We start from the raw sequence: 57,671 nt of genomic DNA on the forward strand, positions 1-57,671 counted from the left end.
AGGCCGATCTGGTCGGCCTCGACAACCACCAGGCCATCGCCGACGGCGTGGCCCACCTGCAGCGCCAGGGGTATCGCGACCTGCTGCTGGTCAGCGAACCCCTGGACGGCACCAGCTCCCGCCACCAGCGGCTGACGGCCTTCGATGCGGCCCTGGCCGAACACCCCGACTGTCGTGGCGGGCATTGCGCCCAGGCCGACGATGCCCTGGCCCTGCAGAGGGCGCTGGCCGCCTTCCTCGCCAGCCCCGGTCCCGGTCCCAAGGCGCTGCTCAGCGCCAACGGCGTGGCGACCCTGGCGACGACCCTGGCGCTGCAGGCGCTGGGCGAACCCCTGTTCGAACGCCTCGGCCTGCTCGCTCTCGACGACCTCGACTGGTTTCCCCTGGTGGGTGGCGGCATCAGCGCCCTGGCCCAGCCGACCCATGCCCTGGGCATAGCCGCCTTCGAGCGGTTGCAGCGGCGTATCGACGGGGATCGCAGCGCCCCGGTGCAGCAGACCTTCGGTGCGGAGCTGCGCATCCGTCAGTCGACTCGCGCTCGAACCTAGAGGCACCTTTCGCCCTTTTGCTCATCTTTTGTTGAAACCGGTTTCAGGAGAACAACAATGCCACCGGAGATCGCCATCACCACCTCGGCCTTTGGCGCCGACGAGGTCCGTACCCAAGGTCAGGCCGCCTGGCTCGACCTGATCGCCGCCGCCGGCGCCACCCATGTGGAAATCCGCGCCGAACTCTTCACCGAGGCGCCCGATTTCGCCGCCCTGGGCGCCGCCATCCAGGCGGCTGGTCTGGGCTGTGTCTATTCGGTCCCCCTCGAACTCTGGCCCGACGCAGGCGCAGCCCTCTCGCCGCGTCTGCCCGAAGCCCTCGCGGAAGCCCGCCTGCTGGGCGCCGATACGCTCAAGGTATCCCTCGGGCACTACCGCCCGGCGGCCGATCTGGCGGCGCTCGCCAGCCTGCTGACCGGCGCTGGTCCGCAGCTGCTGGTGGAAAACGACCAGACCGCCCAGGGCGGCCGGGTCGAGCCACTGCGCGCCTTCACTCAGGCGGCTCGGGCAGCCCAGCTGCCGGTGGGGCTGACCTTCGACGTCGGCAACTGGCGCTGGCAGGACGAAGATCCCTTGCAGGCCGCCCGCCTGCTCGGTCCGGACGTTCGTTACCTGCATTGCAAGGCGGTGCGCCGACGCGCCGGTGGCCTGCACGCCGTGCCGCCGGAAGCCGCCGACCTGCTGGCCTGGCAGGGACTGATGGGGCACTTCCCCAGCGGCCTGCGCCGCGCCATCGAATTTCCGCTGATGGGAGCGGACCTGCTGGCCGAGAGTCGCCGCCAGGTGGCAGCCCTGCGCACCCTGGATGGGCAGGCCCGGGAGGAACGCCGGCATGGCTGACATCGACATCCTCGCCTTTGGCGAAACCATGACCATGTTCGTCGCCGAGACGCCGGGCGAGCTGGCCACGGTCGGCCAGTTCGGCAAGCGCATCGCCGGTGCCGACAACAACGTGGCCATCGGCTTGAGCCGCCTGGGTTTCAAGGTCGCCTGGCTGTCGCGGGTGGGCGATGACTCCTTCGGCCGCTTCGTGCGGGCCAGTCTCGAAGCCGAGGGGCTGGACTGCCGCCGCCTCACCGTCGATCCCCGGCACCCTACCGGTTTCCAGCTGAAGTCCCGTGCCGTCGATGGCAGCGATCCGGTGGTGGAATACTTCCGCCGCGGCTCGGCGGCCAGCCACCTCAACATCGAGGAAGACTTCGACCCCAGCCTGCTGCAGGCGCGTCATCTGCATGCCACCGGTATTCCGCCGGCGCTGTCGCCCAGCGCCCGCGCCTTCAGCCACCACCTGCTGCAGGCCATGCGCGACGCCGGCCGCAGCATCTCCTTCGACCCCAATCTGCGGCCGTCGCTGTGGGACAGCGAAGACCGGATGCGCCGCGAACTCAACGACCTCGCCGCCCTGGCCGACTGGGTGCTGCCCGGCCTGGCCGAGGGTCGACTGCTGACCGGTTACGACACCCCGGCGGACATCGCCGCCTTCTACCTGGATCGCGGCGCCAAGGCCGTGGCCATCAAGCTCGGCCCCGAGGGTGGCTACTGGCGCACGCCCGACGCCGAGGGCGAGGTCCCCGGCGTACCGGTGGCCGAGGTGGTCGACACCGTCGGCGCCGGCGATGGCTTCGCCACCGGGTTCGTCAGCGCCCTGCTCGACGGCCTCGACGTCGCCGCCGCCGTCGCCCGCGGCAACTGGATCGGCGCCCGCGCCGTGCAGGTGGTCGGTGACATGGAAGGACTGCCCTACCGCCACGAACTCCCCTGATCGACGCCAACCCCCTGACAAGAACAATCAAGCAGGTGACCCCATGAACGCTTCCCCTCTCGCTCCACGCCGCTGGTGGTATCTGATGCCGGTGGTCTTCATCACCTACAGCCTGGCCTATCTCGACCGGGCCAACTACGGCTTCGCCGCCGCCTCGGGCATGGCCGACGACCTGGGCATCACCCCGGCGATGTCCTCGCTGCTCGGTGCGCTGTTCTTTCTCGGCTACTTCTTCTTCCAGGTGCCCGGCGCCATCTATGCCGAGAAGCGCAGCGTCAAGCGGCTGATCTTCTGGAGCCTGATCGCCTGGGGTGGCCTGGCCACCCTCACCGGCTTGGTGCCCAACGTCACCCTGCTGATCGCCATCCGCTTTCTGCTCGGGGTGGTCGAGGCGGCGGTGATGCCGGCGATGCTGGTCTATCTCTGCCACTGGTTCACCAAGCGCGAGCGTTCGCGGGCCAACACCTTTCTGATCCTCGGCAATCCGGTGACCATCCTCTGGATGTCGGTGGTCTCGGGCTATCTGATCCACGCTCTGGACTGGCGCTGGATGTTCATCATCGAAGGCCTGCCGGCGGTGATCTGGGCCTTTATCTGGTGGCGCCTGGCCGCCGAGCGGCCCAAGGATGCCAAGTGGCTCGCCGCTGACGAAAAGGCCCGCCTGGAAGAAGCGCTGAAGGCCGAGCAGCAGGGTATGAAGCCGGTCAAGAACTACGCCGAAGCCTTCCGCTCGCCCAAGGTCATCCTGCTGTCGCTGCAGTATTTCTGCTGGAGCATCGGCGTCTATGGCTTCGTCATCTGGTTGCCGTCGATCCTGCGCCAGGGCGCCCACCTGGACATCGTTCAGGCCGGCTGGCTGTCCTCGCTGCCCTATCTGGCCGCGGTACTGGCCATGCTCGGCGTGTCCTGGGCCTCGGACCGCATGCAGAATCGCAAGCTGTTCGTCTGGCCGCCGCTGCTCATCGCCGCCCTGGCCTTCCTCGGTTCCTTCGCCCTCGGCACCCAGCACTTCTGGTGGTCCTATGCCCTGCTGGTGATCGCCGGTGCCTGCATGTACGCCCCCTACGGCCCCTTCTTCGCCATCGTTCCGGAAATCCTGCCCGGCAACGTCGCCGGCGGTGCAATGGCGCTGATCAACAGCATGGGCGCTTTGGGCTCCTTTGCCGGCTCCTACCTGGTGGGCTATCTCAACGGCGTGACCGGCGGCCCCGGGGCGTCCTTCGGCTTCATGGGCGGCGCCCTGCTGGTGGCCGTGGTCCTGACCCTGCTGCTGCGCCAGGAACCGGTCACCCGCGCCGCGGCGCTCAAGCCCGCCACCAGTCACTAGAGGAAGCGCTGTCCATGAAAAAGAAGGTGATCCACTACAAGGCCCTGTCGCCGGCGCTGACCGCGCGCCTGGACGAGGCCTTCGACCTGGAATACGTCGACGTCAAGGCGCCGGGCGGTGAGGCCCGCCTGCGCGAACGCCTGCCCGAAGCCCAGGGGCTGCTCGGCTCCAGCTTCAAGCTGACGCCCGAACTGCTGGACCTGGCCCCCCAGCTGGAGGCCATCGCCAGTGTCTCGGTCGGCTTCGACAGCTATGACCTGCCCTATCTGGAGCGGCGCGGCATCCTGCTCTGCAACACCCCGGATGTGCTCACCGAAAGCGTCGCCGATGCCGCATTCGCCCTGCTGCTCGCCACCGCGCGGCGCATCGTCGAACTGGCGGACTGGGTCCGCGCCGGCCAGTGGCAAGCCAGTCTGGGCGAGGCGCATTTCGGTTGCGACGTCCATGGCAAGACCCTGGGCCTGGTGGGCATGGGCCGCATCGGCCAGGCCATCGCCCGCCGCGCCCACCTGGGTTTCGGCATGCAGGTCAACTACACCGCCCACGCCGCCAAGCCCGAGGTGGACGAGCGCTTTGGCGCACGCTTCCTGCCGCTGCCCGAGTTGCTGGCGAGCTGCGACTTCCTCTGTGTCACCGTGCCCCTGAGCGACGAGACCCATCACCTGCTCGGTGCTGCCGAACTGGTCCGATTGCCGGCCCACGCCATCCTGATCAACGTCTCGCGCGGCCCGGTCATCGACGAAGCCGCCCTGATCGCCGCCCTGCAGGAAGGCCGGCTGCGTGGAGCGGGCCTGGACGTCTTCGATCGCGAACCCGTGGCGCCGGACTCGCCCCTGCTGCAGCTGCCCAACGTGGTGCCCACGCCGCACTTGGGCTCGGCGACCCACGAGACGCGCGAGGCCATGGCCTGTTGCGCGGTGGACAACCTGCTGGCCGCCCTGGGCGGTCAGCGGCCGGCGAATCTGGTCAATCCGCAGGCCTGGACGCGGCGCGAGTGAGTCTTGGCCGTGATTTGTGGTCAGACAAGTACCATAACAACGGAGAACGCCCCATGACCGCCTTCGACGATCCCCAAGCCTTCGTCAACCGCGTGCGCGAGCAGGCCGCCGATGCCGAACGTAGCGGCGACATCCCGCGTCTGCTGCAACTGGTCAATGAGCTGGCCACCGCCTTCGAGCGCCAGGCCCGCAGCACGGCGGCGGACAATGCGGGCGTGGTACGCGCGGTCGAGGAATTCGAGCGGCACGAGGGCACCTGATCCGGCCTGCCGGTCGTGACCCGTTCGATACCGTGAGCGATCAGCGCCCCGAGGTCTAGCGTCAGTGCCCATTGCCACCCATACCCTGCTCGGCCGGCTGCTCAAGCTGGTCCCGCGGGAGACCCCGGCTCCGTTGCGCTATCTGGGCGCTACCCTGCTGATCGCCATCGCGGCCGGGATTCGCCTGAGCCTGGGCATCGACAGCCTGCCCTATCTGCTGTTTATTCCCTTCATCATGGCCGCGGCCTTCTGGTTCGGCCTGGGTCCCGGCATCTTCGCCACCCTGTTGTCGGTGCTGTTGGCCGAGACCCTTTTCGTCAAGACGCCGGCCTATTTCGCGCTGTTCTCCGAGCGCTGGGTGTCCCATGCGCTGTTCGTGCTGGTCAACGTGATCATGGCAATGGTCTGCGCGGCCCAGCGCCGCAGCCTGGAGTCGCTCTATCGCTTCGCCGGCAATCTCGGCGCAGAGGTGACCCTGCGTACCCGGCAGCGCGACCTGATCTGGCAGGCCAGCCCCGACCTGCTCTGCACGGCCAGCCTGGAAGGCCAGTTGCTGGACCTCAATCCGGCCTGGACCAGCACCCTGGGCTGGAGCGCCGAGCAACTGCACCACGAGCCCTTCACGGCCTTTGTCCACGCCGAGGATCGCGCCCGCACCGAGGCGGCGCTGGAGCGCCTCAAGCTCGGTGAACCGGTGTTCGGCTTCGAGAATCGCTATCGCCATCGCGCGGGCGGCTATCGCTGGCTGTCGTGGAATGCGGTGCTGCAGGACGGCCTCATCTACGCCGCGGTGCGTGAAGTCACGGCCATCCGCGAGCAACAGGAGGCCCTGCGCCAGACCGAGGAACAGCTTCGCCAGAGCCAGAAGATGGAAGCCGTGGGCCAGCTGACCGGAGGCATCGCCCATGACTTCAACAACCTGCTGACCGGCGTGATCGGCAGCCTGGACATGCTCAGTCTGAGACTCGAACAGGGCCGCTTCACCGATCTCGAACGCTATGCCAGTGGCGCCAAGGGTGCTGCCGAGCGCGCTGCGGCCCTGACCCACCGCCTGCTCGCCTTTTCCCGCCGCCAGGCGCTGGATCCCGCGGCTACCCAGACCAATGCCCTGGTGCTGGGCATGGAAGAACTCATCCGCCGCTCGGTCGGTCCCCAGGTCGAGATCCATATCGAACTGGCGGAGGCGGTGAATCTCACCCTGTGCGATCCCCATCAGCTGGAGAACGCCCTGCTCAACCTGTGCATCAACGCCCGGGATGCCATGCCCGAGGGCGGAATGTTGCGCATCGTCACCGCCAATCGCCGGCTCAACGAGGCCCAGGCTGCGGCGCTGGAATTGCCGGCTGGCGACTATGTGACCCTGGCGGTGCTCGATACCGGCTCCGGGATGCCGCCCGCGGTACTGGCACGAGCCTTCGATCCCTTCTTCACCACCAAGCCGGTGGGCATGGGTACCGGGCTTGGCCTGTCGATGATCTATGGCTTCGCCAAGCAGTCCGGCGGGGTCGCCTATATCGCCTCGGCACCTGGCCAAGGCACCACCGTGACCCTCTATCTGCCGCGCCTGGTGGAGTCTTCAGCGCCGTCGGTGGAGACGCCGCCGGCTCCAGCGCTGCGCTATCCCGACGGCATGACGGTCCTGGTGGTGGACGACGAACCCCTGGTGCGCATGCTGGTGGACGAAGCCCTGCGCGAACATCGCATCCATACCCTGGAGGCGACCGATGCCGCCGCGGCGCTGCAGATACTGGAATCGGACATCCCGCTGGACCTGCTGATTGCCGATGTCGGCCTGCCGGGCGGGCTGAGTGGCTGCCAGCTCGCCGCCCTGGCCCGGGAACGCCGCCCGGGTCTGATGACCCTGCTGATCACCGGCTATGCCGAGGCCAACCTGCCCGGCGAGTCCTTGCCCGTTCCGGATGTCGAGGTGCTGGCCAAGCCCTTCACCCTGGAACGGCTGATGGCCCGCATCGATCTGCTGCTGGCCGCCCGTGGACAAGGGCCGCAGGCCTGATACCGCTGCCCTGAGCCGAGCGGGGCCGACAAACGCCGCCAGTTGGTGGACAATACGCGGCTATCCACAGGCAACCGGATCGAAACACCCGCATGAGCGATCTCTCCGCGCACACGCCCATGATGCAGCAGTACCTCAAGATCAAGCATCAGCATCCCGAACAGCTGCTGTTCTATCGCATGGGCGATTTCTACGAGCTGTTCTATGACGACGCCCGGCGTGCCGCCAAGTTGCTCGACATCACCCTGACCGCCCGCGGCGCCTCGGCCGGCAAGTCCATCCCCATGGCCGGTATCCCCTTCCACTCCGCCGAAGGCTACCTGGCCAAGCTGGTCAAGCTCGGCGAATCGGTGGTGATCTGCGAGCAGATCGGCGACCCCGCCACCAGCAAGGGCCCGGTGGAACGCCAGGTGGTGCGCATCATCACTCCCGGCACCGTCAGTGACGAAGCGCTGCTGGACGAGCGCCGCGACAACCTGCTGACCGCCGTGCTGGGCGACGAGCGCCTGTTCGGCCTGGCCGTGCTGGACATCGCCAGCGGCCGCTTCACCGTGCAGGAACTGGCCGGCTGGGAGACCCTGCTGGCCGAGCTGGATCGCCTCAATCCCGCCGAGCTGCTGATCCCCGACGACTGGCCTGCCGGCCTGCCCGCCGAGAAGCGCCGCGGCGTCCGTCGCCGCGCGCCCTGGGACTTCGACTGCGATTCGGCGCTCAAGAGTCTCTGCCAGCAATTCGGCACCGGTGATCTCAAGGGCTTCGGCTGCGACAAGCTGGGCCTGGCCCTCGGCGCCGCCGGTTGCCTGCTGGCCTATGCCAAGGAAACCCAGCGCACCGCCCTGCCGCACCTGCGCAGCCTCCGGCACGAGCGCCTGGACGACACCGTCATCCTCGACGGCGCCAGCCGTCGTAACCTGGAGCTGGACGTCAACCTGGCCGGGGGCCGCGACAACACCCTGCAGTCGGTGGTGGACCGCTGCCAGACCGCCATGGGCAGTCGTCTGCTGACCCGCTGGCTGAATCGCCCACTGCGCAATCGCGCCATCATCGAAGCCCGCCAGGACGCCATCACCTGCCTGCTGGAGGGCTATCGCTTCGAATCGCTGCAGCCGCAGCTCAAGGATATCGGCGACCTGGAGCGCATCCTCGCCCGCATCGGCCTGCGCAACGCCCGCCCGCGCGACCTCGCGCGCCTGAGAGACGCCCTGGCCGCGCTGCCGGCGCTGCAGGAGGGGCTGACGCAGATGATCGCCCCGCACCTGCTCGACCTGGCCAAGAGCATCCAGACCTATCCGGAACTGGCTGCGACCCTGGCCCGCGCCATCCTCGACAATCCGCCGGCGGTGATCCGCGACGGCGGCGTCATCAAGCGCGGCTACGACAGCGAGCTGGACGAGCTGCAGACCCTGAGCGAAAACGCCGGTCAGTTCCTCATGGATCTGGAGGCCCGCGAAAAGGCCCGCACCGGTCTGCAAGGCCTCAAGGTCGGCTACAACCGCGTCCACGGCTATTTCATCGAGATTCCCAGCCGCCAGGCCGAGTCGGCACCCGCCGACTACATCCGCCGCCAGACCCTCAAGGGCGCCGAGCGCTTCATCACCCCGGAGCTCAAGGCCTTCGAAGACAAGGCGCTGTCGGCCCAGAGCCGCGCCCTGGCGCGGGAAAAGGCCCTCTACGAGGCGCTGCTGGAAGAACTCATCGGTCACCTGGCGCCCTTGCAGGACAGCGCCGCGGCCCTGGCCGAACTGGACGTCCTGGCCAACTTCGCCGAGCGCGCCCTCAACCTGGACCTGAACAAGCCGCGCTTCGTCGCGGAGCCCTGCCTGAAGATCGGCCAGGGTCGTCACCCGGTGGTGGAGCAGGTGCTGGAAACGCCCTTCGTCGCCAACGACGTCACCCTCGACAACGACACCCGCATGCTGGTGATCACCGGTCCGAACATGGGCGGCAAGTCCACCTACATGCGCCAGACCGCGCTGATCGTGCTGCTGGCGCACGTCGGCAGCTTCGTTCCGGCGGCGAGTTGCGAGCTGTCCCTGGTGGATCGCATCTTCACCCGCATCGGCTCCAGCGACGACCTGGCCGGTGGCCGCTCCACCTTCATGGTGGAGATGAGCGAGACCGCCAACATCCTGCACAACGCCAGCGAGCACAGCCTGGTGCTGATGGACGAAGTCGGCCGCGGCACCAGTACCTTCGACGGCCTGTCCCTGGCCTGGGCCGCCGCCGAGCAACTGGCGCGCCTGCGCGCCTGGACGCTGTTCGCCACCCACTACTTCGAGCTGACCGTGCTGCCGGAGGGCCAGCCGAGCGTGGCCAACGTCCACCTCAACGCCACCGAGCACAACGACCGCATCGTCTTCCTGCACCATGTGCTGCCCGGTCCGGCCAGCCAGAGCTATGGCCTGGCCGTGGCCCAACTGGCCGGGGTACCGGAGGACGTCATCCTGCGCGCGCGGGAGCATCTGGCCCGCCTGGAAGCGGCCAGTTTCAACGGTGAGGTAGGGGCACCCCTGCCGGTGAGCGCGCCGGTCAAAGACCGTCCGCTACAGGCCGATCTGTTCGCCAGCGCCGCCCATCCTCTCATCGAGGAACTGGAACGCCTGCAGCCGGACGACCTCACACCCAGACGGGCCCTGGAGCTTATCTACGAATGGAAAAAGCGTATCTGAGTTAACGGATACGAGGGTTCCGGCAATGCTGCTAGAATCCGCCGCCTTAGCCTGAGGAGAACGAGCAGATGACCTTCGTCGTCACTGACAACTGCATCAAATGCAAATATACCGACTGCGTGGAAGTCTGCCCGGTGGACTGCTTCTACGAAGGCCCCAACTTCCTGGTGATTCACCCGGACGAGTGCATCGACTGCGCCCTGTGCGAACCCGAATGCCCGGCCCAGGCGATCTTCTCGGAAGACGAGGTACCGGCCGGCCAGGAAGCCTTCATCGAACTCAACAGTGAGCTGGCCAACATCTGGCCGAACATCACCGAGAAGAAGGAAGCCCTGCCCGACGCCGCCGAATGGGATGGCAAGACCGGTAAGCTCGCCCAGCTCGAGCGCTAGGCCGCGCCTGGAAAATCCAGGCCAAAAAAAAGGGGGCGGATCGCTCCGCCCCCTTCGTCCCTGTCCCTGTAATCCTGTCACCTTCCTGGTGAACCTCGTCCCGAGGTGATCCCGATCCGCTTCCTGCCGATCCGCGTCGTCCCAGACACAGCGCCGATAGTACGCTTCTGCCGAAAGCTGGCAATCTGCCACGGTCGGTCACTGCGAGCGCGCTCTGCACGCCGCTCGAAACAGAAAAGCGTTATCCAGCAAGCACTTGGCTATTATTCAGGCTGCGCAAGCGGTGCTTTCCGGCAGCGCCAAGCGATACATGCTTACGCGGACTGTAAGCCAGGGCTTACAACAACACGCAGAAAAAAGCCCGGATAAATCCGGGCTCCGTTTGGCTGAGATTCAGCTAGACGCGTTCAGAACAGCGATTCACTGGACAGGCCGTTGCGCTCGAAGATCTCGCGCAACCGCTTGAGCGCCTCGACCTGGATCTGCCTGACTCGCTCGCGGGTGAGCCCTATCTCCTGGCCGACTTCTTCCAGGGTGCAGGCTTCATGGCCACGTAGACCGAAGCGACGCACCACCACCTCGCGCTGCTTTTCCGGCAGCTCCAGCAGCCACTGGTCGATGCTCTGGTTGAGATCCGAATCCTGCAGCAGTTCGCACGGATCGGTCGGTCGGTCGTCGGTCAGGGTATCGAGCAGGGTCTTGTCGGAATCGGGGCCGAGGACCATGTCCACCGAGCTGATCCGCTCGTTGAGGCCCATCACCCGCTTGACGTCCGCTACCGGCTTCTCCAGCAGGGCGGCGATTTCCTCGGGCGAAGGCTCGTGGTCGAGCTTCTGGGTCAGTTCGCGCGCGGCGCGCAGATGCAGGTTGAGTTCCTTGACCACATGGATCGGCAGGCGAATGGTGCGGGTCTGATTCATGATCGCCCGCTCGATGGTCTGCCGGATCCACCAGGTGGCATAGGTGGAGAATCGGAAACCCCGCTCGGGATCGAACTTCTCCACAGCGCGAATCAGGCCCAGGTTGCCCTCCTCGATCAGATCGAGCAGCGACAGTCCGCGGTTGATATAGCGTCGGGCGATCTTCACCACCAGGCGCAGATTGCTTTCGATCATGCGCTTGCGACCGGCAGGATCGCCGCGCTGGGCGAGCCGGGCGAAATGCACTTCCTCTGCTGGTGACAGCAGCGGCGAAAAGCCGATTTCGTTGAGATAGAGCTGAGTGGCGTCGAGCGCTCGGCCGTAATCGGCCAGCTTCGCCCCACGCAGGACCTGGTTGCCGCGCCCGGAGAGCGCCTTGGTCATGGCTGAATCGGCGGATTCCTCACCGAAGGGATTGGAATCGAGAAGCAGGACATCATCGCCGAGGTCGTACTCGGTTTCTTGTTTGTTCTGGATCATCTTGAGTAACCCTTGCTCGTCTGCGCTTCGAGCCAGGGCGTATCGATACGTTGCCGATGCGCCATGACTCGCCCCCAAAAAGCTGCGGGATCGAGTCGGCGCCTAGCGAATCAGCGATTGGGCAAAAACTGCAAGGGATCCACCGGCTTGCCCTGACGGCGAATCTCGAAATGGAGTTTGACTCGGTCGGTCCCGGTCGAACCCATCTCGGCAATCGTCTGCCCTATCTTGACACGCTCACCTTCCCGAACCAGCAACCTACGATTGTGACCGTATGCACTGACGTAGGTTTCGCTGTGTTTGACGATAACCAGTTCACCATAACCCCGTAGACCATTTCCCGCATAGACCACAGTGCCGTCGGCAGCGGCCATCACGGGCTGGCCTTCCTGCCCGGCGATGTCTATTCCCTTGTTTAGGCTGCTGCTAGCCGAGAAGCGGCTGATCAACGTACCTTTCGTCGGCCAGGCCCAACCGGATGCGGATTGGGGGACATCACGGGTCGGCGTCTGCGCGGGCGTCACCGGCGTCGGCGGGGGCGCGGCGGGCAGGTTGGGGGTCACCACCGGGGTGGCGGCGGTGGGACTGGAGGTGACGGGCGGCGGGATGGGCACCGGTGTCGCCACCGGAGTGCCGGGTGCCGGACCGGAAGCTACCGTGGCCGGTCGCCGGATGATGCGACTGGAACCACTGGCGCTGGAACCGCTGCCGAAACGGATGACCTGGCCGACATGGATGACATAGGGTGCCCCGAGGCCGTTCTGGGCCGCCAGGGCACGCCATTCCCAGCCGTTGCGGGAAGCGATGGAGAACAGGGTGTCACCGCGCTTGACGCGATACTGCCCGGAAGTGACCTGGGGTACGCTGCTGCGACCATCGCCGCGGTCGACCACCGGCGCTCGCGAACCGTTGCTCGAACAGCCCGCCAGCAGCAGGGCCACGAGCACTCCCGCCAGCCAGCCTGAACGCCCTCGTCCTGGAAATCCTTGCGCTCGGGCCTTCACCCGTTCCTCCCGCAGAGTCTGATCATCGACCGTCCGGCCATCCCGCCGGCCTCAAGCGGCCGCAGCCGCCAGGCAGCCTTGGAGCGCGGTACCGGGGTAACGTTCCCTGTCGCTCACTGGGCCAGGGGTCCATTGAGCAGCGGCACGAAACGGACGGCATTGAGTTCGTGGCGGACGAAGCCTTCGGCTTCGCGCACGATCAGCAGAAGCTTCTGCTCCTCGTCGACGCCTACCGGGATCACCAGGCGACCACCGGGTGCCAGCTGGTCGAGCAGCGCCTGGGGCACTTCCCGCGCTGCGGCGGTGACGATGATGCCATTGTAGGGCGCCAGCGCCGGCCAGCCTTCCCAGCCATCGCCCCAGCGAAACACCACGTTGCGCAGATTGAGTTCGAGCAGACGCTCCTTGGCTCTGTCCTGCAGCGACTGTATACGCTCCACGGAAAATACCCGTTCCACGGTCTGCGCCAGGATGGCGGTCTGGTAGCCGGAGCCGGTGCCGATCTCCATGACCTTGTCCAGCGGACCGCCGGCGAGCAGCAGCTCGGTCATGCGCGCCACCATGAACGGCTGGGAGATGGTCTGGTTGTGACCGATGGGCAGCGCCGTGTCCTCGTACGCACGATGGGCCAGGGCCTCGTCGACGAACAGGTGACGCGGCGTACGGCGGATCACCTCCAGCACCTGAGCGTTGGACAGCCCCTCTTCGTAGAGGCGCTGGATGAGGCGCTCCCGGGTGCGCTGGGAGGTCATACCGATGCCGTGTCTTTGCATATGCTCTTGCCCCTGAGTCATGCCAGCAGCTCCGTCAGAGCCTGCAGGCCGGCGAAGCCCTCGCGGAAGGTGCGATCAAACTGCAGCGGCGTCACCGAGACATAGCCTTCCAGCACGGCATGGAAGTCGGTGCCCGGTCCGCCATCCACCGCATCGCCGGAAACCGAGATCCAGTAGCCCGCCTTGCCACGCGGATTGACCTCGCGCACCGGCGGCTTGGCCTGGGCGCGGTGACCCAGACGGGTCAGCTGCAGACCCTTGATCTGCGCAAGCGGCAGATCCGGGATGTTGACGTTGAGGACGGTGCGCGGTGGCAGATCGAAGCGCTCGTGCAGCGCCACGATGCGGGCAGCGATCTCGGCGGCCACCGCCATGTTGTCGGCACTGCGCGACACCAGCGAGAAAGCCAGTGCCGGGAGGCTGAGGAAACGCCCTTCCATGGCCGCGGCCACGGTACCGGAATAGAGGACATCGTCGCCGAGGTTGGCGCCCAGGTTGATGCCGGCCACCACCATGTCCGGCGTCTCTTCCAACAGCCCATTGAGGCCGAGGTGAACGCAATCGGTAGGCGTGCCGTTGACGCCCAGGAAGCCATTGGGCAGGCGCTGCGGATGCAGGGGGCGGTCCAGCGTCAGGGCACTGCTCACGCCGCTCATGTCATAGAGCGGCGCGACTACCTGGCACTCGTAGTCCGCACGGGCGGAGAGCGCGGCATGCAGCGCGGCGATACCGGGGGCCAGCACCCCATCGTCGTTGGCGATCAGAAGTCGCATGGATGTTCCGTCTGCCCTGCCTCGCCAAGCGTTACCAGCTCGCGAACCACTGCGGTGGCGAAACAGCCGGCCGGCAGGACGAATTCGAGTTGCAGAATGTCAGGAGCGGGATAATGCCACGTCAGGCCTCCGATGGGGAGGCGCAGGATGCGCCGCTCATGCGAGAGGCCGGCACCGGCCAGCCAGGCGGGCAGCTCTGCGGCGGCCCTGGCCACCTCCTGCTCCAGAACGGCGGCCGGACCCTGCACCGGGGTTTCACCGGCGCCCCACAGCGGGCCGGTGGGGTGCAGATCGAGCGCCGCCAGGCGCGGATCCGCCAGATCGGCGGCGGTCGCCGGAAAGTGGCTGCGGCTGTCGGTGAAGGCCAGCAGGTCGCCTTCCTGCGCCTGATTCCAGGAGCCGTCGGCGATGCGTCCGGCCAGTACCTGATTGAACAGCCAGCTGCGCGCGGCGGACAGCGTCCGTGAACGCCGGTTGCGCTGTTCGGGCAGACGCTGCTCGCGGGCGCAGGTCTGGGCGTCGGCCAGATTGCCGCCCTGGTAGCCGAAGCGCTGCGGGCCGAAATAGTTGGGTACGCCGCCGGTGGCGATGGCCTGCAGGCGCGCCTCCAGCACTGCCGGATCGGCCTGGAGCCCGGTCAGGCGCAGGCGGAAGCCATTGGCGGCATGGGCGCCCCGCTGCAGCTTGCGCCGGTGCCGACCCTGCTGGAGGATCACCAGCGTCTCGTCGCAGGCGGCTGCCAGATCCGGATCGGCCTTGCCCGGCAGGTGCAGGCTGAACCACTGGCGGGTCAGGGCCTGGCGATCCTTGAGGCCGGCGTAGCTGATCGCCCGCTGCGGCACCCCGGCGGCGCGCGCCAGGCGGCGCACGGCTTCCTCGGTGTTGAGGCCGCGCTTCTCGACCCATAGCCAGAGGTGCTCGCCATCACCGCTCAGCGGGATGTCCAGCACCTCGTCCACTTGGAAGTCCTCGGCGCTGGCCTTGAGGATCGCCTGGCCGCAGGGCTCGCCATGGGCACGCGGCCCGAGCAGCTGGTCTTCGGTCATAGTGGCAGTAGCAGGGCCACGGCGTGCACGGCGATGCCCTCTTCGCGCCCGACGAAACCCAGACGCTCGGTGGTGGTGGCCTTGACGTTGACCTGGCCCAGTTCAACCTGCAGGTCTTCGGCGATGGCCTGGCGCATGGCCTCGATGTGCGGCGCCATCTTGGGCGCCTGGGCGGCGATGGTGCCGTCGACGTTGCCGACCTTCCAGCCCTGTTCACGGACCAGTCCGACCACATGGCGCAGGAGCACCCGACTGTCGGCGCCCTTGAAGCGCGGATCGGTATCGGGGAAATGCTTGCCGATGTCGCCCAGGGCGGCCGCACCCAGCAGGGCATCGGCCAGGGCGTGCAGCAGCACGTCGCCGTCGGAGTGGGCGACCAGGCCACGGTGGTGGGGAATACGAATGCCACCGAGGGTAATGAAATCGCCCTCGCCGAAGGCGTGAACGTCGAAACCGTGACCTATGCGCATGAACAGAGACGCCCTGGAAAATGACAGGGCGTCGATTCTACCGGCTGTGGGCAGGCGCCGTCGCCCTTACAAGGTCGACAGCGCCGCCGCGTGATGCCGCAGGTGGTCGTCGATGAAGCTGGCAACGAAGAAGTAGCTGTGGTCATACCCCGGCTGCAGACGCAGTTCCAGCGGATGACCCGCGGCTTCCGCCGCCCGCTGCAGGGCCTGGGGCTTGAGCTGTTCAGCGAGGAAGCTGTCCTGCTCACCCTGGTCGACCAGCAGCGGCAGGCGCTCCTCGGCCTTGGCCAGCAGCGCACAGGCATCCCACTCCGCCCAGCTGCTGCGGTCGTCACCCAGGTAGTGGGAGAACGCCTTGTGCCCCCAGGGACAATCCAGCGGGTTGACGATGGGCGAGAAGGCCGACACCGAACGATAGCGCCCCGGATGGCGCAGGGCGCAGATCAGGGCCCCGTGGCCACCCATGGAATGACCGCTGACGCCGCGACGATCCGAAACCGGGAAGTTGGCCTCGATCAGCGCCGGCAGCTCCTCCACCACATAGTCGTGCATGCGGTAGTGCTTGGCCCAGGGCTGCTGGGTGGCATTGATGTAGAAGCCGGCGCCCAGGCCGAAGTCCCAGGCCTTTTCCGGGTCGTCCGGTACGCTTTCGCCGCGCGGACTGGTGTCCGGCGCCACCAGCACCAGGCCCAGCTCGGCCGCCAGGCGCTGGGCGCCGGCCTTCTGCATGAAGTTCTCGTCGGTGCAGGTCAGCCCCGACAGCCAGTAGAGCACCGGCAGATCGCTGCGGGCTTCCGCCTGCGGTGGCAGGTAGACGGCAAAGGTCATGTCGCAGTCGAGACTGCGCGCGCGATGGCGATAGCGCTTGTGCCAGCCGCCGAAACTCTTGTTGCTGGAGAGCAGTTCGAGACTCATGGTCATCTCCCGTGCAGAGGGCGCCCCAGGGCGCCCGCCTGGCGATCAGTAGTGGACGACGGTGCGGATGCTCTTGCCTTCATGCATCAGCTCGAAGGCCTCGTTGATCTGCTCCAGGCCCATGGTGTGGGTGATGAAGGTGTCCAGCGGGATCTCGCCGCTCTGCGCCTTGCGTACATAACCGGGCAGCTCGCTGCGGCCCTTGACGCCACCGAAGGCGCTGCCGCGCCAGACGCGACCGGTCACCAGCTGGAACGGCCGGGTACTGATCTCCTGGCCAGCCCCGGCCACGCCGATGATCACCGACTCGCCCCAGCCCTTGTGGCAGCATTCCAGGGCCGCACGCATCAGGTTGACGTTGCCGACGCACTCGAAGCTGTAGTCGACGCCGCCGTCGGTCAGCTCGACGATGACCTCCTGAATCGGCTTCTGGTGATCCTTGGGATTGACGAAGTCGGTGGCGCCCAGTTCGCGGGCGATGTCGAACTTGGATGGATTGATGTCGATGGCAATGATGCGGCTGGCCTTGGCCATCTTGGCACCAATGATGGCCGCCAGGCCGATGCCACCCAGACCGAAAACCGCAACAGTGGCGCCCTCTTCCACCTTGGCGGTGTTGAGCACGGCGCCGATGCCGGTGGTCACGCCACAGCCCAGCAGGCAGACCTTTTCCAGGGGCGCCTCGGCGGGGATCTTGGCCACCGAGACCTCCGGCAGCACCGTGTACTCGGAGAAGGTGGAGCAGCCCATGTAGTGGTAGATCGGCTCGCCGTTGTAGGAGAAGCGGGTGGTGCCGTCGGGCATCAGGCCCTTGCCCTGGGTCGCGCGCACCGAGCTGCAGAGGTTGGTCTTGCCGGATTTGCAGAATTTGCACTGGCCGCATTCGGCGGTGTACAGCGGGATGACGTGATCGCCCACGGCGACCGAGGTCACGCCCTCGCCCACCGCCTCGACGATGCCACCGCCCTCGTGACCGAGGATGCAGGGAAAGACGCCCTCGGAGTCCTGGCCGGACAGGGTGTAGGCGTCGGTATGGCAGACGCCGGTGGCGACGATGCGGATGAGTACCTCACCGGCCTTGGGCGGCTCGACGTCCACTTCGACGATTTTCAGGGGCTCGTTGGGCGCGAAGGCTACGGCGGCGCGGGACTTGATCATGGTCGACTCCAGAGGGACGAAAAAACGAGGTGACCAGTTTAGACGCCAGAATTTCTGAAACAATCGGGCATACTGGAATTCATTTTTGCTACAGGGAAACAATCATGGGCTGGGAGGGCATCGATGAATTCGTCGCGGTGGCGAGCACCCTGCACTTCGGCCAGGCCGCCGATCGGCTGGGCACCTCGACCTCCCATGTCAGTCGCCAGATCGCTCGCCTGGAAGAGCGTCTGCAGGCGCGCCTGCTCTATCGCAGCACCCGCAGTGTCGCCCTCACCGAAGCCGGCCACACCTTTCTGCAGCACTGTCGCCGTCTGCAGGAGGCGCGCGACGAAGCCCTGCGTGAGGTCAGCGATCTATCCAGCCAGCCCAAGGGGCTGATCCGCATGACCTGCGCCGTGACCTATGGCGAGCGTTTCGTCGTGCCCCTGGTCAACGATTTCCTCGCCCGCCATCCCGAGGTGAGTCTGGAGCTGGACCTGACCAACCGCACCGTCGACCTCCTGCACGAGGGCTACGATCTGGCCATCCGCCTGGGTCGCCTGGCCGATTCCCGCCTGGTGGCGACGCGTCTGGCGCCGCGCGAACTCTATCTGTGCGCCGCACCCAGCTATCTGGAACGCTTCGGCGCGCCCCATACCCTGTCCGAGCTGAGTCGCCATCGTTGCCTGGTCGGCACCAGCGACATCTGGAGCTTTCGCGAAAACGAGCGCGAGGTGCTGCACCGGGTCCAGGGTTCCTGGCGCTGCAACAGCGGCCAGGCGGTGCTCGACGCCGCCCTGCGCGGCTTCGGTCTGTGCCAGTTGCCGGACTACTACGTGCAGCCGCATCTGGCCCGCGGCGAGCTGCGCGCCCTGCTGGACAATCGTCAGCCGCCCAACAGCGCGGTCTGGGCGCTCTATCCGCAGCGGCGCTTTCTCTCACCGAAGATTCGCCTGCTGGTGGAGCACCTCAAGCAGGGCCTGGGCACCCCGCGCCCAGGAACTCGCTACCCGGCGGGTTGAGCGCAGCGAGCGCGTCTTTTCAGCGATGGGCCGCTGCGGGCCTGGATCCTAGGCCTCGGCGAAGACCTGTTGCAGTCGCTGCAGGTCTTCGGGGGTGGTGACCTTGATGTTGTCCGCCCGGCCTTCCACCAGCCGCGGCGCATGCCCGGCCCATTCCATCGCCGACGCTTCGTCGGTGATGGCGGCGCCCGCTGCCAGGCCGGCGCTCAGGGCGTCACGCAGGGCACCGAGACGGAACATCTGCGGCGTATAGGCCAGCCAGACCTGGCTGCGATCCACGGTTTCGCTCACCCGGCCATCGCGGCCAACGCGCTTGAGGGTATCCCGCGCCGGCACGCCCAGGAGACCACCTACCGGGTCCTGGGCCAGTTCGGCCAGCAGCCGGTCCAGATCCTCGCGACAGAGATTGGGCCGCGCGGCATCGTGCACCAGTACCCAGTCGCCGTCGGTGGCGCCCTGCTCGTTCAGCAGCAGCAGGCCACCGAGTACCGAGTCGGCGCGCTCGCGACCGCCCGGGGCGCGCAGGATGCGGGCATCACGGGCGCAGGCCAGCGTCGGCCACCAGGGGTCTTCCGGCGCCAGGCTCACCGCCAGGCCGCGCAGGCGCGGATGGTCGAGAAAACAGTCGAGGGTGCGCTCCAGCAGGCTGCGGCCGCACAGGTCGAGGTATTGCTTGGGTCGGTCGGCACGCATCCGCGCACCCACGCCCGCGGCGGGGATGACCGCCCAGAAGGAAGGCAGAAGGGACATTATTTGGATTGCAGAAAGAGGGTTTCGCCTTGTTTGACCATGCCGAGTTCGTGGCGGGCACGCTCCTCGACGGTCTCCATACCTTTCTTGAGCTCGACGACCTCGGCTTCGAGGATCTCATTGCGCTCCAGCAGGCGCTTGTTCTCACCATTCTGGTCGGCGATCTGCTGCTTGAGTTCGCGCACCTGGGCGAAGCTGCCATCACCGACCCACAGGCGATACTGAAGACCGCCGAGCAGCAGGAGCAGGAAGGGGAACAGCCAGTAGGGACTTCGCATGGGAGATAACGGATTCGCGGACGGCGGATGCCGCAAAGGCGGCGGCAGAGACGAAAACAGGATAGAAGCCCAGCTCTACGCTTGTAAACTGGGCATCTATCCTGTGGTCCGTCGGACGTGGCGGGAAGCGCTGACGCGAGTCAGCGCCTCCCCGGTCGCACAGCCCTTAGCTGCGGAACTCGGCACGGCCGCGGTAAGGCGCCTTGGCACCCAGCTGCTCTTCGATGCGCAGCAGCTGGTTGTACTTGGAGACGCGATCGGAGCGGCACAGCGAACCGGTCTTGATCTGACCGGCGGCGGTGCCCACGGCCAGGTCGGCGATGGTGGAGTCTTCGGTCTCGCCGCTGCGGTGGGAGATCACCGCGGTGTAGCCGGCGGCCTTGGCCATCTGGATGGCTTCCAGGGTCTCGGTCAGGGAACCGATCTGGTTGAACTTGATCAGGATCGAGTTACCGATGCCCTTCTCGATGCCTTCCTTGAGGATCTTGGTGTTGGTGACGAACAGGTCGTCGCCCACCAGCTGCACCTTGCTGCCGATCTTGTCGGTCAGCGCCTTCCAGCCGGCCCAGTCGGACTCGTCCATGCCATCTTCGATGGAGATGATCGGGAATTGCTCGGTCAGCCCGGCCAGGTAGTCGGCGAAACCGTTGGCGTCGAAGGCCTTGCCCTCGCCAGACAGGTCGTACTGGCCGTCCTTGTAGAATTCGCTGGAAGCGCAGTCCAGGGCCAGGGTCACGTCGGTGCCCAGCGCGTAGCCGGCGTTCTTCACCGCTTCGGCGATGGCGGCCAGGGCGTCGGCGTTGGAAGCCAGGTTCGGCGCGAAGCCGCCTTCGTCACCCACGGAGGTGCTCAGGCCCCGGGCCTTGAGCACGGCTTTGAGGTGATGGAAGATCTCGGCACCCACGCGCAGGGCGTCGGCAAAGCTCTTGGCGCCGACCGGCTGGACCATGAATTCCTGAATGTCGACGTTGTTGTCGGCATGCTCGCCGCCGTTGATGATGTTCATCATCGGCACCGGCATGGAGTACTGACCGGGAGTGCCGTTCAGGTTGGCGATGTGGGCGTAGAGCGGCAGGTCCTGGTCTTCGGCAGCGGCCTTGGCAGCCGCCAGGGACACAGCCAGGATGGCGTTGGCGCCCAGCTTGGCCTTGTTCTCGGTACCGTCCAGCTCGATCATGGCGCGGTCCAGGGCCTTCTGGTCGCTCGGATCCTTGCCCAGCAGCAGGTCACGGATCGGGCCATTGATGTTGCCCACGGCCTTCAGCACGCCCTTGCCCAAATAACGGCTCTTGTCGCCGTCGCGCAGCTCCAGTGCCTCGCGCGAACCGGTGGACGCGCCGGACGGCGCGGTGGCGCGACCGACGATACCATTGTCCAGGATAACGTCCGCTTCAACGGTGGGGTTGCCGCGGGAATCCAGGACTTCACGTCCCTTGATGTCGACGATGTTAGCCATTTTTGTATCGATCTCCATGTTACCGGTCATTGACGGATCAGCCTTCGGCTGCGCCTGGGCGTTTTGGTTCAGCCGCCGCTTAGGCAGTTTCGATCGGCGTGAACGACTTCACCAGCTCGTCCAGCGCCTTGAGCTGGGCCAGGAAGGGCTCCAGCTTCTCCAGGCGCAGGGCACAGGGGCCGTCGCACTTGGCATGTTCGGGATCCGGATGGGCTTCGAGGAACAGACCGGCCAGGCCCTGGCTCATGCCGGCCTTGGCCAGGTCGGTGACCTGGGCGCGGCGGCCGCCGGCGGAATCGGCGCGACCGCCCGGCATCTGCAGGGCATGGGTCACGTCGAAGAACACCGGGTAGCCGAAGCTCTTCATGACGCCGAAGCCGAGCATGTCGACCACCAGGTTGTTGTAGCCGAAGGAGGAGCCCCGCTCGCAGAGGATCAGCTGGTCGTTGCCGGCTTCTTCGCACTTGGCGAGGATGTGCTTCATCTCCTGGGGCGCGAGGAACTGCGCCTTCTTGATATTGATCACGGCGTCGGTCTTGGCCATCGCCACCACCAGATCGGTCTGCCGCGAGAGGAAGGCCGGCAGCTGGATGATGTCGCACACCGCCGCCACCGGAGCCGCCTGGTAGGGCTCGTGGACGTCGGTGATCACCGGCATGCCGAAGGTGGCCTTGAGCTCTTCGAAGATGCGCAGACCGGCTTCCATGCCCGGACCGCGATAGCTGGTCACCGAGGAGCGGTTGGCCTTGTCGAAGCTGGCCTTGAAGACATAGGGGATGCCGAGCTTCTCGGTCACCTTGACGTATTGCTCGCAGACCTGCATGGCCAGGTCACGGGATTCCAGCACGTTCATGCCGCCGAACAGCACGAAGGGCTTGTCGTTGGCGATCTCGATGTTGCCGACGCGGACGATCTTCTGCACGGTCATGCTCAATCCTTCTTGGCGTAACGCAGGGCGGCGTTGACGAAGCCGCTGAACAGCGGATGGCCGTCCCGCGGGGTGGAGGTGAACTCCGGGTGGAACTGGCAGGCGACGAACCAGGGATGGTCCGGGGCTTCCACCACTTCCACCAGGGCGCCGTCGCCCGAGCGACCGGAGATCTTCAGGCCGGCGGCCTGGATCTGCGGCAGCAGGTTGTTGTTGACCTCGTAGCGGTGACGATGGCGTTCGATGATGACGTCCTGACGGTAGCAGTCGTGCACCAGGGTGCCGTCGCTCAGCTGGCACTCCTGAGCGCCCAGGCGCATGGTGCCGCCCAGGTCGGAGCCTTCGCTGCGAGTCTCGGTGGCGCCGGTGGCGTCCTGCCACTCGGTGATCAGGCCGACCACCGGGTGCCCGCTGGCCTTGTCGAATTCGGTGGAGTTAGCGTCTTTCCAGCCCAGCACGTTACGGGCGAATTCGATCACCGCCACCTGCATGCCCAGGCAGATGCCGAGGTAGGGAATCTTGTTCTCGCGAGCGTACTGCACGGTGGCGATCTTGCCTTCCACGCCGCGCAGGCCGAAGCCGCCGGGAACCAGGATGGCGTCCACGCCCTTGAGCAGATGGGTACCCTGCTGCTCGATGTGCTCGGAGTCGATATAGCGCAGGTTGACCTTGGTGCGGCTCTGGATGCCGGCGTGGGTCATGGCCTCGATCAGCGACTTGTAGGCGTCGAGCAGTTCCATGTACTTGCCGACCATGGCGATGGTGACTTCCTGCTCGGGGTTGAGCTTGGCGTCCACCACGCGATCCCACTCGGACAGATCGGCCGGCTTGCACTCCAGGCCGAAGCGCTCGATGACGAACTCGTCGAGGCCCTGGGCATGCAGCACGGAAGGAATGCGGTAGATGGTGTCGACGTCTTCCAGGGAGATGACCGCGCGCTCTTCGACGTTGGTGAAGAGCGCGATCTTGCGACGCGAGGAGCTGTCGACGGTGTGGTCGGACCGGCAGATCAGCACATCGGGCTGCAGGCCGATGGAGCGCAGCTCCTTGACCGAATGCTGGGTCGGCTTGGTCTTGGTCTCGCCGGCGGTGGCGATGTAAGGCACCAGGGTCAGGTGCATCAGCATGGCGCGGCGCGCCCCGATCTCCACCCGCAACTGGCGGATGGCTTCGAGGAAGGGCTGCGACTCGATGTCACCGACGGTACCGCCGATCTCCACCAGGGCCACGTCGGCATCGCCGGCACCCTTGATGATGCGTCGCTTGATCTCGTCGGTGATGTGCGGGATCACCTGCACGGTGGCGCCCAGGTAGTCGCCACGACGCTCCTTGCGCAGCACGTCCATGTAGATGCGACCGGTGGTGAAGTTGTTGTTCTGGGTCACGGTGGTGCGGATGAACCGCTCGTAGTGACCCAGGTCCAGGTCGGTCTCGGCGCCGTCATGGGTGACGAACACCTCGCCGTGCTGGAAGGGACTCATGGTGCCGGGATCCACGTTGATGTAGGGATCCAGCTTGAGCATGGTGACCTTCAGCCCTCTCGCTTCCAGAATGGCGCCCAGGGAAGCCGAGGCGATGCCTTTCCCCAAAGAAGAAACAACACCGCCCGTGACGAAAATAAAGCGCGTCATGAAAATTCCTAGAATCTGCGTTGAGGCGGAGAGCCGCCGATGAAAGCGAGAGCGGTCGGCCTGGCGCCGGACCAATGCACACCGTCCACTCGGAGCGAGCGGAAAATGCGGTATAAGACGGGAGCGTAGTCTAGCCTAAAGGTCATCCCAGCTCAAACCCACCCATGCCGTCTGCGGGCTGCCACTCAAGCCGCCCTCCCCCTGGCAGAGCACTCAGACCGGGCAGATTGGCCACGGCCAGCAGTTCGTCGCCTCGCCAGAGCAGCGGCAAACGGCCGCGCAGGAAAGGCGGGACCTCCCGCTCGTTGAGCAGGCGCTTGAGATCGCGACTGCCGCGACCGGCTACGACCAGTCGCTCGCCGCCCTGGCGATAGCCGATTCGCCAGCCGGCTTCGACGGCCTGCCCGGTAAAGATCAGGCGGCCATTGCCCCTCAGTTTTAGGGTGCTGACCCGAGCGGCGACCGGCTGGGGAGAGGGCATGACCTGCCAGGCGTCCGGCACCCACCAGATCCGCCCGGCCCCACGGCGCACACTGCCGCCTTCGAGGCGCCAGACGGGATCGCTGGCCGTGCCCGCCTCGCGCACCGCCTGCCAGCCGGCCCAATGGGCGCTGTCGGGCTGGCGCGTCAGCGCATCCAGCCAGGCGCGCAGGGCATTGCGCTGGCGGGCCTCGCTTAAGCGCTGCAAGGGCGCCAGGGCCAGACTGGGCAAGGGAATCCAGGGGAAGGGTTGGGCGACGAGCCGGGCCTGCCGCAGATCCAGGCTGGCCAGTTCGCCGAGCAGTTCGTCGGCTTCGGCCAGGTGACGGGCGCTGCGCGCCATGACCTGATCGACCCCTGGCCAGCGCTGGCGCAACCGTGGCAGCACCGCGTGTCTCAGGTAATTGCGATCCAGTCCGGTATCGGCATTGCTGGGGTCTTCGATCCAGTCCAGCCCTTCGGCTTCGGCATAGGCCAGCAGTGCGGCGCGGGGCTCGTCCAGCAAGGGACGCCAGAGGCGCCCGGCAGCCAGCGGTCGGCTCTCCGGCATGCCGGCCAGGCCCTTCACGCCCGCGCCGCGTGCCAGCCGCTGCAACAGGGTCTCCAGCTGATCGTCGCGATGCTGACCCAGCACCAGGCAGCCATCCTCCGGCAGCACCCGGGCGAAGGCGATATAGCGCGCTTCGCGGGCGGCCCGTTCGAGACTGGCGGCGCCATCGGTGCGGACGTGCAGGACAGCGAGAGGAATGCCCAGCCCTTGGCAGACCCGGGTGCAATGCGCGACCCAGGCATCCGCCGCGGCCTGCAGGCCGTGGTGCACATGCACCGCCTGCAGGTCGGTCAGCAGGCCGCGCGCGCGCAGTCGTGCGCAGAGGTGCAGGAGAACGGTGGAGTCGAGTCCGCCGGAGAAGCCCACCCGCCAATGACAGGTGGGCGGCTGCCGCTCCAGGCGGGCGTGCAGCCGGTCCAGCAGACTCATGGCCGCGGTATCAGGAAATGCCGTAGCTCATCAGGCGCTTGTAACGACGGTCCAGCAGCGCCGGCAGGTCGTAGCCCTTGAGTTCATCCAGCTGCTCCAGCAGTGCGCTGCGCAGGCTGTTGGCCATGGTCTGGGGATCGCGGTGGGCACCGCCCAGAGGCTCGTCGATCACCTGGTCGACGATGTTCAGGCTTTTCAGCCGCTCGGCGGTGATGCCCATGGCCTCGGCGGCATCGGGAGCCTTCTCGGCGGTCTTCCACAGAATGGAGGCGCAACCTTCCGGCGAGATCACCGAGTAGGTGGAATGCTGCAGCATGTTGAGCTGGTCGCAGACGCCGATGGCCAGGGCGCCACCGGAACCACCCTCGCCGATCACGGTGGCGATGATGGGGGTCTTGAGGCGCGCCATGACCCGCAGGTTCCAGGCTATCGCCTCGCTCTGACCGCGCTCTTCGGCGTCGATGCCCGGGTAGGCGCCGGGAGTGTCGATAAAGGTCAGGATCGGCATCTTGAAGCGCTCGGCCATTTCCATCAGGCGACAGGCCTTGCGATAGCCTTCCGGACGCGGCATGCCGAAGTTGCGGCGGACCTTCTCGCGCACTTCACGGCCCTTCTGGTGACCGATGATCATCACCGGACCACCTTCCAGGCGGGCGATGCCACCGACGATGGCCGGATCGTCGGCGAAGTGGCGGTCACCGTGCAGCTCTTCGAAATCGCTGAACAGGTAGCTGATGTAGTCGAGGGTATAGGGACGCAGCGGATGCCGGGCCAGACGGGCCACCTGCCAGCTGGACAGGTCGCTGAAGATGCTCTTGGTGAGCGCCTGACTCTTCTCCTGCAACCGGGCGATCTCGTCACTGATGTTCAGCGCATTGTCGTTACCGACCAGTCGAAGTTCTTCGATCTTGGCCTGGAGATCGGCGATAGGCTGTTCGAAATCGAGATAGTTCGGGTTCATGGGCATCCGTTATTACAATCTAGAGCCAGGGGCCGGGGCGCCTACCTTAAGGGATCGGACGGGACAGGTCGAGACTCCTGCCACGTCACCGGCACCCGCCGCTGGCGAGGGTTGGGACGGAGCGCACGAGGCGCTCGGACTTAACGATAGTTCAGAAAGACGTTCTCCCTGCCGAACTGGTCACGCAGGGTTTGAATCAGGCCATCGGCCGGGTCGATCCGGTAGTTCTCGCCGAACTGCAGCAGCGCCCGCGCGGTGGGCCCCTGATAGTCGATGGTGACCGGACAGGCGCCGCGATGGCGACCGCACAACTCGCCCAGCCAGCGCAGCCGATCGCCGGCCAGCGCCTCGCTGCGTACGGCGATCCTGAGGCTTTCCGCCAGGGCGGTCCGGGCTTCCTCCAGCCCAAGTACCCGCTTGGCGCGCAGGCGCAGGCCACCGGAGAAGTCGTCCTGGCTGACCTCGCCCTCGACGATCACCAGGGCATCGGTCTGCAACAGCGCCTGGGCGGCATTGAAGGCTTCGGCGAACAGCGAGGCCTCGATGCGCCCGGAACGATCGTCCAGGGTGACGAAGCCCATCTTGTCGCCGCGCTTGTTCTTCATCACCCGCAGGTTGACGATCAGCCCGGCCACGGTCTGTGTTTCGCGCGAGGGCTTGAGGTCGACGATGCGCTGGCGCGCCAGTCGCCGGACCTCGCCTTCGTATTCCTCGATGGGGTGACCGGTCAGGTACAGCCCCAGGGTTTCCTTTTCCCCGCGCAGGCGCTCCTTGAGATTGAGCTCGCGGGCGCGGCGGTGGTTGGCATAGACGTCGGCCTCGGGTTCGGCAAAGACGCCACCAAAGAGATCCACGTGACCACTGTTGTGACTGCGGGCGGTCTGCTCGGCCGAGGCGATGGCCTCTTCCATGGCCGCCAGCAGTACGGCGCGATTCTGGTCGATGGTCGCCTGATAGGCCTTGAGCTCATCGTGATAGTGCGGCCCCAGGCGGTCCAGGGCACCGGAACGGATCAGGGCTTCCAGGGTGCGCTTGTTGATACGCTTGAGATCCACCCGCGCGCAGAAATCGAAGAGGTCCTTGAAGGGTCCCTCGGCACGCGCCTCGACGATGGCCTCCACCGGCCCCTCGCCCACACCCTTGATGGCGCCCAGGCCGTAGACGATGCGCCCGCCCTCGTTCACGGTGAACTTGAACTCGGAGATGTTCACGTCCGGCGTGTCGATGCGCAGTTTCATGTGGCGGCATTCCTCGATGAGGATCACCACCTTGTCGGTGTTGTGCATGTCCGCCGACAGCACCGCCGCCATGAAGGGCGCCGGGAAATGGGTCTTCAGCCAGGCGGTCTGATAGGAAACCAGACCATAGGCGGCCGAGTGCGACTTGTTGAAGCCGTAGCCGGCGAATTTCTCCACCAGGTCGAAGATGTTGCCCGCCAGCTCGCCATCGATGCCGTTGTTGGCGCAGCCCTCGATGAAGCCGCCGCGCTGCTTGGCCATCTCCTCGGGCTTCTTCTTGCCCATGGCCCGGCGCAGCATGTCCGCCTGGCCCAGGGTGTAGCCGCCCATGACCTGGGCGATCTGCATCACCTGTTCCTGGTAGAGGATGATGCCGTAGGTGGGCGCCAGCACCGGCTGCAGGCCGTCGTACTGGTAGTCCGGATGCGGATAGGCCAGCTCGGCGCGGCCGTGCTTGCGGTTGATGAAGTCGTCCACCATGCCCGACTGCAGCGGACCGGGGCGGAACAGCGCCACCAGGGCGATGAGGTCTTCCAGGCAGTCCGGCTTGAGCTTCTTGATCAGCTCCTTCATGCCGCGGGATTCCAGCTGGAAGACGGCGGTGGTCTCGGCCCTCTGCAACAGGGCGTAGGTCGGCTTGTCGTCCAGCGGAATGAAGTCGATGTTGAGCGGCTCGCGCCCCTCCTCCACTTCCGTGCGGTTGATGGTCTCCAGCGCCCACTTGATGATGGTCAGGGTACGCAGACCAAGGAAGTCGAACTTGACCAGGCCGGCCTGCTCGACGTCGTCCTTGTCGAACTGGGTCACCAGGCCGTTGCCGTCCTCGTCGCAGGCGATGGGCGAGAAGTCGGTCAGCTTGGTCGGCGCGATCACCACGCCCCCGGCGTGCTTGCCGGTGCCGCGGGTGATGCCTTCCAGCTTCAGAGCCATGTCCCAGATCTCCTTGGCGTCCTCGTCGGTCGCCAGGAAGTCGCGCAGCACCTCTTCCTGTTCGAAGGCCTTCTGCAGGGTCATGCCCACTTCGAAGGGGATCATCTTCGACAGGCGATCGGCCAGGCCATAGGACTTGCCCTGCACCCGCGCCACGTCGCGCACCACCGCCTTGGCCGCCATGGTGCCGAAGGTGATGATCTGGCTCACCGCCTCGCGGCCGTACAGGTCGGCCACGTACTCGATCACCCGGTCGCGACCGTCCATGCAGAAGTCGACGTCGAAGTCGGGCATGGAGATCCGTTCGGGGTTGAGGAAGCGCTCGAACAGCAGGTCGTAGGCCAGCGGATCGAGGTCGGTGATCTTCAGCACATAGGCCACCAGGGAGCCGGCACCCGAGCCCCGGCCGGGGCCGACCGGTACGCCGTTGTTCTTCGCCCACTTGATGAAGTCCATCACGATGAGGAAGTAACCGGGGAAGCCCATCTGGATGATGATGTCGAGCTCGAAGTTGAGTCGGTCGACATACTCCTGGCGCTTCTCTTCGTAGTTCGGCGTGGTCTCGCGCGGCCAGAGCACGGCCAGGCGCTCTTCCAGGCCCTCGAAGGACACATGGCGCAGGTAGTCGTTGATGGTCATCCCGTTGGGAATCGGGAAGTTGGGCAGGAAGTACTTGCCCAGCTGGATCTCGATGTTGCAGCGCTTGGCGATCTCGACGGTATTTTCCAGCGCCTCGGGCAGGTCGCTGAACAGCTCGGCCATCTCGGCCGCCGACTTCAGGTACTGCTGGTCGCTGTACTTGCGCTCGCGACGGGGATCGTCCAGCGGACGGCCTTCGCCGATGCAGACGCGGGTCTCGTGGGCCTCGAAGTCCTCGGCCTTGAGAAAGCGCACGTCGTTGGTCGCCACCAGGGCGCCACCGCAGCGATCGGCCAGGGCCACGGCGGCATGCAGGTGCTCTTCGTCACCGACGCGCTCGGTGCGCTGCACCTCCAGATAGAAGCGCTCCTGGAAGACCTCCTGCCATTCCGCGAACAACTGGTCGGCCAGGGCCAGGTCGCCTTCGAGCAGCGCCTGGCCGATCTCGCCTTCCTTGGAACCGGACAGGGCAATCAGGCCTTCGCTGGCGGCCTTCACCCAGTCGCGCTGGATGACGATCTGGCCATCCTGCTGCCCTTCCTGGAAGCCCCGCGACAGCAGCTCGGTGAGGTTGCGATAGCCCTTGGCGTTCATGACCAGCAGGGTCATGCGGCTCAGCGGCGCATCGCCATCGCGACCGGCCAGCCAGATGTCGGCCCCGGCGATGGGCTTGATCCCGGCGCCCATGGCGGCCTTGTAGAACTTGACCAGCGAGCAGAGGTTGCCCTGGTCGGTCACCGCCACGGCCGGCATCCCGGCCGCTTCGGCGGCCTTGACCAGCCCCTTCACCCGCACGATCCCGTCGACCAGGGAGTATTCCGTGTGCAGACGCAGGTGGACGAAGGATGCGGACATGGCAGAGACCCCTTGATGCATGAGGCGCGAGATTGTACTGGATTGTCGACCCGGGGTCAGACCGCCGCGACGGCCGTCAGTAGGTCGCGATGATCTGGGTGGAGGCCTGGGTCTCGAGGGCGTGCCAGGCGTCACGCACCGGCGCGAAGGAACGCCGATGGATGGGCGTGGGCCCCAGGCGCCTGAGCGCCTCCAGGTGCTCGGCGGTGGGATAGCCCTTGTGCCCGGCCAGGCCATAGCCCGGATAGAGGGCATCCAGCACCTGCATCTCGCGATCGCGGGTCACCTTGGCCAGGATGGAGGCCGCGGCGATCGCCGGGACCTGGCTGTCGCCCTTCACCACCGGCGAACTGGGCACCGCCAGCTTGGGACAGCGATTGCCATCGATCAGGGCCAGCCGCGGCTGCACCTGCAGGCCTTCCACCGCGCGCTGCATGGCCAGCATGGTAGCGTGCAGGATGTTCAGTTGGTCGATCTCGGCGACCTCGGCACGGGCCACGCACCAGGCCAGGGCCTTTTCCTTGATCTCGTCGAACAGGGCTTCGCGGCGCGCCAGCGACAGCTTCTTCGAATCGTTCAGGCCGAGGATGGGCTTGCCCGGATCGAGGATCACCGCAGCCGTGACCACGGCGCCGCACAGCGGACCGCGGCCGACTTCATCGACCCCGGCGACCAGTGCCTCGACCAGGTTGAAATCCAGACCCAGTTGCATCAGCTGCGCGACCGCAGGAGATCCAGCACGGCAGCGGCCGCCTGCACCGAGGCATCGCGCCTCAGGCTGAGATGGATAGCCGCGAAGCTATCGGTCTGCTGCTGTGGCTGTTCCAGCAGAGGCAGAAGCTCGGCCACCAGCCGTTCCGGGGTCGCCTCGTGCTGGATCAGCTCGGGTACCAGCTTGCGCCCGGCCAGCAGGTTCGGCAGCGAAATGTAGGGACTCTTCACCAGCTGCTTGAGAATCAGATAGGTCAGGGGTGCCACCCGATAGGCGACCACCATGGGTCGCTTGAACAGCAGTGTCTCCAGGGTGGCGGTGCCCGAGGCGATCAGCACGCCGTCACAGGCGGCCAGCACCTCATGGGAACGGCCATCGGTTAGCAACAGCGGCAGCGGCGGCCGTCCTTCCAGCAGCTGTTCCACCTGCGCCCGCCGTGCGGCATTGGCACAGGGCAGCACGAAGCGCATGTCCGGGCGCTCGACCAGCAACTGGGCGGCAGCATCGAGGAACAGCGCCCCCAGGCGCCCTACTTCGCCACCGCGACTGCCGGGCAGCAGGGCGACGACCTGGCCGTCCTGCGGCAGACCCAGGGCCTGCCGCGCCGCCAGGCGATCGCTGTCCAGCGCAATGGTGTCGGCCAGCGGATGGCCGACGAAGCGCACCGGCACCTGCTGCTCTTCGTAGAAGCGCGCCTCGAAGGGGAAGAGGGTCAGCATCAGGTCGCAGCCATCGCGGATCTTCAATACGCGCTTCTGCCGCCAGGCCCAGACCGACGGGCTGACGTAATGCACGGCGGGAATGCCCGCGCGATGCAGCTGGGCTTCGATCTCGAGAACGAAATCCGGGGCGTCGATACCGATGAAGACGTCGGGCCGGGCGTCGAGCAGCTGGGAGATCAGCGCCTTGCGCCGCCCCAGGAGTTCGCGCAGGCGGCCGAGCACCTCGACCAGCCCCATGACCGCCAGGCGTTCCATGGGAAATTCGGACACCAGGCCCTCGGCTTCCATCCGCGGACCGCCCACCCCCATGAAGGAGATATTCGGGTGTTGCTCGCGCAACGCCTGCATCAGACCGGCGCCCAGCAGATCACCCGACGCCTCCCCGGCCACCAGCGCCACGCGCAGCGGGCGCTGGGCGAACTCAGCGGGTGATGCCACGCGTCGCACTCAAAATGGAATCGCGGAACACCGCCACTTCGGGAAACTGCTGAGCCACCGGCTCCAGCTCGCGCAGGGCGTCATCGACGGTCAGGCCCTGGCGGTAGACCACCTTGTACGCGCGGCGCAATTCCTTGATGGCTTCGGCCGAGAAACCCCGACGCCGCATGCCTTCGAAGTTCATGCTGCGGGCTTCGGCCGGATTGCCGAACACCGTGACATAGGCCGGTACATCCTTGCCGATGGCCGTGCCCATGCCGGAAAAGCTGTGGGCGCCGATGCGACAGAACTGATGCACCAGGGTATAGCCGGACAGGATCGCCCAGTCATCGACATGCACGTGCCCGGCAAGGGCCGTGTTGTTGACCAGGATGCAGTGATTGCCGATCACGCTGTCATGGCCGATGTGCACATAGGCCATCAGCAGATTGTGATCGCCAATGGTCGTCTCTTCCCGATCCTGCACGGTGCCGCGATGGATGGTCACCCCTTCGCGGATGGTGTTGTGATCGCCGATCCGCAGCCGGGTCGGTTCGCCCTGATACTTGAGGTCAGGGGTATCCTCGCCGATGGACGAGAACTGAAAGATACGATTGTGACGCCCGATCACGGTGGGCCCCTTGAGGATGACGTGAGGACCGACGACGGTCCCCTCGCCAAGCTCGACATCGGGTCCGATGATCGACCAGGGGCCGACCTGGACATCGGCAGCGAGCCGTGCCTTGGGGTCGACGATAGCCCTGGGGTCAATCAACGTCATAGCTTGCGTTCCGCACAGATGATTTCAGCCGAGCAGACCGGCTTGTCGTCCACACTGGCGCGGCATTCGAACTTCCAGATACCGCGCTTGGTGCTGATGAAGCGAGCGTCGAGCATCAGCTGATCACCGGGCGTCACCGGCTGGCGAAAACGCAGCTTATCCGATCCGACGAAGTAGTACAGGGTGCCATCGGCCGGCGAGGAATTCATCATCTTGAAGCCGAGTACGCCGGCGGCCTGCGCCATGGCCTCGACGATCAGCACGCCCGGCATGATCGGGTGCTGGGGAAAATGGCCGGTGAAGAACGGTTCGTTGATGCTGACGTTCTTGTAGGCGCGAATGCGCTTGGCTTCGATATCCAGCTCCAGCACGCGATCCACCAACAGAAAGGGATAGCGATGCGGGAGATATTCACGGATCTCGTTGATGTCCATCATGGTCGGGGAAGGCCTGTTAAGAAAGGGGGAACATCCGATGCAGAATCAAGCATCAGAAGCAGCGTCATCCCGCGAGGTCACGGTAGCAACGATTTTTTCCAGATGTTGCAGACGGCGGGCCATGTCGTCGAGGTGACGAATCCGTGCGGCGCTCTTCTTCCATTCACCGGCCGGCTGCATGGCCGTGCCGGAGGAATAGGCGCCAGGCTCGGTAATCGAGCGGGTCACCATGGTCATACCGGTGACGAACACGTGGTCGCACACCTCGATATGACCGACCATGCCCACGCCGCCGGCGATGGTGCAGTGTTTGCCGATCTTGGTACTGCCAGAGATGCCGACGCAGGCGGCCATGGCGGTGTGCTCACCTACCTGGACGTTGTGCGCGATCATGATCTGGTTGTCGAGCTTGACGCCATCGCTGATGACCGTGTTCGCCAGGGCGCCGCGGTCGATGGTGGTGTTGGCACCGATCTCGACGTCGTCGCCGATCAGCACGCCACCCAGCTGGGCGATCTTCTGCCACTGGCCACGCTCGTTGGCGAAGCCGAAGCCTTCGGCGCCGATCACGGCCCCGGATTGCACGACGGCGCGCGCGCCGATGGTCACGTCGTGGTAGAGCGTGACTCGCGGCGCCAGCCAGCTATCGGCACCGATGACGCTGCGCGCGCCCACCACGCAGTGAGCGCCGAGACTGACGCCAGCGCCGATGCATGCCTGCGCCTCGATCACCACATAGGGACCGATGGCCGCGGTCGGATCGACCTGGGCATCCGCCGCGACCAGCGCCGTGGGATGGATACCCGCCGCACTGCGCGGTTTGCGATCGAACAGGTGGGAAAGCCGCGCATAGGCCAGATAGGGATTCGCCAGGATCAGGGCATCGCCGGCATAGCCGTCGGCGTCCTTGTCCGTCAGCAGCACGGCCCCGGCCTGGGTATCGACCAGGTAGCGGCGGTACTGCGGATTGGCGAGAAAACTCAACTGGTCAGGACCGGCCTCGGGTAGGGTAGCCAGACCGGTGACCAGGCGCTCGGACGAACCGCGTAGTTCCACGGTCAACTGGCGGCCTTCCAGCCACAGCGCCAGTTCGCCCAGCGTAAAGGTGCTATGACTCATCAACGACCCGCGTTCATGCGCTCGATGACCTGGCGCGTGATGTCGTATTGCGGCTTCACGTCAACAACGGCGCCACGCTCGAGCACCAGATCGTAATCACCCTTCTTCAGCACCTCTTCCACGGCCTTGTCCAGGCGCGGCTTGAGCAGCTTGAGCATGTCGCGATCCGAAGCGGCCTTGGCGTCGTTGAGTTCCTTGGACTGGAACTGGAAGTCACGGGCCTTCTGGCGGAAGTCGTTCTCCAGGCGGGTGCGCTCGGCCTGGGCCAGCTTGTCACCGCCCTTGTTGAGCTTGTCCTGAATGTCCTTGGCGGAGCTTTCCAGACCCTTGAGCTTGTTCAACTGGGGACCGAATTTTTTCTCGGAATCCACGGCGTACTTCTTGGCGGCATCGGATTCCAGCAGGGCCATCTGGTAGTTCAGGACAGCGATCTTGGTATCGGCGAAGACCGGAGCGGCGACGAGAACGGCAGCGAACAGAGCGTAACGGGTGTACTTGTGCACAGTTGACTCCTGCGTAAAGCGCAAAGGTGTTGCCTGGGTCAGAACGTCTGACCCAGCGAGAACTGGAAGACCTGCGGATCGGAGTTGGTCGGCTTCTTGACCGGGACGCCCAGGCTGAAGCTCAGCGGCCCCAGGGCGGTAACCCAGGTCACACCGACGCCAACGGAACTGGCCATGTTGGAGAAGCTGACGTCGCCGCAATTCTGCGTACTGCTTAGATAGCACTTGGTGCTGAACACGTTACCCACATCCCAGAACAACACAGTTCTCAGGGACTTCTGATCCTTCACGAAGGGCAGCGGGAAAAGGTATTCCACACCACCGGTGATCAGGACATTGCCACCGAAGGCCTCATCGTTCTCCCGATCGCGATAGCCCTGACCTTGATTAGCGTAAGTCGCCGGGTTTCTCGGTGGAGTAGTCCGCGGACCCAGACTGCTGTCTTCAAAACCCCGTACAGAGTTGAAGCCGCCCGCGTAATAGTTCTCGTAGAACGGCAGGCCGTCGGTGCTGCCATAGCCGTCGCCATAGCCCAGCTCAGTATGGAAGCGCAGCGCGGTATTGTCGGTCAGCGGGGTGAACAGCTGGCCGCGGTAGTCGAGCTTGTAGAAGCTCAGGTCGCTGCCCGGAATGGTGACCTGGCCAGTCAGGCTCTGGGAGGCACCACGGGTCGGCAGGACGCCACGGTTCAGCGTCGAGCTCGACCAGCCGATGCTGGCCTTGAAGTTAGTGAAGTTGTCCCCTTCGCGCTGGACGAAATCGTAGATCTCGTCGGCACTGTAGGTACCCGGATTGATCTCGTCTTTCTGCACGCTCAGACCATAGGTCAGGCGTGAGGTCTCGCTGATCGGATAACCCAGGGTGACACCGGTGCCCAGGCTGTTGATCGAGTAGTAGGAGACGTCGCTGTCGTACAGTTTGCTGTAGTCGGTGCTGCGATAGAAGATGTTGTAGCCCAGGCTCACGCCATCCGGCGTGAAGTAGGGATCGGTGAAGCTGAAGTTGTAGCGACTCTGGTACTGGGAACGGGTCAGACCGATGCTGACCTGGTTGCCGGTACCGAGGAAGTTGTTCTGGCTGATGGAACCACCGAGGATCAGACCGGCGCTCTGGGCGAAGCCAATGCTGGCGGTGATGGAGCCGGACGGCTGCTCTTCGACGTTGTAGTTGACGTCGACCATGTCGTCGGTGCCAGGCACCTGGGGCGTCTCGACCTTGACTTCCTTGAAGTAGCCCAGGCGCTCGAGACGGGTCTTGGACTGGTCGATGAGATAGGTGGAAGCCCAACCGCCTTCCATCTGACGCATCTCGCGACGCAGCACCTCGTCCTCGGTCTTGGTGTTGCCGCGGAAGTTGATGCGATTGACGTAGGCACGCTTGCCCGGATCGACCACATAGGTCAGGGACACGCTGTGGTCGTCGTCATGGGGCTCGGGCAGACCGTTGACGTTGGCGAAGGTATAGCCTTCGTTGCCCAGTCGGCGGGTGATCAGATCCGAGGTGCTGGTCATGACCTTGCGCGAGAAGACCTGGCCCGGCTGGACCAGCATCAGTTTGCGCAGCTCTTCCTCCGGCACCTTGAGGTCGCCGGACAGCTTGACTTCACGAACGGTGTACTTCTGCCCTTCGTTGACGTTGACGGTGATGTAGACGTGCTTCTTGTCGGGCGTAATGGACACCTGGGTCGAGGTGATGTCCATGTTGATGTAGCCACGATCCAGGTAATAGGAGCGCAGGCGCTCGAGGTCACCTGACAACTTTTCCCGGGAGTACTTGTCATCGTTACGGAAGAACGACAACCAGTTGCTCGGCTTGAGCTCGAACAGCGAGGTGAGGTCATCTTCGGGGAAGACCGTGTTGCCCACCACGTTGACATGGGAGATGGTCGCGACCTCGCCCTCGTTGATGGTGATCTTCAGCTGCACCCGGTTACGGGGCTGAGGCACCACTTCGGCGTCGATGCTGGCCGAATAACGGCCCTGGGCGACGTACTGGCGCAGCAATTCGTTGCGCACGCCTTCCAGCGTCGCACGCTGGAAGATCTCCCCTTCGGCGAGGCCGGCCTGCTTGAGACCCTTCATCAGGTCGTCGCTGGAGATCGCCTTGTTGCCTTCCAGGGTGATGCTGGAAATGGAGGGACGCTCGACCAAGTTCACGACTAGGACGTTACCGTCACGACCCAGCTGGATGTCCTGGAAGAATCCGGTACGGAAGAGCGAGCGCGAGGCTTCGGCCAACTTGTTGTCGTCGACGGACTCGCCGACGTTGAGCGGCAGGGCACCGAAGACGCTGCCGGACGATACTCGTTGCAGTCCGTTGACGCGGATATCGGAGATGGTGAAGGACTCGGCGTGTACCTCGCCGATCATCAGCGCGGCTATTACCGCAGGTAGCAGCAGGCGTTTCATGAGTCCCTTTTATTCCAACTGGCAAATAAAGAATCTGCCGCACTGGGCGGCAGATTCGGCAATCAGCAGAGTGTCAGAGGCGACCGAGGTCATTGACCAAGGCCAGCAGCATCACACCCACGACGAGGCTAATACCGATCTGCATGCCCCATGTCTGTACACGCTCGGACAAGGGCCGCCCGCGAATCCACTCGACGAAGTAGAAAACCAGATGACCACCGTCGAGCACAGGGATAGGCAACAGATTCAGAACCCCCAGGCTTATGCTCAGGTACGCCAGAAAATTGAGGAAATCCCCCAGGCCTGACTGAGCTGAAGCGCCCGCCACTTTAGCAATGGTTATCGGCCCGCTCAAGTTTTTTACCGACAGCTCTCCCAAGAGCATCTTCTTCAGGGAAACCAGCGTCAGGACGCTCATCTGCCAGGTTCGGCTGATACCTTCGCCTATGGCGGCCACGGGTCCATAGCTGATTTCGCGAACCATTTCCGCTGGCCACTTGACCGGGGCCACACCCGCACCGAGGTAACCGGTCTCGCTGGAATCGACGCGCCGTGCGCCCAGCCGCAGGTTCAGATCCCGCTGCTGGCCCTCGCGCTCATAGGTCAGCCTGACCTGTTGACCAGGGTGCGCCCGCACCCAGTCCACGGCCTGCTGCCAGTCGCCGATGGGCGTATCGTTCAGGGCGATCAGGCGGTCTCCCGCCTGCAGGCCGGCCGCTTTCGCCGGGCCGGCCGGATCAAGCTCGGCGAAGACCGCCGGAATCTGCGGTCGCCAGGGTTTCAGGCCCAGGGCCTGGATCGGATCCGGATCTTCCGCACCGCGCAGCCAGGCATCGAGCTGGATGACGCTGCTCTGCTCGGCGGTGGTACCCGGCACCCGGTAGCTCAGGCGCAGCGAACCACTTTCACCCAGGCGATCGACCAGCCGCAGATTGACCGCCGACCAGCTGTCTACCGCCGCATCATCGACCGCGGTCAGCTCTGCGCCGATGGGAATGCCTGCAGTGGCGGCCGGAGTATTGGGCGTGATCGCTCCCACGACCGGGCGCGGCTGTTGGGAACCAAGCATGGCCAGCAGCCAGAAGAACAGGATGGCGAGCAGGAAATTGGCGATCGGTCCGGCAGCGACGATGGCGATACGCTGGCGGACCGTCTTGCGATTGAAGGCTGCCTGCTGCTCTTCGGGCGCCACCGGCGCTTCGCGCTCGTCCAGCATCTTCACGTAACCGCCCAGCGGGATCGCGGCCACCACGAATTCGGTGCCTTGACGGTCGTGCCAGCGCAACAGCGGCTTGCCGAAACCTACGGAAAAACGCAGGACCTTGACGCCGCAACGGCGCGCCGTCCAGAAATGGCCATACTCGTGGATGGTCACCAGCACGCCCAGGGCGATCAGGGTTCCCAGTATCGTATAAAGGATGGACATTGGCTGCCTCCGCTACCTCAGTGTGCAGATTCTGCGGACTCGCAGGCCGGGTGTCGAGGCGCGGGATCAGCGTCTCGACAGCCACTCCCCAGCCAGCCGCCGAGCGGTGTTGTCGGCCGCGAAGACCGCAGCGAGATCAGTGGCCGCACCGGGCTCGACACTCTTGAGGACCGCTTCGATCAGCAGGGGGATCTCGGTGAAGCCCAGCCGCCCTTCGAGAAAGGCTTCGACGGCGATCTCGTTGGCCGCGTTGAGCGTCGCCGGCATGCAACCGCCCGCCTGAGCCGCCTCTCGCGCCAGGCGCAGACAGGGAAAGCGCTCTTCGTCGGGCCGCTCGAAGTCGAGGCGGCCGATCTCGAACAGATCCAGCGCCGCAACACCGGAGTCGATCCGCTCGGGCCAGGCCAGGGCATGGGCGATCGGCGTGCGCATATCGGGATTGCCCAGCTGGGCCAGCACTGACCCATCCACGTAGTCCACCAGCGAATGGATCACGCTCTGGGGATGGATAACCACCTCGACCTGCTCCGGCGTCGCCTCGAACAGCCAGCAGGCCTCGATGAGCTCCAGCCCCTTGTTCATCAGGGTGGCCGAATCCACCGAAATCTTGCGCCCCATCGACCACTTGGGATGGGCACAGGCCTGGTCCGGTGTCACGCCAGCCAGCTGCTCGGCCGGCGTCTCGCGGAACGGGCCACCCGAGGCGGTGAGCAGGATGCGCCTGACACCCTTGCGTGCCAGCCCAGGCGTCGCCGGATCGGCCAGACACTGGAAGATGGCATTGTGCTCGCTGTCGATGGGCAGCAGGGTCGCGCCACTGGCCTGCACCGCCTCAATGAAGAGCGCGCCGCTCATGACCAGGGCTTCCTTGTTGGCCAGCAGCACGCGCTTGCCGGCCTTGACCGCAGCCAACGTCGGCTTCAGACCCGCCGCGCCGACGATGGCCGCCATAACAGTGTCGACCTCCGGGTGAGCCGCGATGGCCTCCAGGCCACCCTCCCCCACCAGGATCTCGGGGCGCCGCTCGACGTCCTGCAGCAGGCCGGCCAACTGCTCGGCGGAGGCCTGGTCCGGGACGGCTGCATAGACCGGCTGGAAACGCCGGCAAAGGTCAGCCAGCTCCTGCAGCCGACGATGTCCGCTGAGGGCGAAGATACGATAGCGATCAGGATGCCGGGCCACGACATCCAGGGTGCTGGCGCCGATGGAGCCAGTCGCACCCAGCACGCAAAGCTGCTGGAGACTCACTGAACACCCCAGCCAGCCCACCAGAGCAGCAGGGCAAACAACGGAACGGCAGCGGTGAGGCTATCGATGCGATCCAGCACGCCACCATGCCCGGGCAGCAGCTGACTGCTGTCCTTGAGTCCGGCCTGGCGCTTGAACATGCTCTCGGTGAGATCGCCGACCACGGAGATCAGCACCACGCAGGCGGCGCCGATGAGCGCCTGCAAGAGGTCACCCAGGCCCCAGCCTCGGACCAGGCCGAGCACCAGGGTCGCCACCAGCGCGGCGGCCAGTCCTCCGTAGAGGCCTTCCCAGCTCTTGCCCGGACTCACGGCCGGCGCCAGCTTGCGCTTGCCGAAGGCGCGCCCGGAAAAGTAGGCGAAGATGTCGGCCAGCCACACCAGCATCATCACTTCGAGAATCAGCAGATTGCCACCCGGTGCCGCCTTGAGCAGCATCAGCCCCTGCCAGGCCGGAACCAGCACCACCAGACCGATCAGCAGGCGCCGCCAGGAAGCCTGCCAGGCACGAGCGCTATCGGGATAGGTAAGCACCAGCACGGTCGCATAGAGCCACCAGGCCAGACTGATGAACAGCAGACCATGGGCACCACCGGGCAACCACCAGCAGAGCAACAGCGCCAGCGCGACCACGGCGGCATAGGCGCAACGCAGCGGCTGGGTTTCCAGACCCGCCAAGCGCGCCCACTCCCAGGCGCCCAGGACCACGACAGCGCCAATGAACAAGGCGAAGGTCGCCCCTTCCAGCCAGAAAAATCCGGCCAGGGCGATGGGCAGGAGCACCATCGCCGTGATAACTCGCTGCTTCAACATTAGGCGCGTAGCTCCGCTTCCACCTGTTCGCAGGTCCGGCCGAACCGCCGCTGGCGGGTGGCGAAGTCGGCCAGCGCGGCATGCATGGCCTCGTGCTTGAAGTCCGGCCAGAACAGATCGGAGAAATACAGCTCGGCATAGGCGATCTGCCAGAGCAGGAAGTTGCTCACCCGCCGCTCGCCACCGGTGCGGATGCACAGATCGGGCAGTGGCAGGTCGGCCGTCGCCAGACGGCCTTGCAACAGCTCGGGAGTGATCTCACCCGGCTGCAGCGTGCCCTGCTGAACCTGCAGGGCCAGCTGCTGGGCGGCCTGGGTGATGTCCCACTGCCCCCCGTAGTTCGCCGCGATCTGCAGCACGAACCGGGTGTGATGGGCAGTGAGTGCCTCGACTTCCGCCATGGCCGCCTGCAGTTCCGGATGGAACAGCGAGCGATCGCCGATGATGCGCAGCCGGATGCCGTTCTGATGCAGCTTCTTGGCCTCCCGCCGCAGGGCGGAAAGGAAGAGCTCCATCAGGGCGCCGACCTCGTCGGCCGGACGCCGCCAGTTCTCGCTGGAGAAGGCGAACAGCGTCAGCACCTCGACGCCCGCATCGCCGCACACCTCGATGACCGCGCGCACGGCGTCCACTCCGGCCTTGTGACCGGCGACGCCCGGCAGCAGCCGACGGCGCGCCCAGCGATTGTTCCCATCCATGATGATCGCCACGTGACGCGGCACCACCTTGCCTGGCTTGCTCATGCCCATGTTACATCCCAACCGTTGTCAAACAGCCATCAAGTCGGCTTCCTTGGCCTCCAGAGCCTTGTCCACCTCGGCGACGAATTTATCAGTCAGCTTCTGGACTTCATCCTGAGCGCGACGATCCTCGTCTTCACTGATTTCCTTTTCCTTGAGCAGATCCTTGAGCTGAGCCAGGGCATCGCGGCGGATGTTGCGCACGGAAACGCGCGCCTGCTCGGCCTCGGAACGCGCCTGCTTGGTGAAGCCCTTGCGGGTCTCTTCGGTCAGCGCCGGCATAGGCACGCGAATGGTGGTACCGGCAGTGGCCGGATTGAGGCCCAGGTCGGAGGTCATGATGGCCTTCTCGACCGCCTGGATCATGCCCTTGTCGAACACGCTCAGGGCCAGGGTCCGCGAATCCTCGACGGTGACGTTGGCCACCTGACGCAGCGGAGTGTCGCTGCCGTAGTAGGACACCATGACGCTATCCAGGATGCTCGGATGAGCGCGTCCGGTACGGATCTTGGCAAAGGCGTGGCCCAGGGCTTCCAGGGTCTTGGTCATGCGCGTCTGCGCATCCTTCTTGATCTCGTTGATCATGCTGCTCCCTCCTCGATCAGGGTGCCCTCACCTCCGCCCACCACGATATTGAGCAGGGCGCCGGGCTTGTTCATGTTGAAAACCCGCAAGGGCATGTTGTGATCACGGCAGAGACAGATGGCCGTGAGATCCATGACACCCAGCTTGCGGTCGAGCACCTCGTCGTAGGTCAGACGCTCGAATTTTTCGGCGTTGGGATCCTTGAAGGGATCTGCCGTGTATACACCATCCACCTTGGTGGCCTTGAGCACCAGATCGGCTTCGACCTCGATGGCCCGCAGGCAGGCGGCGGAATCGGTGGTAAAGAACGGATTGCCGGTACCGGCGGAGAAGATGACGACTTCGCCGTCCTTCAACTGACGCAGGGCCTTGCGACGATCGTATTGATCGGTTACCCCAACCATGGAAATGGCGGACATCACCGTGGCGGGAATATTGGAGCGCTCCAAGGCATCGCGCATGGCCAGGGCGTTCATCACGGTAGCCAGCATGCCCATGTGGTCGCCGGTCACCCGGTCCATACCCACGGCGGACAGCGCCGCACCGCGGAACAGGTTGCCACCGCCAATCACCAGACCGACCTGGACACCGATGCCCACCAGTTGGCCGATCTCCAGCGACATGCGATCCAGCACCTTCGGATCGATCCCGAAGTCTTCACTTCCCATCAGGGCTTCGCCACTGAGCTTCAGCAGAATACGCTTGTAACGGGGTTGGCGACCACTCATCTGCTGTGCCATTCACTCTCTCCTGTGGCGATGAACATGTGCGGGGGATTTTGATCCTGCGATAGGAAAGCGCAACCGCAGTTGCGTTCACTCCAATCGGCAAAAAACTCCTTGGAAGACCAGAAATCAGACCTGCCTTCCAATTTGACAAAGAGGCCGCGCGCTCGAAGCGGGCGGCCTCCTGGTCAACGGCGGATGCCGGTCTTACTGCTTGCTGGCAGCCAGCTGGGCAGCGACTTCGGCAGCGAAGTCGACTTCAGCCTTCTCGATGCCTTCGCCTACTTCGTAACGCACGAAGGAAACGATTTCGGCGCCGGCCTTCTTGGCCAGCTCACCGACCTTGACTTCCGGATCCTTGATGAAGGGCTGCTCAACCAGGCTGGCTTCGGCCAGGAACTTGTTGATACGACCCTTGACCATGTTCTCCACGATGTTTTCCGGCTTGCCGGCGATCTTGTCGGCATTCAGCGCCAGGAAAATTTCCTTTTCCTTGGCGATAGCTTCTTCGGAAACCTGGGAGGGATTCAGGAACTGAGGATTGCTCGCCGCGACGTGCATGGCGATTTCCTTGGCCAGCTCGGCGGTGCCACCCTGCAGGGTAACGACCACACCGATGCGGTGACCGTGGAGGTAGGCGCCAACGACATCGCCTTCGACACGGGTCAGGCGACGGATGTTGACGTTCTCGCCGCACTTGGCGACCAGCGCTTCACGGGCGCTTTCCTGAGCGGCGATCAGCGGAGCGGCATCGCTCATCTTCTCGGCGAAGGCCTTGTCCAGGCTGGCGGCGACGAAGCCCTTGAAGTCATCCTGCAGAGCCAGGAAATCGGTCTGGGAATTGACTTCGATGATGACGGCAGCCTTGTGGTCGTCAGCGACCTTGACCGCGATGGAACCTTCGGCAGCCACGTTACCGGCTTTCTTGGCAGCCTTGATGGCGCCAGCGGCACGCATGTCGTCGATGGCTTTCTCGATGTCGCCACCGGCAGCGGTCAGGGCCTTCTTGCAATCCATCATGCCTTGGCCGGTGCGCTCGCGCAGTTCTTTGACCAGGGCTGCAGTGATTTCTGCCATGTTTGAAATCCTCTTGAATCGGTTTCGAGGTCACTCCGCACGCAGGCGGAGCCAATGAAACGCCAGTAGGCAAAAAGGGGGCTAGGCCCCCTTCTCGCACGTCGAACCGCTCGACCCTAGGGTCGAAATGCTCAGCCCTCGACGGCTTCGGCAGCGGGTTCTTCGACGAATTGCTCGTTGGCACCGCCGTTGCTGCCGCCACGGATCACGGCATCGGCAACGCTGCTCAGGTACAGAGTAACGGCGCGGAAGGCGTCATCGTTGCCGGGGATGATGTAGTCAACACCTTCCGGGCTGCTATTGGTATCGACGACGCCGATGACCGGGATGCCCAGCTTGTTGGCTTCGGTGATGGCGATGCGCTCGTGGTCAACGTCGACCACGAACAGGGCATCCGGCAGACCGCCCATGTCCTTGATACCACCCAGGCTGCGCTCGAGCTTTTCGAGATCGCGGGTACGCATCAGGGCTTCTTTCTTGGTCAGCTTGTCGAAAGTACCGTCCTGGGACTGGATTTCCAGATCACGCAGACGCTTGATCGAGGCACGGATGGTCTTGTAGTTGGTCAGCATGCCGCCCAACCAGCGATGATCAACGAAGGGCTGACCGCAACGCGCGGCTTCTTCGCGAACGATCTTGCCGGCAGCACGCTTGGTGCCGACGAACAGGATCTTGTTCTTGCCGGACGCCAGGCGCTCAACGAAGGTCAGGGCCTCGTTGAACATCGGCAGGGTCTTTTCGAGGTTGATGATGTGGATCTTGTTACGCGCGCCGAAGATGTACTTGCCCATCTTCGGGTTCCAGTAACGGGTTTGGTGGCCGAAATGCACGCCGGCTTTCAGCATGTCACGCATGGAGACTTGAGACATTTAGATGTTCCTCGTAGTCGGGTTGGGCCTCCACGCATCCCAATGACCAACTTCCCATCGGGAAGCACCCAGGTCATCGTGTCGATGCGTGTGTGGGGTTAGGAGCGCTGAAGGGCATAGCCCCTAAAAAGCGCGCGACTTTATATCACGCCCTGCCGGATACCACCAGCGGCGATTGCCGCATGCCGGAGGTCCGGGGTACCGCCGGCAGCCACAGTGCGGGCGCCGGCTCTGATAGAATAGCGGATCGAAAGCTGACACCCGGCGTGATACCTAGAGATTTCCGATGACCGTCATCCTCAAGACCCCTGAAGACATCGCCAAGATGCGCATCGCCGGCCAGCTGGCCGCCGAAGTGCTCGAAATGCTGGACGAACACGTGCGTCCCGGCATCACCACCGAAGAACTGGATCGGCTGGCCCACGACTACATCGTCAACGTGCAGCAGGCCATCCCCGCCCCGCTGAACTACAAGGGCTATCCGAAATCCATCTGCACCTCGCTGAATCACGTGGTCTGCCACGGCATTCCCAATGACAAGCCGCTCAAGAGCGGCGACATCATGAACGTGGACATCACCGTCATCAAAGACGGCTACCACGGCGACACCAGCAAGATGTACCTGGTGGGCGACGTGCCCGAGTGGGCCGACCGGCTCTGCCAGGTCACCCAGGAGTGCCTCTACAAGGGCATCGACCTGGTGCGCCCCGGCGCGCGGCTGGGCGATATCGGCGAGGTGATCCAGAAGCACGCCGAGAAGAACGGCTTCTCGGTGGTTCGCGAATACTGCGGCCACGGGATCGGCAAGGGCTTCCACGAGGAGCCGCAGGTGGTGCACTACGGCCGGGCCGGCACGGGCCTCGAACTGCAGGCCGGGATGATCTTCACCATCGAACCGATGATCAACCAGGGCCGCTACGAGACCCGCCTGCTGGGCGATGGCTGGACCGCCATCACCAAGGACCGCAAGTTGTCCGCGCAGTGGGAGCACACGGTGCTGGTCACCGAAGAGGGTTACGAGATTCTGACCCTGCGCAAGGACGAAACCTTTCCCCGCGTTTCTGCGTGAGTGAGCGCCCATGCCCCAGGTCGATTCGGAGTTGTTCGACGCCGGCCAGTTCCAGGCTGAGCTTTCGCTGAAAGCCAGCCCCCTCGCGGCCTTCAAGAAATTCATCCGGGCCGCGAACGCCACTCTCGATGCCCGCTTCATGGCGGGTCGCAGTGTGCGCCGACTGGTCGAGGATCGCGCCTGGTTCATCGACCAGATGCTGATCGTCGCCTGGAATCGCTTCAGCTGGCCGGATGACGGCATCGCCCTGCTCGCGGTGGGCGGCTATGGTCGCGGCGAGTTGCATCCGCACTCGGACATCGACCTGCTGATCCTGCTGGCCGAAGAGGAACAGGAACGCTTCCGCGAGTCCATCGAGGGCTTCCTGACCCTGCTGTGGGACGTGGGCCTGGCCGTCGGGCAGAGTGTCAGATCCCTGCGCGAATGCACCACCGAAGCCCTGGCCGACCTGACGGTGATCACCAACCTGATGGAAAGCCGCACCCTCGCCGGCCCCGAGCACCTGCGTCAGGCGATGCTGGTGGCCACGAGCGTCGAGCACCTCTGGCCAGGACGCGCCTTCTATCTGGCCAAGCGCGCCGAGCAGAGTGCGCGGCATGCCAAGTACAACGACACCGAATACAACCTCGAACCCAACGTGAAGGGTTCGCCCGGCGGTCTGCGCGACATCCAGACGCTGCTGTGGATCGCCCGGCGGCAGTTCGGCACCCTCAATCTGCAGGCCCTGGTAGGCCAGGGTTTCCTGACCGAAAGCGAATGCAGTCTGCTGATCTCGGCGCAGGAATACCTGTGGAAGGTCCGCTATGCCCTGCACATGCTGGCCGGGCGTGCCGAGGATCGGCTGCTGTTCGATCACCAGCGACGCATCGCCAGCCTGCTCGGCTACGAGGACAACGACGCCAAGCTGGCGGTAGAACGCTTCATGCAGAAGTACTACCGGGTGGTGATGGACGTGTCCCAGCTCAGCGACGTGGTCATGCAGCACTTCGAGGAAGTGAATCTGCGCGACGAGCAGGTACCGGTGGCGGTGACCCCGCTCAACAACAGATTCCAGATCCGCAACGGTTATCTGGAGGTGGTGCACCCCCAGGTATTCCTGCGCACTCCCTTCGCGCTGATGGAGCTGTTCGTGCTGCTGGCGCAGAATCCCGCGATCAAGGGACCCAGTGCCGGCACCATCCGTCTGCTGCGCGACAGCCGTCATCTGATCGACGATGCCTTTCGCCAGGACATCCGCAACACCAGCCTCTTCATCGAACTGCTCAAGAGCGAATCCGGCATCCATCGCAACCTGCGGCGGATGAATCGCTACGGCCTGCTGGGACTCTACCTGCCCGAATTCGGCCAGATCGTCGGCCAGATGCAGCATGACCTCTTCCACATCTATACAGTGGACGCCCATACCCTCAATCTCATCAAGCACCTGCGCAAGATGAGCTACGACGTCCTGGCGGAAAAGTATCCGCTGGCGACGCGGGTGATCCACAAGCTGCCCAAGCCGGAGCTGATCTACATCGCCGGGCTCTACCACGACATCGCCAAGGGCCGGGGTGGCGATCACTCGGAACTGGGCGCGGCAGACGTCGAAGCCTTCGGCCGGCGCCACCAGTTGCCGGAATGGGATACCCGCCTGGTCAGCTGGCTGGTGCGCAATCACCTGGTGATGTCCACCACCGCCCAGCGCAAGGATCTCTCCGACCCCCAGGTGATCCACGATTTCGCCCTGACCGTCGGAGATCACACCCACCTGGACTATCTGTACGTCCTCACCGTGGCCGACATCACCGCGACCAACCCGTCGTTGTGGAATTCCTGGCGCGCGACCCTGCTGCGCCAGCTCTACACCGAGACCAAGCGCGCCCTGCGGCGCGGCCTGGAGAATCCGGTCAATCGCGAAGAGCAGATCCGCAGCACCCAGCAATCGGCGCTGGACACCCTGATGCGGCGCGGCATCGATGCCGATGATGCCGAGCAGCTCTGGTCGCAGCTGGGCGACACCTATTTCCTGCGACATACCGCGCTGGACGTCGCCTGGCACACCGAGGCCATCCTCGGCCATGGCGATACCGCCGAGCCGCTGGTGCTGATCCGCGAGACCACCCAGCGCGATTCCGAAGGCGGCACCCAGATCTTCATCTACGCCGCGGACCAGCACGATTTCTTCGCGGTGACCGTGGCGGTGATGGACCAGCTCAACCTGAACATTCAGGACGCACGCATCATCACCTCCAGCAGCCAGTTCACCCTGGACACCTACATCGTGCTGGATACCGATGGCGGCTCGATTGGCAACAATCCCGCGCGCATCGCCCAGATCCGCGGCGGCCTGATCGAGGCGCTCAAGCATCCCGAGGAATACCCGAGCATCATCAACCGGCGCGTGACCCGCCAGCTCAAGCATTTCGCCTTCTCGCCCCAGGTGAACATCTACACCGACACCATGCGCTCGGCGAGCCTGATCGAACTGACGGCACCGGATCGACCCGGACTGCTGGCACGGGTAGGGCGGATCTTCCTCGACTTCGACCTGTCCGTGCTCAATGCCAAGATCGCCACCCTCGGCGAACGCGTGGAAGACGTCTTCTATGTCACCGACGCCGAGGGGCGTCCGCTGGCGGATCCCGGCCTGTGCAGCGCCCTGCAGCAGGCCCTGATCAAACAGCTGCGCGAGCCGGACAGCCAGGCACCCCTCAGCCGCATCAGCATCTAGTCTCGAACGAAGGACCACCCGACGATGAATCCCACCCTCGACCTGCTGCAGCCCTATCCGTTCGAGAAGCTGCGCGCGCTCCTCGCTGGCGTGACCCCGCCGGCGGCGCTCAAGCCGATTCCGCTGTCGATCGGCGAGCCCAAGCACCCGTCACCGGCCTTTGTCGCCGAGGCCCTGACCGCTAACCTGGATCAGTTGGCGGTCTACCCGACCACCCTTGGCATCGCCGAGTTGCGCGAGGCCATCGCCAGCTGGGCCGGCCAGCGCTTTGGCGTACCCGCGGGCTGGCTGGACCCGGCGCGTCACGTGCTGCCGGTGACCGGTACCCGGGAGGCGCTGTTCTCCTTTACCCAGGCGGTGGTGGATCGCAGCCAGGCGGGCCTGGTGCTGAGTCCCAACCCCTTCTATCAGATCTACGAAGGCGCGGCTCTGCTCGCCGGCGCCGAGCCCCACTACCTGCCGTGCCTGGCGGACAAGGGCTTCAATCCCGATTTCGACAGCGTGCCGGATGCGGTCTGGCAGCGCTGCCAGCTGCTGTTCCTGTGCTCGCCCGGCAATCCCACCGGTGCCCTGCTGCCGGTGGCAACGCTGAAAAAGCTCATCGCCCTGGCGGATCGACACGACTTCGTGATCGCCGCCGACGAGTGCTACAGCGAACTCTACTTCGACGAAGCCAGCCCGCCGCCCGGCCTGCTCACCGCCTGCGCCGAACTGGGCCGCAGCGACTTCGCCCGCTGCGTGGTCTTCCACAGCCTGTCCAAGCGCTCCAACCTGCCGGGCATGAGATCGGGCTTCGTCGCAGGCGATGCCGCCATTCTCAAGCGCTTCCTGCTCTATCGCACCTACCACGGCTGCGCCATGCCGGTGCAGGTGCAGAAGGCCAGCGCCGTGGCCTGGCGCGACGAGGCCCATGTCCGCGAGAACCGCGAACTCTATCGGCAGAAATTCGCCGCCGTGCTGGATATCCTGCAGGGTAGCCTGGAGGTCTCGCTCCCGGACGGCGGCTTCTATCTCTGGGCCAGGACACCGGGCGATGACGAAGCCTTCGCCCGCGATCTGTTCGCCCGCGAACACGTGACTGTGGTGCCGGGCTCCTATCTGTCGCGGGACGTCGCGGGCGTCAATCCGGGCGCCGGTCGGATCCGCATGGCGCTGGTCGCGCCCCTGGCCGAGTGCGTGGAGGCGGCGGAGCGCATCCGCCGCTTCTGCCAGGGCTAGCGGTTGCCCTGATCGCGCATCAGCGCGGTCTCCTGGATGTCCAGCTCGCGCAGGAATTCGCTGACCACCAGGTCATCGATTACCCCGGCGATACGCAACCTATAGAGTTCGCGGCGCTGGGCGCGGATGGCGAGCAGGCGCAGCTCGCCATCCAGGGTATCCCTCAGCCGCGCCAGGGAACGGGCATCCTCGCTGTCATCGGCGGAACTTAGCTCGTCACGGAATTCGGCGATGATGCCGGCCTTGATCTCGGCCTGCAGCGCCGCCCGCGCCGGCTCATCGGCATCGTTCGATGCCACGTCTTCCAGCGCCGCGATGGCGGCTCGGGCGGCATTGATCCGCACCTCGCAACGCTCCCGCTCCAGCAGGTCATTGGACTGCTCCGGCAAGCGCGCCAGCAGCAACGGAATCCCGATGCTCGCCACCACCAGCGACAACAGGATCACGCCTGCGGCGATGAACACCAGGATGTCACGCAGGGGAAACGGCGTGCCATCCGAGAGCATCAGCGGCAGCGAAAGCACACCGGCCAGGGTCACGGCACCGCGGACCCCGCTGAGCGAGGCGATGGCGGCGATCAGGCGGGGGTCGCCCGCGATGGTGACGGGCCCGCTACCAGGCTGGGTCAGGTGCCAGTAACCGAGGATGACCCCGAAGCGAATGGCCATGATCACCCCGTAGGCACCCAGCACATAGAGCGTCAGCCAGCCCGCGGCCGGCCAGAGCGCCTGGGAGGCCGGCAGCGCGGCCGCCAGGATGTCGGGCAGCTGCAGACCCAGGATCAGGAACACCAGGCCGTTGAAGGCGAACTCCACCAGCCCCCAGACACTGTGATTGAGCAGGCGGGTAGCGGTCTGGCGGGGCAGCATGTCGACCCGGCTCTGCATCATTCCGGCGGCCACGGCGGAAAGAATGCCGGAAACGCCCAGTCGCTCCGCCAGCACATAGGCGGCGAAGGGCAGCAACAGCATGAAGACGACATGGGGCGCGGCGTCGCTCCAGCCGCGCTTCACCACCATCCAGGCGCGCGCTTGGCCGACCAGCCAGCTCAGCACCCCGCCGACCAGCACGCCGCCCACCGCGACGATGACGAATTCCAGACTGGCCTGGCTCAGCGAAAAGGCGCCGGTGAGGGCCGCCGCCACGGCAAACTTGAAGGTCACCAGGCCCGAGGCGTCGTTGAGCAGGGCCTCGCCCTGGATCACGTGCAGCAGGGCGCTGGGCAGCCGGCCGCGGACGATGCTGGAGACCGCCACGGCGTCGGTGGGTGACAGTACCGCCGCCAGGGCGAAGGCCACCGCCCAGGGCAGGTGCAGCATCCAGTGCAGGAACCAGCCGGCACCCAGCACCGTGAGGAACACCAGGCCGAAGGCCAGGACGAAGATCGGTCGGCGCAGGCGCCAGAACTCCCGCTTGGGCATGCGCCAGCCATCGGAGAACAGCAGTGCCGGGATGAACAGCAGCAGGAAAAGTTCGGGGTCCAGGGCGACATGCAGCCCCAGGGTGGGCCAGGCGAGCAAAGCGCCGACCACCACCTGGATCAGGGGCAGCGGAATGGGAATGAGATGGGCGCTGAGACGGGTGGCACCCACCATCAGCAGGAGGATCAGAGCGGTATAGAGAATCTGCACGGTGGTCTCGTGGTCAGGGCACCGGTCGCGGTACCAGATACAGGAGATGCATCCCGCGGGAGTGGGGACACGTCGACCTCGAGTTGTTGGGACTGATGTCCCCGGATTTGGTTTTACCCAAAATTTACCCGTGTCGATCTAGTCGACTCGCCGCCCTTGCGGTCTGATAGACATACCCGGTTTCATATCCCCGGGTTGCAGGAGAATGATCATGCTACGTCGCATCACTCAAGTCGTGGTGCTTGCCGGTTGCCTCGCCATCGCCGGTCAGGCGTCCGCCCACGGTCGTGGCCCTGGTCCGGCCTTTCTCGGTGCCGTAGTGGGCGCCGTGGTTGGCGGAGCCATCGTCTCCCATTCCTACGCCCGCGAGCCGGTCTATGTCGAAGGGCCACCGCCGCCGCCCCCGCCGCGCGTGGTCTATTACGAACCGGCACCGGTCTACGAATATCGGGTGGTGGAGCCGCGCCCCGTGTACTACGGCCCGCCACCCGGCGCCTACTACTACGGCCCGCCCCCACGCTGGTAAAGGCCCATGAAAAAACCCGCCGAGTGGCGGGTTTTTTCATGACTGAACGCCCTAGATCAACTGACGCCGACGCAGGACGTCGAGGATCTGCTGGACCCCCTCCTCCACCGACAGCTGCTCGGTGTCGAGCACCAGATCGGCGTCTTCCGGGGCATCATAGGCGAAGGACAGGCCCGGGATGTTGTCACCACCGGCCGCATAGAGCCCCTGGGGATCGCGCTCGGCACAGGCCTTGCGCGATGCCTTGACATGCACGGTCAGCAGCCGCTCGGCGCCGATCAGCGCCTGGGCCTGGGCCCGGCCCTCGGCATCGGGCGCAACGAAGGCGGCCAGGGCGATCAGGCCGGCCTCGTTGAACTGGCGGGCCACCTGGGCGGCGCGCAACCAGTTCTCGCGACGACCGGCGCGATCCTGCGGCAACCCCTTGTTCAGGTCATGACGCAGATTCTGGCCGTCCAGCACGAAGACCGCACGACCGGCATCGAACAGCCGACGCTCCAGGGCATAGGCCAGGGTGGTCTTGCCGGCACCGGAAAGACCGGTAAAGAGCACCGTGGTGGGCTGCTGACCGAAACGGGCCGACCGCTCGCTGGTGGCGACGTGCAACTGATGCGCGCCCTGGCCGTGACCCGTAGCGCCCACCGGTTCGGCGATGATCATGCCGGCGCCCACGGTGCCGTTGGTCAGGCGATCGATGACGATGAAGGCGCCGGTGGTGCGGTTGACGCCATAGCCGTCCAGGGCGATGGTGGCATCCAGGGCCACCCTGACCCGGCCGATTTCGTTGAGCTTGAGTTCGCTGGCCGCGCCGTGCTCCAGGGTGTTGACGTCCACCGTGTGCACGATGCTCGGCAGCGAACCCGGCACGTAGCTGGTGGCGCGCTTGATGTCGTACTTCTTGCCCGGGCGCATGGGCTCTTCGGCCATCCACACCAGCATGGCCTCGAAGCTGTCGGTCACCTGCGGACGATTGTCGGCATGCACCAGGACATCGCCACGGGAAATGTCGATCTCGTCTTCCATGGTCAGGGTCACCGCCTGGCCAGGACCCGCCTGCTCCAGCTCACCTTCATAGGTGACGATGGACTTGACCCGGCTGCCCTTGCCCGACGGCAGGACCACCACGGCATCGCCCTTGGTGACCACGCCCGAGGCCAGGGTCCCGGCGAACCCACGGAAGTTGAGGTTAGGCCGGTTGACGTACTGCACCGGGAAGCGCAGGTCGTCGAGGTTGCGATCCGCAGCGATCTCGACGGTTTCGAGGATCTCCATCAGCGGCTTGCCGCTGTACCAGGGCGTCTGCTCGCTGCGATTGACCACGTTGTCGCCCTTGAGCGCCGACATGGGCACGAAATGGATGTCCTTGGCATTCAGCTCGATACGTTGGGCGAAGGCCAGGTAGTCGTCCTTGATGCGCTCGAACACCGCCTTGTCGAAGCCCAGGAGGTCCATCTTGTTGATGGCGACCACGATGTGCTTGATGCCCAGCAACGAGGCGATGTAGCTGTGCCGACGGGTCTGGGTCTGGATACCGTAGCGGGCGTCGACCAGGATGATCGCCAGGTCGCAGGTGGAGGCACCGGTGGCCATGTTGCGGGTGTACTGCTCATGGCCGGGGGTGTCGGCGATGATGAATTTGCGCTTGGCGGTGGAGAAATAGCGATAGGCCACATCGATGGTGATGCCCTGCTCGCGCTCGGCCTGCAGGCCGTCCACCAGCAGCGCCAGGTCGACCTCCTCGCCGGTGGTCCCCACCTTCTTGGAATCGCGGGTAATGGCTTCCAGGTGATCCTCGTAGATCATCTTGGAGTCGTGCAGCAGGCGCCCGATCAGGGTGCTCTTGCCGTCGTCGACATTGCCGCAGGTGAGAAAGCGCAGCAGCTCCTTGCGTTCGTGCTGCGCGAGGTAGGCCAGGATGTCCTGGCCGATCAGATCGGATTGGTGCGACATCTTAGAAATACCCCTGACGTTTCTTCTCTTCCATGGATCCGGCGCCGTCGTGGTCGATGACCCGGCCCTGGCGTTCGGAGGTGCGGGTGAGCAGCATCTCCTGGATGATGTCCGTCAGCGTGGTCGCCTGGGACTCCACCGCGCCGGTCAGGGGGTAGCAGCCGAGGGTACGGAAGCGCACCTGGCGCTTGTGGATGCGTGCCTTCTCCTCGGGCGAGAGGTGTTCGAGGATGCGGTCGTCGTCGATCATGAGCAGGGTGCCGTTCTTCTCGATCACCTCGCGCTCGGCGGCGAAGTACAGCGGCACGATCGGGATGCCTTCGAGATAGATGTACTGCCAGATGTCCAGCTCGGTCCAGTTGGACAGCGGAAAGACGCGGATCGACTCGCCCTTGTTGGTCTTGCCGTTGTAGATGTTCCACAGCTCGGGGCGCTGGTTCTTGGGATCCCAGCGGTGCTTGTTGTCGCGGAAGGAGTAGACGCGCTCCTTGGCGCGGGACTTCTCCTCGTCGCGGCGCGCGCCGCCGAAGGCCGCATCGAAGCCGTACTTGTCCAGCGCCTGCTTGAGGCCCTGGGTCTTCATGATATCGGTGTGCTTGGCGCTGCCATGGGTGAAGGGGTTGATACCCTGGGCGACCCCTTCCGGATTCTTGTGCACCAGCAGATCGAGGCCCATGTCGGCGACCATGCGATCGCGGAATTCGTACATGGCCTGGAATTTCCAGCCGGTGTCCACGTGGAGTACCGGGAACGGCAGCTTGCCGGGAAAGAAGGCCTTGCGGGCCAGGTGCAGCATCACGGCCGAATCCTTGCCGATGGAATACAGCATGACCGGATTGTCGAACTCGGCGGCCACTTCACGGATGATGTGGATGCTTTCCGCCTCAAGCTGTTTGAGGTGCGTCTGTTTGTCGAGCATGGCTACTCACGATTGCAGAAAGGTGGCCTAGGAGATGTCCGTTGCGGCATCCAGTCGACTGGACACACCGGACAGAGCGGGCCGTGGACGAACCTCAACCTTACCATAGGCAACGGTTATGGCCCGCCAGGCTATCTAGATCCAGAAGTTATATGCTTATGACGCTCAGGCGGGATTGTCGCAGTCGATGAAACAATGCTCGATGCCCAGCTGCGCGGCCAGAAAGTCGCCCAGCGCCTGGACCCCGTAGCGCTCGGTGGCATGGTGGCCGGCGGCAAAGAAACTCACCCCGTTCTCGCGGGCACTGTGCACCGTCTGCTCGGACACCTCACCGGTGAGATAGGCATCCACCCCCGCGGCAATGGCCTGATCGATGTAGCCCTGGGCACCGCCGGTGCACCAGGCCAGGCGCTGGATCGAGCGCCTGCCGTCGACCACCAGCGGCTCGCGTTGCAGCACGTCCGCCACCTGCCGAGCGAAGTCGACGGCGGATTGCGCCTGCGGCAACTCGCCCTGCCAGATCAGTCCCTTGGCGTCCCCGGGCAGCGGCCGGATATCCTGCAAACCCAGGCGGCGGCCCAACTGGACGTTGTTGCCCACCTCGGGATGGACGTCCAGCGGCAGGTGGTAGGCCAGCAGGCTGATGTCGTGGCTCAGCAGGGTCTTGATCCGCCGGTGCTTCATGCCGATGAGGCGGGCGTCCTCGTTTTTCCAGAAATAGCCATGGTGCACCAGGATGGCATCGGCCCCGGCCGCCACGGCGGCGTCCAGCAGCTGCTGGGAGGCGGTGACGCCACTGACCAGCAGACGCACCTGCTCGCGGCCCTGGACCTGCAGGCCATTGGGGCAATAATCCTGGATCCGGGCCGACTCCAGGTAGCGGTCGGCGGTCTCCACCAATTGATCAAGGGACAGGGTCACGGACGGCTTACCTCCTCGCTGGCGGCGCCACAGCGTGTCTTCGGGTGGCGCCGCTCCTTATAATGCCCACCAGCTTATCCGGCGCACCCCGGGTGGACAAATTCAAGGATGTGATCGATGTACAAGGCTTTGCGTTATCTCGGCTGGCCCGTGCTGTGCGGTCTGCTCGTTGCGGCCCTGATCATGCAGCGCTATCCGCAATGGCTCGGCCTGCCCGCCCAGCCGCCGCTGTTCGAGGCGGCCCAGGCGCCCGCGCATTCGCGCCAGCAGGGACCGGTCTCCTATGCCGACGCGGCGAGTCGCGCCGCGCCAGCGGTGGTCTCGCTGCGTTCGACCAAGGCGGCCAAGCCGGGCAAGGCCGGCGACACGGCCAGTGACCGCAAGGGCGCGACCAAACCGGTGGAGGAGCTCAGCCTGGGCTCGGCCGTGCTGATGAGCCATGACGGTTATCTGCTGACCAACAACCACGTGACCCTGGACGCCGAATCCATCGTGGTGGCGCTCGCCGACGGGCGTCAGACCCTGGCCAAGCTGATCGGCAACGATCCGGCCACGGACCTCGCCGTACTCAAGATCGACCTGCCCAACCTGCCGGCCATCTCGGTGGGCGACTCGACCGCCATCCGCATTGGCGACGTGGTGCTGGCCATCGGCAATCCCTTCGGCGTCGGCCAGACGGTGACCATGGGCATCATCAGCGCCACCGGCCGCAACCAGCTGGGTCTCAATACCTACGAGGACTTCATCCAGACCGATGCAGCGATCAACCTGGGCAATTCGGGCGGGGCGCTGGTGGATGCCAACGGCAATCTGATCGGCATCAACACCGCCATCCTTTCCGGAGGCTCCCAGGGCATCGGCTTCGCCATCCCGATCAAGCTGGCCATGGAGGTCATGCGCTCGATCATCCAGCATGGCCAGGTCATCCGCGGCTGGCTGGGAGTGGCGGTGGAAGTCATCACGCCAGAACTGGTCAAGACCTACGGCCTGAAGGTCGACCAGGGCATCGTGGTGACCGATATCGATCCGGAAGGACCGGCGCACAAGGGCGGTCTGCGCACGGGCGACGTGCTGGTCAAGCTGGCCGGCCAACCGATCAGGGACGGCCGGCTGGCGATGAACCAGATCGCCCGCAAGCAACCCGGCGACAGCATCCCCATCGAGGTGCTGCGCCAGGACAAGACCGTGCAGGTCAAGGTTACCGTCGGGCTGCGCCCCCTGATGGAGAAGGCACGCTAGGCTCTATACGTAAAGTGCCTACGCTCGGTGATGCTTCGTTGAAAAGCGCTTCGGAATGCTCATTTACCACTCGTAAACTCCGCTTCCTCAGCGCTTTTCGCCTCGCCTGACCATCGCTCGGCAACTTTTCGAACAGAGCCTAGGCTCAGAGGGTGTCGAGGGCCGTGATCAACGCCTGATTCTGCGCCGGCGTACCGATGGTGATGCGCAGGAAGTCGGCGATGCGTTCGGGGCGGCTGAAGTGGCGCACGATGACGCCATGCTCGCGCAAGCCCGCGGCCAGCACCGCCCCGCCCTTCTGCACATGACGGGCGAAGATGAAATTGGCGGCCGAGGGCAGGACTTCGAAGCCGCGCTCCAGCAACTGGCCGACCAGCGCTTCGCGGCTTTCGACCACCTGCCGGCAGGTCTCATCGAAATAGGCGCGATCCTCGAAGGCAGCGGTCGCGCCGGCCAGGGCCAGGCGATCCAGCGGATAGGAGTTGAAGCTGTTCTTGATCCGCTCCAGGGCCTCCATCAGCGGCGCCTGACCCATGGCCAGGCCTACCCGCAGACCGGCCAGGGAACGGGACTTGGACAGCGTCTGGGTCACCACCAGATTGGCATGGCGCTCGATCAGGGCGACCGCCGACTCCGCCCCGAAGTCGACATAGGCTTCGTCCACCACCACCACCGAGGTCGGATTGCCGGCGACGATACGCTCGATGGCGTCCAGCGCCAGGGCGCTGCCGGTCGGTGCATTGGGATTGGGAAAGATGATCCCGCCATTGGGGCGCAGATAGTCCTCGGGGACGACCTGGAAGTCCTCGTCCAGCGCCGGGGTCTCGAAGGCGATGTCATAGAGGCCGCAATAGACCGGATAGAAGCTGTAGCTGATGTCCGGAAACAGGACGGTTCGGCCATGGCCGAACAGCCCCAGGAAGATGTGCGCCAGCACCTCGTCAGAGCCGTTGCCGACAAACACCTGGTCGCTCTGGATGCCGTAGTAGCGGGCGACGGCATCCTTCAGCGCCTGACCGTTGGGATCGGGATAGAGACGCAGGTCATCGGTGGCCGCGGCGCGGATGGCATCCAGCACCCGCGGCGACGGACCGTAGGGATTCTCGTTGGTATTGAGCTTGACCAGGTTGGTCAGCTTGGGCTGCTCACCGGGTACATAGGGCACCAGATTCTTGACGAAGGGACTCCAGAGTTCACTCATGCCTGCTCCTCCTGAATACGGTATTCGGCGCTGCGGGCGTGGGCGGTCAGGGACTCGCCACGCGCCAG

Annotated in this window: 52 protein-coding genes (1 of these 52 running past the window's edge); 15 read left to right on the forward strand and 37 right to left on the reverse strand. The window is 65.1% G+C overall.

The window, feature by feature from the left end:
* From QMX82_RS11570 to fdxA, 9 genes are all read left to right on the forward strand, one after another.
* Positions 1-548, forward strand: a 548-nt coding sequence (locus tag QMX82_RS11570; protein WP_282283572.1) for a substrate-binding domain-containing protein, incomplete at its 5' end; no start/stop codon positions are given.
* 57 nt (positions 549-605) lie between these two features.
* Positions 606-1,388, forward strand: a complete 783-nt coding sequence (locus QMX82_RS11575) for a sugar phosphate isomerase/epimerase family protein (protein WP_282283573.1) — start codon at positions 606-608, stop codon at positions 1,386-1,388.
* Positions 1,381-2,310: a sugar kinase gene (locus QMX82_RS11580; RefSeq protein ID WP_208694460.1), complete on the forward strand. Its 930-nt coding sequence runs from the start codon at positions 1,381-1,383 to the stop codon at positions 2,308-2,310. Before QMX82_RS11575 ends, QMX82_RS11580 begins: the two co-directional genes overlap by 8 nt.
* Positions 2,311-2,353: 43 nt before the next feature.
* On the forward strand, positions 2,354-3,637 hold the full coding sequence (locus QMX82_RS11585) for an MFS transporter (RefSeq protein WP_208694459.1): 1,284 nt from the start codon (positions 2,354-2,356) through the stop codon (positions 3,635-3,637).
* Between the two features lie 14 nt (positions 3,638-3,651).
* On the forward strand, positions 3,652-4,635 hold the full coding sequence (locus tag QMX82_RS11590; protein ID WP_208694458.1) for an NAD(P)-dependent oxidoreductase: 984 nt from the start codon (positions 3,652-3,654) through the stop codon (positions 4,633-4,635).
* A gap of 53 nt (positions 4,636-4,688) precedes the next feature.
* The gene (locus tag QMX82_RS11595; protein ID WP_158895980.1) at positions 4,689-4,895 is read left to right on the forward strand and encodes a hypothetical protein; all 207 of its coding nucleotides are present in this window, start codon (positions 4,689-4,691) and stop codon (positions 4,893-4,895) included.
* Between the two features lie 64 nt (positions 4,896-4,959).
* Positions 4,960-6,909, forward strand: a complete 1,950-nt coding sequence (locus QMX82_RS11600; RefSeq protein WP_208694457.1) for a hybrid sensor histidine kinase/response regulator — start codon at positions 4,960-4,962, stop codon at positions 6,907-6,909.
* A 92-nt stretch (positions 6,910-7,001) separates the two neighbouring features.
* Positions 7,002-9,578 (forward strand): DNA mismatch repair protein MutS, encoded by a 2,577-nt coding sequence (gene mutS, locus QMX82_RS11605; protein ID WP_208694456.1) that lies wholly within the window; start codon positions 7,002-7,004, stop codon positions 9,576-9,578.
* Positions 9,579-9,646: 68 nt separating this feature from the next.
* A complete protein-coding gene (gene fdxA / locus QMX82_RS11610; RefSeq protein WP_059314069.1) occupies positions 9,647-9,970 on the forward strand; it encodes a ferredoxin FdxA in 324 nt (107 codons plus the stop codon).
* A 407-nt stretch (positions 9,971-10,377) separates the two neighbouring features.
* Here the strand turns inward: fdxA and rpoS are convergent, their stop codons facing one another.
* The 8 genes from rpoS to QMX82_RS11650 all read right to left on the reverse strand — a co-directional run bounded on the left by rpoS (position 10,378) and on the right by QMX82_RS11650 (position 17,509).
* Positions 10,378-11,370 (reverse strand): RNA polymerase sigma factor RpoS, encoded by a 993-nt coding sequence (gene rpoS / locus QMX82_RS11615; protein WP_208694455.1) that lies wholly within the window; start codon positions 11,368-11,370, stop codon positions 10,378-10,380.
* 110 nt (positions 11,371-11,480) lie between these two features.
* Positions 11,481-12,317 carry a peptidoglycan DD-metalloendopeptidase family protein gene (locus QMX82_RS11620; protein ID WP_261793975.1) on the reverse strand — a complete coding sequence of 279 codons (837 nt, stop codon included), beginning with the start codon at positions 12,315-12,317 and terminating at the stop codon, positions 11,481-11,483.
* Between the two features lie 170 nt (positions 12,318-12,487).
* Positions 12,488-13,126, reverse strand: coding sequence for a protein-L-isoaspartate(D-aspartate) O-methyltransferase (locus QMX82_RS11625; RefSeq protein ID WP_007159462.1), 639 nt, complete (start codon positions 13,124-13,126; stop codon positions 12,488-12,490).
* Positions 13,127-13,164: 38 nt separating this feature from the next.
* Positions 13,165-13,920, reverse strand: a complete 756-nt coding sequence (gene surE / locus QMX82_RS11630) for a 5'/3'-nucleotidase SurE (RefSeq protein ID WP_208694454.1) — start codon at positions 13,918-13,920, stop codon at positions 13,165-13,167.
* Positions 13,908-14,966, reverse strand: coding sequence for a tRNA pseudouridine(13) synthase TruD (gene truD / locus QMX82_RS11635; RefSeq protein WP_282283588.1), 1,059 nt, complete (start codon positions 14,964-14,966; stop codon positions 13,908-13,910). The genes surE and truD overlap by 13 nt, the downstream gene beginning before the upstream one ends.
* The gene (gene ispF, locus QMX82_RS11640) at positions 14,963-15,436 is read right to left on the reverse strand and encodes a 2-C-methyl-D-erythritol 2,4-cyclodiphosphate synthase (protein WP_208694452.1); all 474 of its coding nucleotides are present in this window, start codon (positions 15,434-15,436) and stop codon (positions 14,963-14,965) included. The genes truD and ispF overlap by 4 nt, the downstream gene beginning before the upstream one ends.
* A gap of 66 nt (positions 15,437-15,502) precedes the next feature.
* Complete coding sequence (gene fghA / locus QMX82_RS11645; protein ID WP_208694451.1) at positions 15,503-16,357, reverse strand: S-formylglutathione hydrolase; 855 nt, start codon at positions 16,355-16,357, stop codon at positions 15,503-15,505.
* 39 nt (positions 16,358-16,396) lie between these two features.
* The gene (locus QMX82_RS11650; RefSeq protein WP_017639036.1) at positions 16,397-17,509 is read right to left on the reverse strand and encodes an S-(hydroxymethyl)glutathione dehydrogenase/class III alcohol dehydrogenase; all 1,113 of its coding nucleotides are present in this window, start codon (positions 17,507-17,509) and stop codon (positions 16,397-16,399) included.
* Between the two features lie 101 nt (positions 17,510-17,610).
* On the opposite strand from QMX82_RS11650, the gene QMX82_RS11655 reads away from it, so the two are divergent.
* Positions 17,611-18,513 (forward strand): LysR substrate-binding domain-containing protein, encoded by a 903-nt coding sequence (locus tag QMX82_RS11655; protein ID WP_208694933.1) that lies wholly within the window; start codon positions 17,611-17,613, stop codon positions 18,511-18,513.
* 48 nt (positions 18,514-18,561) lie between these two features.
* On the opposite strand, the gene ispD is transcribed toward QMX82_RS11655, so the two are convergent.
* The 23 genes from ispD to rpsB form a co-directional block, all read right to left on the reverse strand.
* Positions 18,562-19,263, reverse strand: coding sequence for a 2-C-methyl-D-erythritol 4-phosphate cytidylyltransferase (gene ispD, locus QMX82_RS11660; RefSeq protein WP_282283594.1), 702 nt, complete (start codon positions 19,261-19,263; stop codon positions 18,562-18,564).
* Positions 19,263-19,541, reverse strand: a complete 279-nt coding sequence (locus tag QMX82_RS11665) for a septum formation initiator family protein (protein ID WP_007159473.1) — start codon at positions 19,539-19,541, stop codon at positions 19,263-19,265. Before QMX82_RS11665 ends, ispD begins: the two co-directional genes overlap by 1 nt.
* A 166-nt stretch (positions 19,542-19,707) precedes the next feature.
* Entirely contained in the window at positions 19,708-20,997 is a 1,290-nt protein-coding gene (gene eno, locus QMX82_RS11670; RefSeq protein ID WP_133859806.1) for a phosphopyruvate hydratase, read from the reverse strand.
* A 79-nt stretch (positions 20,998-21,076) separates the two neighbouring features.
* Positions 21,077-21,925, reverse strand: a complete 849-nt coding sequence (gene kdsA, locus QMX82_RS11675) for a 3-deoxy-8-phosphooctulonate synthase (protein WP_158892283.1) — start codon at positions 21,923-21,925, stop codon at positions 21,077-21,079.
* Between the two features lie 2 nt (positions 21,926-21,927).
* Complete coding sequence (locus QMX82_RS11680; protein WP_208694449.1) at positions 21,928-23,556, reverse strand: CTP synthase; 1,629 nt, start codon at positions 23,554-23,556, stop codon at positions 21,928-21,930.
* Between the two features lie 142 nt (positions 23,557-23,698).
* The gene (tilS, locus tag QMX82_RS11685; protein ID WP_208694448.1) at positions 23,699-25,015 is read right to left on the reverse strand and encodes a tRNA lysidine(34) synthetase TilS; all 1,317 of its coding nucleotides are present in this window, start codon (positions 25,013-25,015) and stop codon (positions 23,699-23,701) included.
* 10 nt (positions 25,016-25,025) lie between these two features.
* Complete coding sequence (locus QMX82_RS11690) at positions 25,026-25,976, reverse strand: acetyl-CoA carboxylase carboxyltransferase subunit alpha (protein ID WP_208694447.1); 951 nt, start codon at positions 25,974-25,976, stop codon at positions 25,026-25,028.
* A gap of 140 nt (positions 25,977-26,116) precedes the next feature.
* Positions 26,117-29,638 (reverse strand): DNA polymerase III subunit alpha, encoded by a 3,522-nt coding sequence (dnaE, locus tag QMX82_RS11695; protein ID WP_208694446.1) that lies wholly within the window; start codon positions 29,636-29,638, stop codon positions 26,117-26,119.
* A gap of 76 nt (positions 29,639-29,714) precedes the next feature.
* Positions 29,715-30,350: a ribonuclease HII gene (gene rnhB / locus QMX82_RS11700; RefSeq protein ID WP_208694445.1), complete on the reverse strand. Its 636-nt coding sequence runs from the start codon at positions 30,348-30,350 to the stop codon at positions 29,715-29,717.
* Complete coding sequence (gene lpxB, locus QMX82_RS11705) at positions 30,350-31,477, reverse strand: lipid-A-disaccharide synthase (protein WP_208694932.1); 1,128 nt, start codon at positions 31,475-31,477, stop codon at positions 30,350-30,352. The genes rnhB and lpxB overlap by 1 nt, the downstream gene beginning before the upstream one ends.
* Positions 31,478-31,493: 16 nt before the next feature.
* Positions 31,494-32,270 (reverse strand): acyl-ACP--UDP-N-acetylglucosamine O-acyltransferase, encoded by a 777-nt coding sequence (gene lpxA / locus QMX82_RS11710; RefSeq protein ID WP_187978702.1) that lies wholly within the window; start codon positions 32,268-32,270, stop codon positions 31,494-31,496.
* The gene (gene fabZ, locus QMX82_RS11715; RefSeq protein ID WP_059314053.1) at positions 32,267-32,707 is read right to left on the reverse strand and encodes a 3-hydroxyacyl-ACP dehydratase FabZ; all 441 of its coding nucleotides are present in this window, start codon (positions 32,705-32,707) and stop codon (positions 32,267-32,269) included. The genes lpxA and fabZ overlap by 4 nt, the downstream gene beginning before the upstream one ends.
* A gap of 45 nt (positions 32,708-32,752) precedes the next feature.
* Positions 32,753-33,826 carry a UDP-3-O-(3-hydroxymyristoyl)glucosamine N-acyltransferase gene (gene lpxD / locus QMX82_RS11720; RefSeq protein ID WP_410003709.1) on the reverse strand — a complete coding sequence of 358 codons (1,074 nt, stop codon included), beginning with the start codon at positions 33,824-33,826 and terminating at the stop codon, positions 32,753-32,755.
* A complete protein-coding gene (locus QMX82_RS11725) occupies positions 33,826-34,329 on the reverse strand; it encodes an OmpH family outer membrane protein (RefSeq protein ID WP_017639048.1) in 504 nt (167 codons plus the stop codon). Before QMX82_RS11725 ends, lpxD begins: the two co-directional genes overlap by 1 nt.
* Positions 34,330-34,367: 38 nt before the next feature.
* Entirely contained in the window at positions 34,368-36,737 is a 2,370-nt protein-coding gene (bamA, locus tag QMX82_RS11730; RefSeq protein WP_208694443.1) for an outer membrane protein assembly factor BamA, read from the reverse strand.
* A gap of 73 nt (positions 36,738-36,810) precedes the next feature.
* Complete coding sequence (rseP, locus tag QMX82_RS11735; RefSeq protein WP_208694442.1) at positions 36,811-38,163, reverse strand: sigma E protease regulator RseP; 1,353 nt, start codon at positions 38,161-38,163, stop codon at positions 36,811-36,813.
* Between the two features lie 66 nt (positions 38,164-38,229).
* Positions 38,230-39,411: a 1-deoxy-D-xylulose-5-phosphate reductoisomerase gene (ispC, locus tag QMX82_RS11740; RefSeq protein ID WP_208694441.1), complete on the reverse strand. Its 1,182-nt coding sequence runs from the start codon at positions 39,409-39,411 to the stop codon at positions 38,230-38,232.
* Positions 39,408-40,223 carry a phosphatidate cytidylyltransferase gene (locus tag QMX82_RS11745; RefSeq protein WP_183631061.1) on the reverse strand — a complete coding sequence of 272 codons (816 nt, stop codon included), beginning with the start codon at positions 40,221-40,223 and terminating at the stop codon, positions 39,408-39,410. Before QMX82_RS11745 ends, ispC begins: the two co-directional genes overlap by 4 nt.
* Complete coding sequence (gene uppS / locus QMX82_RS11750; protein WP_183631063.1) at positions 40,223-40,972, reverse strand: polyprenyl diphosphate synthase; 750 nt, start codon at positions 40,970-40,972, stop codon at positions 40,223-40,225. The genes QMX82_RS11745 and uppS overlap by 1 nt, the downstream gene beginning before the upstream one ends.
* Before the next feature lie 18 nt (positions 40,973-40,990).
* The gene (gene frr, locus QMX82_RS11755) at positions 40,991-41,548 is read right to left on the reverse strand and encodes a ribosome recycling factor (RefSeq protein ID WP_208694440.1); all 558 of its coding nucleotides are present in this window, start codon (positions 41,546-41,548) and stop codon (positions 40,991-40,993) included.
* Positions 41,545-42,288: a UMP kinase gene (gene pyrH / locus QMX82_RS11760; RefSeq protein ID WP_017639054.1), complete on the reverse strand. Its 744-nt coding sequence runs from the start codon at positions 42,286-42,288 to the stop codon at positions 41,545-41,547. The genes frr and pyrH overlap by 4 nt, the downstream gene beginning before the upstream one ends.
* A 192-nt stretch (positions 42,289-42,480) precedes the next feature.
* The gene (gene tsf / locus QMX82_RS11765) at positions 42,481-43,350 is read right to left on the reverse strand and encodes a translation elongation factor Ts (protein ID WP_208694439.1); all 870 of its coding nucleotides are present in this window, start codon (positions 43,348-43,350) and stop codon (positions 42,481-42,483) included.
* Between the two features lie 131 nt (positions 43,351-43,481).
* Positions 43,482-44,219 (reverse strand): 30S ribosomal protein S2, encoded by a 738-nt coding sequence (gene rpsB, locus QMX82_RS11770; protein ID WP_208694438.1) that lies wholly within the window; start codon positions 44,217-44,219, stop codon positions 43,482-43,484.
* A gap of 286 nt (positions 44,220-44,505) precedes the next feature.
* On the opposite strand from rpsB, the gene map reads away from it, so the two are divergent.
* The 3 genes from map to dapC are packed head-to-tail and all read left to right on the forward strand — an operon-like array spanning position 44,506 to position 49,216.
* Positions 44,506-45,288, forward strand: a complete 783-nt coding sequence (gene map / locus QMX82_RS11775) for a type I methionyl aminopeptidase (protein WP_133859822.1) — start codon at positions 44,506-44,508, stop codon at positions 45,286-45,288.
* A gap of 10 nt (positions 45,289-45,298) precedes the next feature.
* On the forward strand, positions 45,299-47,998 hold the full coding sequence (locus QMX82_RS11780; RefSeq protein WP_208694437.1) for a [protein-PII] uridylyltransferase: 2,700 nt from the start codon (positions 45,299-45,301) through the stop codon (positions 47,996-47,998).
* A 24-nt stretch (positions 47,999-48,022) separates the two neighbouring features.
* Entirely contained in the window at positions 48,023-49,216 is a 1,194-nt protein-coding gene (gene dapC, locus QMX82_RS11785) for a succinyldiaminopimelate transaminase (RefSeq protein ID WP_208694436.1), read from the forward strand.
* On the opposite strand, the gene QMX82_RS11790 is transcribed toward dapC, so the two are convergent.
* The gene (locus tag QMX82_RS11790; protein WP_208694435.1) at positions 49,213-50,847 is read right to left on the reverse strand and encodes a Na+/H+ antiporter; all 1,635 of its coding nucleotides are present in this window, start codon (positions 50,845-50,847) and stop codon (positions 49,213-49,215) included. The genes dapC and QMX82_RS11790 overlap by 4 nt on opposite strands.
* 211 nt (positions 50,848-51,058) lie before the next feature.
* On the opposite strand from QMX82_RS11790, the gene QMX82_RS11795 reads away from it, so the two are divergent.
* A complete protein-coding gene (locus QMX82_RS11795) occupies positions 51,059-51,373 on the forward strand; it encodes a hypothetical protein (RefSeq protein WP_007159499.1) in 315 nt (104 codons plus the stop codon).
* Positions 51,374-51,424: 51 nt separating this feature from the next.
* On the opposite strand, the gene cysN is transcribed toward QMX82_RS11795, so the two are convergent.
* From cysN to QMX82_RS11810, 3 genes are all read right to left on the reverse strand, one after another.
* The gene (gene cysN / locus QMX82_RS11800; protein ID WP_282283647.1) at positions 51,425-53,323 is read right to left on the reverse strand and encodes a sulfate adenylyltransferase subunit CysN; all 1,899 of its coding nucleotides are present in this window, start codon (positions 53,321-53,323) and stop codon (positions 51,425-51,427) included.
* Between the two features lies 1 nt (position 53,324).
* The gene (cysD, locus tag QMX82_RS11805) at positions 53,325-54,242 is read right to left on the reverse strand and encodes a sulfate adenylyltransferase subunit CysD (protein WP_208694433.1); all 918 of its coding nucleotides are present in this window, start codon (positions 54,240-54,242) and stop codon (positions 53,325-53,327) included.
* Between the two features lie 165 nt (positions 54,243-54,407).
* Entirely contained in the window at positions 54,408-55,163 is a 756-nt protein-coding gene (locus tag QMX82_RS11810; RefSeq protein ID WP_208694432.1) for a Nif3-like dinuclear metal center hexameric protein, read from the reverse strand.
* 117 nt (positions 55,164-55,280) lie between these two features.
* On the opposite strand from QMX82_RS11810, the gene QMX82_RS11815 reads away from it, so the two are divergent.
* Complete coding sequence (locus tag QMX82_RS11815) at positions 55,281-56,402, forward strand: S1C family serine protease (RefSeq protein WP_282283650.1); 1,122 nt, start codon at positions 55,281-55,283, stop codon at positions 56,400-56,402.
* Between the two features lie 145 nt (positions 56,403-56,547).
* On the opposite strand, the gene hisC is transcribed toward QMX82_RS11815, so the two are convergent.
* On the reverse strand, positions 56,548-57,603 hold the full coding sequence (gene hisC, locus QMX82_RS11820) for a histidinol-phosphate transaminase (RefSeq protein ID WP_208694430.1): 1,056 nt from the start codon (positions 57,601-57,603) through the stop codon (positions 56,548-56,550).
* Positions 57,600-57,671, reverse strand: the 3' end of a protein-coding gene (gene hisD, locus QMX82_RS11825) for a histidinol dehydrogenase (RefSeq protein ID WP_133859831.1). 1,248 nt of this gene lie beyond the right edge of the window; the window shows 72 of its 1,320 coding nt (coding positions 1,249-1,320); its start codon lies off the right edge, out of view; it ends in the stop codon at positions 57,600-57,602. Before hisD ends, hisC begins: the two co-directional genes overlap by 4 nt.

It is taken from the genome of Pseudomonas sp. PS02302 (assembly GCF_029959585.1).
Taxonomy (GTDB): domain Bacteria; phylum Pseudomonadota; class Gammaproteobacteria; order Pseudomonadales; family Pseudomonadaceae; genus Chryseomonas; species Chryseomonas aestiva.

Bases quoted from the DNA above. Each gene is read 5' to 3' on its own strand.
- rpoS (WP_208694455.1), bottom strand. From the start codon at position 11,370: ATGATCCAGAACAAACAAGAAACCGAGTACGACCTCGGCGATGATGTC.
- QMX82_RS11815 (WP_282283650.1), top strand. From the start codon at position 55,281: ATGTACAAGGCTTTGCGTTATCTCGGCTGGCCCGTGCTGTGCGGTCTG.
- dapC (WP_208694436.1), top strand. From the start codon at position 48,023: ATGAATCCCACCCTCGACCTGCTGCAGCCCTATCCGTTCGAGAAGCTG.
- QMX82_RS11690 (WP_208694447.1), bottom strand. From the start codon at position 25,976: ATGAACCCGAACTATCTCGATTTCGAACAGCCTATCGCCGATCTCCAG.
- eno (WP_133859806.1), bottom strand. From the start codon at position 20,997: ATGGCTAACATCGTCGACATCAAGGGACGTGAAGTCCTGGATTCCCGC.
- hisC (WP_208694430.1), bottom strand. From the start codon at position 57,603: ATGAGTGAACTCTGGAGTCCCTTCGTCAAGAATCTGGTGCCCTATGTA.
- fdxA (WP_059314069.1), top strand. From the start codon at position 9,647: ATGACCTTCGTCGTCACTGACAACTGCATCAAATGCAAATATACCGAC.
- QMX82_RS11650 (WP_017639036.1), bottom strand. From the start codon at position 17,509: ATGATCAAGTCCCGCGCCGCCGTAGCCTTCGCGCCCAACGAGCCCCTG.
- frr (WP_208694440.1), bottom strand. From the start codon at position 41,548: ATGATCAACGAGATCAAGAAGGATGCGCAGACGCGCATGACCAAGACC.
- kdsA (WP_158892283.1), bottom strand. From the start codon at position 21,925: ATGACCGTGCAGAAGATCGTCCGCGTCGGCAACATCGAGATCGCCAAC.
- ispF (WP_208694452.1), bottom strand. From the start codon at position 15,436: ATGCGCATAGGTCACGGTTTCGACGTTCACGCCTTCGGCGAGGGCGAT.
- bamA (WP_208694443.1), bottom strand. From the start codon at position 36,737: ATGAAACGCCTGCTGCTACCTGCGGTAATAGCCGCGCTGATGATCGGC.
- ispD (WP_282283594.1), bottom strand. From the start codon at position 19,263: ATGTCCCTTCTGCCTTCCTTCTGGGCGGTCATCCCCGCCGCGGGCGTG.
- QMX82_RS11780 (WP_208694437.1), top strand. From the start codon at position 45,299: ATGCCCCAGGTCGATTCGGAGTTGTTCGACGCCGGCCAGTTCCAGGCT.
- uppS (WP_183631063.1), bottom strand. From the start codon at position 40,972: ATGGGCATGAGCAAGCCAGGCAAGGTGGTGCCGCGTCACGTGGCGATC.
- truD (WP_282283588.1), bottom strand. From the start codon at position 14,966: ATGACCGAAGACCAGCTGCTCGGGCCGCGTGCCCATGGCGAGCCCTGC.
- QMX82_RS11580 (WP_208694460.1), top strand. From the start codon at position 1,381: ATGGCTGACATCGACATCCTCGCCTTTGGCGAAACCATGACCATGTTC.
- QMX82_RS11625 (WP_007159462.1), bottom strand. From the start codon at position 13,126: ATGACCTCCCAGCGCACCCGGGAGCGCCTCATCCAGCGCCTCTACGAA.
- dnaE (WP_208694446.1), bottom strand. From the start codon at position 29,638: ATGTCCGCATCCTTCGTCCACCTGCGTCTGCACACGGAATACTCCCTG.
- tilS (WP_208694448.1), bottom strand. From the start codon at position 25,015: ATGAGTCTGCTGGACCGGCTGCACGCCCGCCTGGAGCGGCAGCCGCCC.
- QMX82_RS11575 (WP_282283573.1), top strand. From the start codon at position 606: ATGCCACCGGAGATCGCCATCACCACCTCGGCCTTTGGCGCCGACGAG.
- tsf (WP_208694439.1), bottom strand. From the start codon at position 43,350: ATGGCAGAAATCACTGCAGCCCTGGTCAAAGAACTGCGCGAGCGCACC.
- QMX82_RS11585 (WP_208694459.1), top strand. From the start codon at position 2,354: ATGAACGCTTCCCCTCTCGCTCCACGCCGCTGGTGGTATCTGATGCCG.
- surE (WP_208694454.1), bottom strand. From the start codon at position 13,920: ATGCGACTTCTGATCGCCAACGACGATGGGGTGCTGGCCCCCGGTATC.
- QMX82_RS11665 (WP_007159473.1), bottom strand. From the start codon at position 19,541: ATGCGAAGTCCCTACTGGCTGTTCCCCTTCCTGCTCCTGCTGCTCGGC.
- rpsB (WP_208694438.1), bottom strand. From the start codon at position 44,219: ATGTCTCAAGTCTCCATGCGTGACATGCTGAAAGCCGGCGTGCATTTC.
- rnhB (WP_208694445.1), bottom strand. From the start codon at position 30,350: ATGCAACTGGGTCTGGATTTCAACCTGGTCGAGGCACTGGTCGCCGGG.
- fghA (WP_208694451.1), bottom strand. From the start codon at position 16,357: ATGACCATGAGTCTCGAACTGCTCTCCAGCAACAAGAGTTTCGGCGGC.
- QMX82_RS11745 (WP_183631061.1), bottom strand. From the start codon at position 40,223: ATGTTGAAGCAGCGAGTTATCACGGCGATGGTGCTCCTGCCCATCGCC.
- map (WP_133859822.1), top strand. From the start codon at position 44,506: ATGACCGTCATCCTCAAGACCCCTGAAGACATCGCCAAGATGCGCATC.
- QMX82_RS11795 (WP_007159499.1), top strand. From the start codon at position 51,059: ATGCTACGTCGCATCACTCAAGTCGTGGTGCTTGCCGGTTGCCTCGCC.
- fabZ (WP_059314053.1), bottom strand. From the start codon at position 32,707: ATGATGGACATCAACGAGATCCGTGAATATCTCCCGCATCGCTATCCC.
- QMX82_RS11590 (WP_208694458.1), top strand. From the start codon at position 3,652: ATGAAAAAGAAGGTGATCCACTACAAGGCCCTGTCGCCGGCGCTGACC.
- pyrH (WP_017639054.1), bottom strand. From the start codon at position 42,288: ATGGCACAGCAGATGAGTGGTCGCCAACCCCGTTACAAGCGTATTCTG.
- QMX82_RS11680 (WP_208694449.1), bottom strand. From the start codon at position 23,556: ATGACGCGCTTTATTTTCGTCACGGGCGGTGTTGTTTCTTCTTTGGGG.
- lpxA (WP_187978702.1), bottom strand. From the start codon at position 32,270: ATGACGTTGATTGACCCCAGGGCTATCGTCGACCCCAAGGCACGGCTC.
- lpxD (WP_410003709.1), bottom strand. From the start codon at position 33,826: ATGAGTCATAGCACCTTTACGCTGGGCGAACTGGCGCTGTGGCTGGAA.
- cysD (WP_208694433.1), bottom strand. From the start codon at position 54,242: ATGCTCGACAAACAGACGCACCTCAAACAGCTTGAGGCGGAAAGCATC.
- mutS (WP_208694456.1), top strand. From the start codon at position 7,002: ATGAGCGATCTCTCCGCGCACACGCCCATGATGCAGCAGTACCTCAAG.
- cysN (WP_282283647.1), bottom strand. From the start codon at position 53,323: ATGTCGCACCAATCCGATCTGATCGGCCAGGACATCCTGGCCTACCTC.
- QMX82_RS11595 (WP_158895980.1), top strand. From the start codon at position 4,689: ATGACCGCCTTCGACGATCCCCAAGCCTTCGTCAACCGCGTGCGCGAG.
- rseP (WP_208694442.1), bottom strand. From the start codon at position 38,163: ATGTCCATCCTTTATACGATACTGGGAACCCTGATCGCCCTGGGCGTG.